The 52,718-nt window shown below is 66.1% G+C and carries 48 protein-coding genes and 2 pseudogenes; 30 read left to right on the top strand and 20 right to left on the bottom strand.

Translation table 11 applies throughout. The annotated features are described in order from the left end of the window. Positions 1–30: 30 nt before the first annotated feature. On the bottom strand, positions 31–1,392 hold the full coding sequence (locus AC2W7L_RS14780; protein ID WP_486005035.1) for an MFS transporter: 1,362 nt from the start codon (positions 1,390–1,392) through the stop codon (positions 31–33). A gap of 237 nt (positions 1,393–1,629) precedes the next feature. Here AC2W7L_RS14780 and paaZ point away from each other — a divergent pair. Beyond that, a pseudogene (gene paaZ / locus AC2W7L_RS14775) lies at positions 1,630–3,665 on the top strand (phenylacetic acid degradation bifunctional protein PaaZ). 94 nt (positions 3,666–3,759) lie between these two features. Here paaZ and AC2W7L_RS14770 read toward each other — a convergent pair. From AC2W7L_RS14770 to AC2W7L_RS14760, 3 genes are read right to left on the bottom strand one after another with little or no spacing between them, the layout of a single operon-like run. Continuing rightward, entirely contained in the window at positions 3,760–4,740 is a 981-nt protein-coding gene (locus tag AC2W7L_RS14770; protein WP_486005034.1) for a diacylglycerol/lipid kinase family protein, read from the bottom strand. Then, positions 4,737–6,389 carry an FAD-binding oxidoreductase gene (locus tag AC2W7L_RS14765; protein ID WP_486005033.1) on the bottom strand — a complete coding sequence of 551 codons (1,653 nt, stop codon included), beginning with the start codon at positions 6,387–6,389 and terminating at the stop codon, positions 4,737–4,739. The genes AC2W7L_RS14770 and AC2W7L_RS14765 overlap by 4 nt, the downstream gene beginning before the upstream one ends. A 5-nt stretch (positions 6,390–6,394) precedes the next feature. Beyond that, on the bottom strand, positions 6,395–7,999 hold the full coding sequence (locus tag AC2W7L_RS14760) for a glycerol-3-phosphate dehydrogenase/oxidase (protein WP_486005032.1): 1,605 nt from the start codon (positions 7,997–7,999) through the stop codon (positions 6,395–6,397). 67 nt (positions 8,000–8,066) lie between these two features. Here AC2W7L_RS14760 and AC2W7L_RS14755 point away from each other — a divergent pair, with 67 nt between their 5' ends. Continuing rightward, positions 8,067–8,738: a TetR/AcrR family transcriptional regulator gene (locus AC2W7L_RS14755; RefSeq protein ID WP_486005031.1), complete on the top strand. Its 672-nt coding sequence runs from the start codon at positions 8,067–8,069 to the stop codon at positions 8,736–8,738. A 3-nt stretch (positions 8,739–8,741) separates the two neighbouring features. Here AC2W7L_RS14755 and AC2W7L_RS14750 read toward each other — a convergent pair whose 3' ends face one another. The 3 genes from AC2W7L_RS14750 to paaI all read right to left on the bottom strand — a co-directional run bounded on the left by AC2W7L_RS14750 (position 8,742) and on the right by paaI (position 11,468). Further along, complete coding sequence (locus AC2W7L_RS14750; RefSeq protein WP_486005030.1) at positions 8,742–9,443, bottom strand: TetR/AcrR family transcriptional regulator; 702 nt, start codon at positions 9,441–9,443, stop codon at positions 8,742–8,744. 107 nt (positions 9,444–9,550) lie between these two features. Further along, positions 9,551–10,846, bottom strand: a complete 1,296-nt coding sequence (gene paaK, locus AC2W7L_RS14745) for a phenylacetate--CoA ligase PaaK (RefSeq protein WP_486005029.1) — start codon at positions 10,844–10,846, stop codon at positions 9,551–9,553. Positions 10,847–10,991: 145 nt separating this feature from the next. After that, the gene (gene paaI, locus AC2W7L_RS14740) at positions 10,992–11,468 is read right to left on the bottom strand and encodes a hydroxyphenylacetyl-CoA thioesterase PaaI (RefSeq protein ID WP_486005028.1); all 477 of its coding nucleotides are present in this window, start codon (positions 11,466–11,468) and stop codon (positions 10,992–10,994) included. A gap of 469 nt (positions 11,469–11,937) precedes the next feature. On the opposite strand from paaI, the gene paaA reads away from it, so the two are divergent. The 9 genes from paaA to AC2W7L_RS14695 are packed head-to-tail and all read left to right on the top strand — an operon-like array spanning position 11,938 to position 19,770. Beyond that, positions 11,938–12,951 carry a 1,2-phenylacetyl-CoA epoxidase subunit PaaA gene (gene paaA / locus AC2W7L_RS14735; protein WP_486005027.1) on the top strand — a complete coding sequence of 338 codons (1,014 nt, stop codon included), beginning with the start codon at positions 11,938–11,940 and terminating at the stop codon, positions 12,949–12,951. After that, the gene (paaB, locus tag AC2W7L_RS14730) at positions 12,948–13,283 is read left to right on the top strand and encodes a 1,2-phenylacetyl-CoA epoxidase subunit PaaB (protein WP_486005026.1); all 336 of its coding nucleotides are present in this window, start codon (positions 12,948–12,950) and stop codon (positions 13,281–13,283) included. Before paaA ends, paaB begins: the two co-directional genes overlap by 4 nt. Before the next feature lie 13 nt (positions 13,284–13,296). Next, a complete protein-coding gene (gene paaC / locus AC2W7L_RS14725) occupies positions 13,297–14,277 on the top strand; it encodes a 1,2-phenylacetyl-CoA epoxidase subunit PaaC (protein WP_486005025.1) in 981 nt (326 codons plus the stop codon). Then, positions 14,271–14,846, top strand: coding sequence for a 1,2-phenylacetyl-CoA epoxidase subunit PaaD (paaD, locus tag AC2W7L_RS14720; protein WP_486005024.1), 576 nt, complete (start codon positions 14,271–14,273; stop codon positions 14,844–14,846). The genes paaC and paaD overlap by 7 nt, the downstream gene beginning before the upstream one ends. Then, positions 14,846–15,964 carry a 1,2-phenylacetyl-CoA epoxidase subunit PaaE gene (paaE, locus tag AC2W7L_RS14715; protein WP_486005023.1) on the top strand — a complete coding sequence of 373 codons (1,119 nt, stop codon included), beginning with the start codon at positions 14,846–14,848 and terminating at the stop codon, positions 15,962–15,964. The genes paaD and paaE overlap by 1 nt, the downstream gene beginning before the upstream one ends. Positions 15,965–15,997: 33 nt before the next feature. After that, a complete protein-coding gene (locus tag AC2W7L_RS14710) occupies positions 15,998–17,164 on the top strand; it encodes a thiolase family protein (protein ID WP_486005022.1) in 1,167 nt (388 codons plus the stop codon). Between the two features lie 59 nt (positions 17,165–17,223). After that, entirely contained in the window at positions 17,224–18,090 is an 867-nt protein-coding gene (locus AC2W7L_RS14705) for an enoyl-CoA hydratase/isomerase family protein (protein WP_486005037.1), read from the top strand. Then, positions 18,087–18,959, top strand: coding sequence for a 3-hydroxyacyl-CoA dehydrogenase family protein (locus tag AC2W7L_RS14700; protein ID WP_486005021.1), 873 nt, complete (start codon positions 18,087–18,089; stop codon positions 18,957–18,959). The genes AC2W7L_RS14705 and AC2W7L_RS14700 overlap by 4 nt, the downstream gene beginning before the upstream one ends. 34 nt (positions 18,960–18,993) lie before the next feature. Further along, positions 18,994–19,770, top strand: coding sequence for an enoyl-CoA hydratase/isomerase family protein (locus tag AC2W7L_RS14695; RefSeq protein ID WP_486005020.1), 777 nt, complete (start codon positions 18,994–18,996; stop codon positions 19,768–19,770). Between the two features lie 41 nt (positions 19,771–19,811). Here the strand turns inward: AC2W7L_RS14695 and AC2W7L_RS14690 are convergent, their stop codons facing one another. Further along, positions 19,812–20,582: a TVP38/TMEM64 family protein gene (locus tag AC2W7L_RS14690; RefSeq protein WP_486005019.1), complete on the bottom strand. Its 771-nt coding sequence runs from the start codon at positions 20,580–20,582 to the stop codon at positions 19,812–19,814. A gap of 45 nt (positions 20,583–20,627) precedes the next feature. Continuing rightward, complete coding sequence (locus AC2W7L_RS14685) at positions 20,628–21,467, bottom strand: S1C family serine protease (protein ID WP_486005018.1); 840 nt, start codon at positions 21,465–21,467, stop codon at positions 20,628–20,630. Positions 21,468–21,537: 70 nt separating this feature from the next. On the opposite strand from AC2W7L_RS14685, the gene AC2W7L_RS14680 reads away from it, so the two are divergent. After that, positions 21,538–21,702 carry a hypothetical protein gene (locus AC2W7L_RS14680; protein WP_486005017.1) on the top strand — a complete coding sequence of 55 codons (165 nt, stop codon included), beginning with the start codon at positions 21,538–21,540 and terminating at the stop codon, positions 21,700–21,702. A 460-nt stretch (positions 21,703–22,162) separates the two neighbouring features. Here the strand turns inward: AC2W7L_RS14680 and AC2W7L_RS14675 are convergent, their stop codons facing one another. The 3 genes from AC2W7L_RS14675 to AC2W7L_RS14665 form a co-directional block, all read right to left on the bottom strand. Beyond that, entirely contained in the window at positions 22,163–22,333 is a 171-nt protein-coding gene (locus AC2W7L_RS14675) for a hypothetical protein (RefSeq protein WP_486005016.1), read from the bottom strand. Positions 22,334–22,348: 15 nt separating this feature from the next. After that, on the bottom strand, positions 22,349–23,719 hold the full coding sequence (locus AC2W7L_RS14670; RefSeq protein WP_486005015.1) for an L-lactate MFS transporter: 1,371 nt from the start codon (positions 23,717–23,719) through the stop codon (positions 22,349–22,351). A gap of 205 nt (positions 23,720–23,924) precedes the next feature. Then, on the bottom strand, positions 23,925–24,710 hold the full coding sequence (locus tag AC2W7L_RS14665) for a SurA N-terminal domain-containing protein (RefSeq protein WP_240519982.1): 786 nt from the start codon (positions 24,708–24,710) through the stop codon (positions 23,925–23,927). 248 nt (positions 24,711–24,958) lie between these two features. Between AC2W7L_RS14665 and AC2W7L_RS14660 the strand changes: the two genes are divergently transcribed. Further along, positions 24,959–25,315, top strand: a complete 357-nt coding sequence (locus tag AC2W7L_RS14660; protein ID WP_096168356.1) for a VOC family protein — start codon at positions 24,959–24,961, stop codon at positions 25,313–25,315. Here AC2W7L_RS14660 and AC2W7L_RS14655 read toward each other — a convergent pair. Together AC2W7L_RS14655 and AC2W7L_RS14650 are read right to left on the bottom strand one after the other, a co-directional pair. Further along, positions 25,296–26,471, bottom strand: coding sequence for an epoxide hydrolase family protein (locus AC2W7L_RS14655; RefSeq protein WP_486005014.1), 1,176 nt, complete (start codon positions 26,469–26,471; stop codon positions 25,296–25,298). The two genes, AC2W7L_RS14660 and AC2W7L_RS14655, sit on opposite strands and share 20 nt — an antisense overlap. Positions 26,472–26,528: 57 nt before the next feature. Further along, positions 26,529–27,311: an NAD(P)H-dependent oxidoreductase gene (locus AC2W7L_RS14650; RefSeq protein WP_486005013.1), complete on the bottom strand. Its 783-nt coding sequence runs from the start codon at positions 27,309–27,311 to the stop codon at positions 26,529–26,531. A 67-nt stretch (positions 27,312–27,378) separates the two neighbouring features. On the opposite strand from AC2W7L_RS14650, the gene AC2W7L_RS14645 reads away from it, so the two are divergent. Then, the gene (locus tag AC2W7L_RS14645; protein WP_180987771.1) at positions 27,379–27,714 is read left to right on the top strand and encodes a winged helix-turn-helix transcriptional regulator; all 336 of its coding nucleotides are present in this window, start codon (positions 27,379–27,381) and stop codon (positions 27,712–27,714) included. A 55-nt stretch (positions 27,715–27,769) separates the two neighbouring features. Here the strand turns inward: AC2W7L_RS14645 and AC2W7L_RS14640 are convergent, their stop codons facing one another. Beyond that, positions 27,770–28,327 (bottom strand): dihydrofolate reductase family protein, encoded by a 558-nt coding sequence (locus AC2W7L_RS14640; RefSeq protein ID WP_139467764.1) that lies wholly within the window; start codon positions 28,325–28,327, stop codon positions 27,770–27,772. Between the two features lie 159 nt (positions 28,328–28,486). Here AC2W7L_RS14640 and AC2W7L_RS14635 point away from each other — a divergent pair, with 159 nt between their 5' ends. After that, on the top strand, positions 28,487–29,686 hold the full coding sequence (locus tag AC2W7L_RS14635) for a M20 metallopeptidase family protein (RefSeq protein ID WP_486005012.1): 1,200 nt from the start codon (positions 28,487–28,489) through the stop codon (positions 29,684–29,686). Positions 29,687–29,810: 124 nt separating this feature from the next. On the opposite strand, the gene fdhA is transcribed toward AC2W7L_RS14635, so the two are convergent. Both fdhA and AC2W7L_RS14625 read right to left on the bottom strand, forming a co-directional pair. Next, positions 29,811–31,025 (bottom strand): formaldehyde dehydrogenase, glutathione-independent, encoded by a 1,215-nt coding sequence (gene fdhA, locus AC2W7L_RS14630; protein ID WP_486005011.1) that lies wholly within the window; start codon positions 31,023–31,025, stop codon positions 29,811–29,813. Between the two features lie 221 nt (positions 31,026–31,246). Continuing rightward, on the bottom strand, positions 31,247–32,179 hold the full coding sequence (locus AC2W7L_RS14625) for a LysR family transcriptional regulator (RefSeq protein WP_486005010.1): 933 nt from the start codon (positions 32,177–32,179) through the stop codon (positions 31,247–31,249). 262 nt (positions 32,180–32,441) lie between these two features. Between AC2W7L_RS14625 and AC2W7L_RS14620 the strand changes: the two genes are divergently transcribed. The 3 genes from AC2W7L_RS14620 to AC2W7L_RS14610 all read left to right on the top strand — a co-directional run bounded on the left by AC2W7L_RS14620 (position 32,442) and on the right by AC2W7L_RS14610 (position 37,843). Beyond that, on the top strand, positions 32,442–33,662 hold the full coding sequence (locus AC2W7L_RS14620; RefSeq protein ID WP_486005036.1) for an aromatic ring-hydroxylating oxygenase subunit alpha: 1,221 nt from the start codon (positions 32,442–32,444) through the stop codon (positions 33,660–33,662). Next, on the top strand, positions 33,659–35,173 hold the full coding sequence (locus AC2W7L_RS14615) for a flavin reductase family protein (protein WP_486005009.1): 1,515 nt from the start codon (positions 33,659–33,661) through the stop codon (positions 35,171–35,173). The genes AC2W7L_RS14620 and AC2W7L_RS14615 overlap by 4 nt, the downstream gene beginning before the upstream one ends. A 69-nt stretch (positions 35,174–35,242) precedes the next feature. After that, positions 35,243–37,843: a GcvT family protein gene (locus AC2W7L_RS14610; protein WP_486005008.1), complete on the top strand. Its 2,601-nt coding sequence runs from the start codon at positions 35,243–35,245 to the stop codon at positions 37,841–37,843. A 113-nt stretch (positions 37,844–37,956) separates the two neighbouring features. Here the strand turns inward: AC2W7L_RS14610 and AC2W7L_RS14605 are convergent, their stop codons facing one another. Continuing rightward, complete coding sequence (locus AC2W7L_RS14605; RefSeq protein WP_486005007.1) at positions 37,957–38,412, bottom strand: hypothetical protein; 456 nt, start codon at positions 38,410–38,412, stop codon at positions 37,957–37,959. A gap of 105 nt (positions 38,413–38,517) precedes the next feature. Between AC2W7L_RS14605 and AC2W7L_RS14600 the strand changes: the two are divergent. The 10 genes and pseudogenes from AC2W7L_RS14600 to AC2W7L_RS14555 form a co-directional block, all read left to right on the top strand. After that, positions 38,518–39,255: pseudogene (locus AC2W7L_RS14600) on the top strand (MFS transporter); the annotation flags it as partial. 50 nt (positions 39,256–39,305) lie between these two features. After that, complete coding sequence (locus AC2W7L_RS14595) at positions 39,306–39,749, top strand: hypothetical protein (RefSeq protein ID WP_486005038.1); 444 nt, start codon at positions 39,306–39,308, stop codon at positions 39,747–39,749. A 3-nt stretch (positions 39,750–39,752) separates the two neighbouring features. Then, positions 39,753–40,094, top strand: coding sequence for a DUF1330 domain-containing protein (locus tag AC2W7L_RS14590; RefSeq protein WP_486005006.1), 342 nt, complete (start codon positions 39,753–39,755; stop codon positions 40,092–40,094). Positions 40,095–40,381: 287 nt separating this feature from the next. Further along, a complete protein-coding gene (locus tag AC2W7L_RS14585) occupies positions 40,382–41,545 on the top strand; it encodes a thiolase domain-containing protein (RefSeq protein ID WP_486005005.1) in 1,164 nt (387 codons plus the stop codon). After that, positions 41,545–43,176, top strand: a complete 1,632-nt coding sequence (locus AC2W7L_RS14580) for an AMP-binding protein (protein ID WP_486005004.1) — start codon at positions 41,545–41,547, stop codon at positions 43,174–43,176. Before AC2W7L_RS14585 ends, AC2W7L_RS14580 begins: the two co-directional genes overlap by 1 nt. Further along, the gene (locus AC2W7L_RS14575) at positions 43,173–44,018 is read left to right on the top strand and encodes an SDR family NAD(P)-dependent oxidoreductase (protein WP_486005003.1); all 846 of its coding nucleotides are present in this window, start codon (positions 43,173–43,175) and stop codon (positions 44,016–44,018) included. Before AC2W7L_RS14580 ends, AC2W7L_RS14575 begins: the two co-directional genes overlap by 4 nt. A 172-nt stretch (positions 44,019–44,190) precedes the next feature. Next, the gene (locus tag AC2W7L_RS14570) at positions 44,191–45,231 is read left to right on the top strand and encodes a DctP family TRAP transporter solute-binding subunit (RefSeq protein ID WP_257944399.1); all 1,041 of its coding nucleotides are present in this window, start codon (positions 44,191–44,193) and stop codon (positions 45,229–45,231) included. Between the two features lies 1 nt (position 45,232). Further along, complete coding sequence (locus tag AC2W7L_RS14565; protein WP_370035265.1) at positions 45,233–45,787, top strand: TRAP transporter small permease; 555 nt, start codon at positions 45,233–45,235, stop codon at positions 45,785–45,787. After that, the gene (locus AC2W7L_RS14560; RefSeq protein WP_486005002.1) at positions 45,784–47,304 is read left to right on the top strand and encodes a TRAP transporter large permease; all 1,521 of its coding nucleotides are present in this window, start codon (positions 45,784–45,786) and stop codon (positions 47,302–47,304) included. Before AC2W7L_RS14565 ends, AC2W7L_RS14560 begins: the two co-directional genes overlap by 4 nt. Positions 47,305–47,359: 55 nt before the next feature. After that, on the top strand, positions 47,360–48,127 hold the full coding sequence (locus AC2W7L_RS14555; RefSeq protein WP_486005001.1) for an SDR family NAD(P)-dependent oxidoreductase: 768 nt from the start codon (positions 47,360–47,362) through the stop codon (positions 48,125–48,127). Positions 48,128–48,239: 112 nt separating this feature from the next. Here AC2W7L_RS14555 and AC2W7L_RS14550 read toward each other — a convergent pair whose 3' ends face one another. Further along, a complete protein-coding gene (locus AC2W7L_RS14550; RefSeq protein ID WP_486005000.1) occupies positions 48,240–49,214 on the bottom strand; it encodes a PCC domain-containing protein in 975 nt (324 codons plus the stop codon). 63 nt (positions 49,215–49,277) lie between these two features. Beyond that, positions 49,278–49,979, bottom strand: a complete 702-nt coding sequence (locus tag AC2W7L_RS14545; RefSeq protein WP_486004999.1) for a YoaK family protein — start codon at positions 49,977–49,979, stop codon at positions 49,278–49,280. 206 nt (positions 49,980–50,185) lie between these two features. Between AC2W7L_RS14545 and AC2W7L_RS14540 the strand changes: the two genes are divergently transcribed. Together AC2W7L_RS14540 and AC2W7L_RS14535 are read left to right on the top strand one after the other, a co-directional pair. Next, positions 50,186–51,991, top strand: a complete 1,806-nt coding sequence (locus AC2W7L_RS14540) for a gamma-glutamyltransferase family protein (protein ID WP_486004998.1) — start codon at positions 50,186–50,188, stop codon at positions 51,989–51,991. 2 nt (positions 51,992–51,993) lie between these two features. Further along, positions 51,994–52,683: a GntR family transcriptional regulator gene (locus AC2W7L_RS14535; RefSeq protein WP_486004997.1), complete on the top strand. Its 690-nt coding sequence runs from the start codon at positions 51,994–51,996 to the stop codon at positions 52,681–52,683. The last annotated feature ends 35 nt before the right edge of the window (positions 52,684–52,718 follow it).

Below are 52,718 nucleotides of genomic sequence, written 5' to 3'. Positions count from 1 at the left end.
ACAGCCTATCCCCTGTGTGCCTTGGCAGTCTCAGTGGTGCTTGGTCAGGCCGAGGTCGACGCCCTTCGTCTCCTTGACGAGGCTGACGCCGATGAGCGAGATGATGCATACGATGATCATGTAGATCGCGATCGAGATGGACGAACCGGTCTCGGCGAGCAGGGTCTCGGCGATGGTCGGGGCGAAGGCGCCGCCGAGGATCGCGCCGATCGCGTAGCCGATCGAGACGCCCGAGTAGCGGACCTGGGCGGGGAACATCTCCGCATACATCGCCGACATCGGGCCGTAGGACAGGCCCATGCCGACGGTGAGGACGAAGATGCCGATGCCGTACATCCAGATGTTGGCCATATCGATCATGAGGAACGTCGGGATCAGCCACACGATGAGCAGGATGTATCCGATTTGGAAGGTGCGCACGCGCCCGAGCTTGTCCGACAGCGCCCCGCCCCACATCGTGAACACCAGCCAGCCGAAGCTCGCAAGCGTCGTCGCCAGCAGCACGGGTGCCCGGTCGAGACCGACAGACCCACCCTGGTCGAGAGGACGGGAGGCGTAGGCGGCGAAGAACGCGATGATCATATAGCCCACGGCGTTGTTGCCGATGAAGATGAGCGCGGAGAGGACGACTTCCTTCGTGTTCTTCTTGAACAGGGTGCCCAGCGGAGCCGAGGACTCGGCCTTGCGTTCGGCGAGTTCGGCGAAGACCGGGGACTCCTCGACCTGGCGGCGGATGTAATAGCCGACAAGCACGAGCACGACGGAGAAGAGGAACGGAATGCGCCAGCCGAAGCTCGCGAACTGTTCGGGGCTGAGCAGGGTGGTGAGGATCCAGATGACGCCGGTGGCCAGGATCATGCCGACCGGCACGCCGATCTGCGGGTAGGCGCCGAAGATGCCGCGTTTGGAGATCGGCGCGTGCTCGACCGACAACAGCGCCGCCCCGCCCCATTCACCGCCGGCAGAGAAGCCCTGGAGGATCCGCAACAGGGTGAGCAGGATCGGTGCGCCGATGCCGATCATCGCGTAGTTCGGCAGCAGACCGATGAGCGAAGTCGCGGCACCCATGAGGATGAGCGTGAGCACGAGCATCTTCTTGCGCCCGATCCGATCACCGAGGTGGCCGGCGATGATCGCGCCCAACGGCCGGAAGAGGAACGAAATGCCCAGAGACGCCCACGCCATGATCTGCCCGAGCGCCGGATTGTCCGAGGCCAGAGGCCCGAAGTACTGAGCGGAGAGCACGAGGCCGGCGGCCTGGGCGTAGATGAAGAAGTCGTACCACTCGATGGTGGTGCCGACGAGGGTGCCGGCGAGGACCTTGCGTTCTTCGCGGGTGATCGACTGGGGCGCGGGCTGCTGGCCTGCGGTGGGACCGGATGTGGTGGACATGAGAGGATCTTTCGTTGCGGGCGTCATTGCCGGTGCTTCACTGACTTGGGTGACTGTTTGGTCAGTAATTGACTTCGATCATAAAGCAGAGAGTGAACGGTGTCACATGTCATTCGTTCGCTCATCGGCCCATGACAATTACCGACCGATTGGTTAGTATATTTCTAGGAATCGGCAGCGGTGCCGACAGCGGCCGCCGTGGACCGGGAGACGTCGTTTCACCAGGGAGAGCAAAGCATGTCCGAAATCCTCAGTTCCTATGTGGCCGGATCCTGGCACACGCCTGGGGCGACCGAGTCCGCCCGACCCGTCCGTGACGCCGGCACCGGAGAACTCCTGCACTCGGTGAGTTCGGCCGGAGTCGACTTCGCCGCCGTCGCCGACCACGCTCGGACCACCGGAATCGCCGAGCTGCAGAAGCTCACCTTCCACCAACGCGGTGTGATCCTCAAGAAGCTCGCGACCTACCTCATGGAGCGCACGAAGGACTACCATGAGATCTCGTTCTCGACCGGCACCACGAAGCGCGACGCCTTCGTCGACATCGAGGGCGGTATCGGCACTCTCTTCACGTACTCCGGCGTCGCCCGCCGACAGATGCCGAACTCGACCGTCCACCTCGACGGCGGGGTCGAGCGCCTGTCGAAGAACGGCACATTCGTCGGTCGCCACATTCTCACTTCCCGTCAGGGCCTGGCGGTGCAGATCAACGCCTTCAACTTCCCTGTCTGGGGCATGCTCGAGAAGTTCGGGCCGATGTTCGTCGCCGGCGTCCCCGTCGTCGTCAAGCCCGCCACGGACACCGCCCATCTGACCCGCGCGTCGTCAACGACATGGTCGAGTCCGGCCTGTTGCCCGCCGGTGCGATCCAGCTGGTCAGCGGTGATGTCACCCCGCTCTTCGACCACCTCGCCGAACAGGACGCGATCGCCTTCACCGGCTCCGCGACCACCGCCCGCACGCTCTCCGGGCTCGACTGTGTGACCCAGCGCGGCACCCGATTCTTCGCCGAGGCGGACTCGCTGAACTTCTCCCTGCTCGGTCCCGATGCCGGACCCGGCACCGAGGAGTTCGATCTCTTCGTCTCCGGCGTCGTCGCCGAGATGACCGTCAAGGCCGGACAGAAGTGCACCGCGATCCGCCGCACCTTCGTTCCCGAGGCCCACGCCGAGGCGGTCGGCGAAGCCATCATCGCCAAGCTCGCCACCCAAGGCGTGGGCGATCCGCGCGAGAAGTCCACCCGCCTGGGCCCCGTCGTCTCCGACAAGCAGCGCACCGACGTCCTCGACGCGGTCGACCGGATCATCGCCGGGGGTGCGCACCTGCTCGCCGGCGGACGTGAGGAGTCCGATCGGCTGGCCGCCGAGCACGGCGGTGCCTATGTCGCAGGCACCGTCCTCCAGGCCGATGACGCCTGGTCCGACGCTGTCCACGACATCGAGGCCTTCGGTCCCGTGACCTCGATCATCACCTATTCCGACACCGAGGAGGCCGTCCTTCTGGCCGCCCGTGGCCGCGGCTCCCTGGTCGGCTCCGTCGTCACCCACGATCGCGACTTCGCCACCGAATTCGTCCGCAGGATCGCTCCGTGGCACGGCCGTGTGCTCGTCCTCGACCGCGACGACGCCGAAGAGTCGACCGGTCACGGTTCGCCCCTGCCGAACCTCATCCACGGCGGCCCCGGTCGGGCCGGGGGCGGCGAGGAGATGGGCGGACTGCGCGGTATCACACACTTCATGCAGCGCACCGCGATCCAGGCCTCTCCGGATATGCTCACCGCGATCGGCGGGGAATGGGTCAACGGTTCGCAGCGCCGCCTCGGCGAGCATCCGTTCACGAAGTCGCTGGCGGACCTGCGCCTCGGCGACACCCTCGACTCGGAATGGCGGGAAGTCACGCTCGACGATATCGAGCACTTCGCGAACTTCACCGGCGACACCTTCTACGCCCACATGAACGAGGAGGCGGCCGCCGCGAACCCGTTCTTCCCGGGACGCGTGGCGCACGGCTACCTCATCGTGTCCTTCGCCGCCGGACTCTTCGTCCAGCCGGACCCGGGCCCGGTGCTCGCGAACTACGGACTCGAAGGGCTCAACTTCATCACGCCCGTCTCCCCAGGTGACAAGCTCAAGGTGACGCTCACCGCCAAGCGCATCACCCCGCGAGAGACCGACGAATACGGTGAGGTCCGCTGGGACGCGCAGGTCGTCAACCAGAACGACGAACCCGTGGCGAACTACGACGTGCTCACCCTTGTGGCCAAGGAGTACTGAGGGCCCGGATAGGTTGAAGGACCTGCCGGACGGACAGACAGGTAGTAGTCGCCCCGCGCCGAGAACGAACATCCTCGGCGCGGGGCGATGTTGTTCAGGAGGTCCGAGGGACGCGGACCCTGAGCGATGACGGGCGGATCGTCACTGTTGCCGGGGTCTGTGCGACCGCGTCGCCGTCGGCGACGATCTCGACCGGCGCGGCCCCGACGGGAGTGTCGATGCGGATCTCGCGAGCCCGGCTGAGATGGATTTTCGGGTGACGGTCGTGCCTGCCGGACATGAACGCGACGAGCTCGACGGCGAGCTTCGGCAACCACGCCTCCCCCAGGAGGACGACGTCGATGAGTCCGTCGTCGATCGCCGCCTCGGGGGAGAGCTTGAGCCCGCCCCCGTAGCGGCCGGAATTCGCGAACCCTGCGGTCAGGCCCCGGAAGTCGAGGCGCTGTCCGTCGACTGTCAGCTCGAGGTCGATGCTTCTCGGCGGCAGGATCGCACGCAGGATCCCGTACAAGTACACCCAGTGGCCCCGGACGATTCTGGTCGAGTTCGCATACCGCTGGACGGCCGAGTCGAGGCCGAGGCAGACATTGCCGAGGCTGATCAAACCATCAAGATCGACCACGTCGATCACGCGGTCACGGCCGTTCACGATCACGGCCACAGCTTCGTCGATGCCCTTCGGGATGCCGAGTCTGCCGGCGAGGTCGTTGCCGCGTCCACCGGCGATGACGCCCAGTGCCGTGTCCGTATCGACGAGACCGGCGGCGACGGAGCGAGCCATCCCGTCACCGCCGAGTGCGCCGACGACCTTGGCGCCCTCGGCGGCGAATGCTGCGGCGAGCTCCTTCGCATGTTCCTCGCTCGTGCTTCTCACAAGCCGCGCCTCGAGGCCGTGTGCTGCGAAGGCGTGGACGAGCGGATCGATGCGTCTGAGCACCGCCCCACGCCGTGCCGTGGGATTGAGGATCACGGGCACGACTGCCGGATCGGCTCCCGTCCGCGCTGAGTCCTTACCTGCCGGGTTCGTGCCCGTCCGGTCCGTGCCGAAGGCGTCCTTGTCTTCGATGCCGCTCACAGTCGATCCGGTCCGTTCATGAGCTTGCCGGGATTCATGATCCCGGTCGGGTCGACCTCGGCCTTGGCCGCACGCAGCATCCGCAGCCACGTCTGCCCGGTTTCGGCCGGCAGCCACGGAGCGTGGTCGGTGCCGACGGCGTGGTGGTGGGTGATCGTGCCGCCGCCGGCGACGATGGCGTCGCTGGCAGCGGACTTCAGCGCCTTCCACTGCGCGATCTCCGCCCCGACCTGCTGTTTGGCGAAGACCGTGTAGTACAGCGAGCAGCCGGTGGCGTAGAGGTGCGAGACGTGGCAGAGCACGAACGCGGGCGTGCCGCGATCGGCCATCGCCTTCTCGATTCCGGCAGTGATGGTGTCATGGAGTTCGTTGACCTTCGACCAGGGAGTTGAGGTCTCCATCGTCTCGACGATCATGCCCTCACGCAGCAGCTGGTCGCGCAGGTACGGAGTCGAAAAGCGGTGCTTCTCCCACGAGGTCTCCGGAACGGCGCCGAGATTGACGCCCTTGTGCCTGCGCACGATCGAACGGCCCTGGGAACGACACGCACGCACATCGGAGGCCGTGCCGTCGTAGCGGACAACGAGGAGGCAGGGCGTCGTGATGCCGCGCGTCCGCAGGTAGGCGAGCACGCCCTTGCGCTGCAGCTCGCTGCCGAGTTGGGCGAGACCGAACGCGGTCTCATTGACGTCGGAGAGGCGGGCGATGTCGAGGTTGAGTCCCGATTGCTCCATCTCCCGCAGTGCTGCACTGCCCGAGGCGAAGTCGGGGAAGAACCAGGAGTCGCCCTGCACGGCCTTCGGCACGCGATGGATCCGCAGGGTCGCCTCGGTGATGATGCCCAGCGTCCCTTCGGAGCCGACGAACAGCTGGCGCGGGTTCGGCCCGGCCGCCGTCGCCGGGGCGGTGCGCAGCTCGACGGGACCGTTCGGGGTCGAGCAGCGCAGGCCGAAGACGTTCTCGTCGATGCGGCCGTACCCCGTCGACTGCTGACCGGCCGACCGGGTGGCGACCCACCCGCCGACGGTGCTGAACTCGAAGGACTGCGGATAGTGGGCGAGCGTGAAGCCGCGCGCCTGCAGCGCCGCCTCGAGGTCGGGTCCGAATACTCCGGCCTGGACGGTGGCCGTCAGCGATTCCTCGTCGATGTCGACGATCCGGTCGAGGCGGGCCATACTGATGCTCACGACCGCGGAGAATTCGCCGCGCAGGGCATCGATGCCGCCGACGACGCTGGTGCCTCCGCCGAAGGGGACGACCGCCACGGACTCCTCGGTGCACACGGCCAGGAGGGCGTCCACCTCGGCGTTCGAAGCCGGGTAGAGCACCGCATCGGGAGCGGTGGTCAGTCGGCCGCTGCGCAACCGAATGAGGTCGGGCAGGCTGCGCCCGGCAGCATGGGAGACGCGGACGGCATGATCGTCGCGGACGAAATCCTCGCCCACCGTCTTGACGAAACGGGCGCGCACGTCCGGTGAGAGTCGTGGTTCGGGAAGCGAGACATCCTCGAGCGCCGCATGCGGCCTGTCGACTCCGGCCGGCCACCCGCAGTGCTTGCTCAGCATCACCTTCGCGCCGGGCTTGACGGGACCGTCGTGACCGTCTTCGCCCCAACCCCACCAGCGCATGCGCGGCACAGTTCTGTCCATGGTCGTCATCCTTCGTGTCGTGATTCGGTGCTGAGTTCCGGAGCGAGCCGGGCCACTGTGGCGCGGAGGTCGGTGCGGTCGACGTCGACGAGTCCCCACCGGGTTCGCCGGTCGATGACGTCCTCGACTGTGAGGGCGAGTTCGTGCTCGACGGAGAAGCGGACCTCCGCCCCGGTCAGCGGGATTCCCTCGCACACGGGTTCGCCGAGTGAGGGGTCGGCCTTGCAATAATCGGTCACTGTCGCTGCGTCGGTGCCATAGAGGGCGACGAGGCGTTCGGGCAGATCCGGTGCTGCGGCGCCCTTGCCGACGAGGCCGAGTTCGGTCGTTCGGCACGGTCCGGCCTGCAGCCCGCCGACCCTGACGACGTCGTCGACGGCGTCTTCGGCCATGCGGCGGTAGGCCGTGAGTTTGCCGCCGACGACTGTCAGCGCCCCGGTTCGCGAGTCGCGCAGCAGGGCGTGCCTGCGGGAGAGGTCGGCGCTGCTCGACGTGGCGCTGGTCTTGATCAGCGGACGGAACCCGGCGTAGCCGCCGACGATGTCGTCAGTGGTCAGCTTGTCGTCGAGGACGGCGTTGATCGTGTCGAGGAGGAACGCCTCCTCGTCATCGTCGGGCAGGGCGCGGTCCGGAATCGGCCCGTGGTGCGGATCGTCGGTGAGGCCGATCATCACCAGACCGTTGTGCCACGGCACGGCGAAGACATAGCGGCCGAAGTGACCGGGTACCGCAGCGGTGATCGCGGCCTGCGGATCGCCCAGTCGAGCGGCCGGAACGAGGATGTGCGAACCCTTGCTCGGGGCCAGTTCGACCTCGTCGGAGAGAGTGTCCGCCCAGACACCGGCGGCGTTGACGATCTGGCGGGCGCGCAGCGTGTGTTCGTCCCCGGTGGTGCGGTTCCTGATGTGCAATTGATTGGGTTCGACGTCGGTCGCCTCGGCGTAGGTGATGATTCTCGCGCCATGCGAGGCGGCCGTACGGGCCAGGGCGACGACGAGCCGGGCGTCATCGATGAGCTGACCGTCCCAGCTGAGCAGTCCGCCTCGCAGTCCGTCGGGCGCCGTCGTTGGGGCGAGTTTTCGGACTGCGGCGGGCGAGACGCGGCGGGGCCGGGGGAGGAGCTCCTTCGGAGTGCGGGCGAGCAACCGCAGGACATTGCCGGCGTGGAAACCGGCGCTCGTCACGGCGGCTTCCACGCGGCCGATACCCGGGTGCAGCGGGAAGATCATCGGCAGCGGCCGTATGAGGTGCGGTGCGATGGTGTTCATCAGTCGGCCGCGTTCGACGGCGGACTCCCACGCAATCCCGATGTCGCCTTTCGCGAGGTAGCGCAGTCCGCCGTGGGCGAGTTTCGAACTCCAGCTGCTCGTTCCCGAGGCGAGGTCGCCGCGTTCGACGAGGGTGACCGAGAGCCCACGGCTGGCCGCGTCCAATGCGACGCCGGCGCCGGTGAATCCGCCGCCGATGACGACGACATCGGAGACATTCGCCGAGGCGGCCGCCAGATCGCGTTCCCGCTGAGCAGCGTTGAGGGCCGAGGTGTCCGATGATGCGTGGGAGTCGCGTCCCGCAGCGGCGGAGTCGCCGTCGCCCGCAGTGGTTGAGGTCATTGCCGCCCTTTCTGGCACGATGCCGTACCAGTTTGCAATCGGCGGTCAGTGTTGTCAAGATCACACTGTGACTAAAGAAGGACGCCCCTACGCGGGAGCCAGCCGCGAAGAACGGGAAGACGCTCGGCGGGAACAGATCATCGCAGCAGGGATCGAACTGTTCGGGACCCGGGGGTACCGGGCGGCCACGGTGGGCGCGATCTGCGAGGTCGCTGGCCTGAACAAGCGCTACTTCTACGAATCCTTCGCCACCTTGGAGGATCTCCTGGTTGCGGTCTACGAGCGGGTGGTTTCCGATCTGCGCTCCGCGGTGCTGGCCGGCGGTGCGGCCGATACAGCGGGAACTGAGACCACGAAAGATGCGCCGGGCGCCGAGGCCATGTCGGTGCTGCGCGGATTCATGAGCGGGTTTCTCGGCTGGGCGCATGAGAACCCGGTCTTCGCCAGGGTCCATCTCTTCGAAGTGCTCGGGGTCAGTGGGCGCATCGACGAGCTCCACCGTCGGCACGGTCGGGTGATCGGCGGCGAACTCGCCGATGCGCTCTGCGTGGCCGTCTCGGGCACCGTACTCACCGGCACGCGTCGGAGAGTGCTCGGGGACCTGCTCGTCGGCGCCGGCATCCAGATCGCCGTCGACTGGGTGATCGGCGGATATGATCCGCCGAAGGAAGAGCTGCTCTCCGAAGTCGAGGGGACGCTGGGCTGGGTTCTGACAGCCGGCGCGAGCTGGGACGGCTGAGCCTCAGGCCTCCAGCCCCTGGAAGGCCATCGTCGTGACCGCCTCGGCGATCGTGTCGGGGTCGACGGGATAGCTGGGCCGGTACCACTCGGTGATCGAGTTGACCATGCCGAAGAGCAGACGGGTGATGAGCCCGGGAGTGAAATCCGAGCGCAGACCGCCCTCGGCGATGGCGGCCTCGACGAGCGCACGGACCTTCGCATCGATATTGCGACGGGCTTCGAGGGCCTCTCGTTCCAGAGGCGAGTTCCCGCGCACCCGCAGCAGCAAGGTCACCGAATGGTGGTACTCGATGAGGATGACCACGCTGGCGCGCACGGCCAGCCGCAGCCGTTCGAGCGCGTTGACGTTCTCACGCAGACTTTCGGTCTCCACTGCGGAATCGAGCGCGCGGACCCCGCGGCTGATCGCCAGATGCAGCAGCTCTTCCTTCGACGCCACGTGATGGTAGATCGCCGACTTCGTGATGCCGAGCTCACGGGCGACCGTGTCCATCGACGTGCCGTCATAGCCGCGGGAGACGAAGACCTCGGTGGCCTTGTTGATCAGGGTCTCCCGGTCGTATCCGGGACGGCCGCGGCGCGAGCGCTTGGGGGCGGTCGCCTCGGCGGGGGTCGTCGGTGACGTCGACGCGGCGGTCGTCGATTCCGCGGACGACGTCGTCGGGTCCGGGGTTGTCGACGCAGGTGAGGACGATTCGGGCATGCGCATCAGTCTAATCGGCCACCTCGGTGAGTGCCGCGATCCAAGTCACAGCACTCACCTCGGCGCGCGTCCGCAGCGCCGCTTCAGCGCATGCACTGCGCCTCATCTCAGCGCACGCCTTCACGGCGGTCGATGATGCGCTTCATCTTGCCGACCGAGCGCGGCAGGTCGCCGGGCATCTTGATGTCGATGGTGCAGGAGACGCCGAGGCGCTCCTTGATCCGAGCGGCCACGAGCTTGTCGAGACCGTCGAGCTCGACGGCGCCGACGCCCTCGCGGGCCTCGACCTCGACGCTCATCTCGTCCATCCGACCCGGGCGGGTGAGGACGAGCTGGAAGTGCGGGCTCAGCGGCGCGAACTCGAAGAGCACGGTCTCGACGTTCGCGGGGTAGACGTTGACGCCGCGGATGATCATGAGGTCATCGGAGCGGCCGGTGATGCGCGAGATGCGGCGGAAGTTCGGGCGAGCGGTGCCCGGCAGCAGAGTCGCGAGGTCGTGCGTGCGGTAGCGGATGATCGGCAGCGCTTCCTTCGTCAGCGAGGTGAAGACGAGTTCGCCTTCCTCTCCGTCGGGAAGCACTTCGCCGGTGAAGGGATCGACGATCTCCGGGTAGAAATGGTCCTCCCAGATCGTCGGGCCGTCCTTCGTCTCCGCGGATTCGCAGGCCACGCCGGGTCCCATGACCTCGGAGAGGCCGTAGATGTCGACGGCGTTGATGTTGAAGGAGTTCTCGATCTCCTTGCGCATCTCGTCCGTCCACGGCTCGGCGCCGCAGATCGCGGTCTTCAGGCTCGTCGAGGTCGGATCGATGCCCTGCTTGTGGAACTCGTCGAGGATCGTGAGCAGGTAGGTCGGGGTGGCCGTGATGATGTCCGGCTTGAAGTCCTGGATGAGCTGCACCTGGCGCGGGGTCTGCCCGCCGGAGATCGGGACGACGGTGAAACCGTGACGCTCTGCGCCGTGGACGCCGAGACCGCCGGTGAACAGGCCGTAACCGTAGGCATTGTGCATCATCTGCCCGCGTTCGCCGCCGGCACCGATGATGGACCGCGCAATGAGGCTGCCCCACCGATCGAGATCGCCGAGGGTGTAGCCGACGACCGTCGGCAGACCCGTCGTGCCCGAGGAGGCGTGGATGCGTGCGACCTGGTCCTGTGGGACGGCGAAGAGTCCGAACGGGTAGTTGTCGCGGAGGTCCTGCTTGTTCGTGAACGGCAGCTTCGCAATGTCGTCGAGGCTCGTGATGTCTGCCGGAGTGACGCCGAGTTCGTCGAAGGCCTTCCGGTAGAAGGGCACCTTCTCGTACACCGACGTCACCGTCGTCTTGAGGTTCTTCAGCTGGTCGGCGCGCAGCTCGTCCAGGCTCATCCGTTCGCCGGCGTCGAGGTCGGTCTCAGTCATCATCGTCTCCTTGCGAAATTTCTCTCTGTGCCGAATCCGGACAGTGCGTCCGATCCGAAGACCGCCGAGGTGGGGCACCGGATTCCGGTGCCGTTTCCTCAGCGGGTGGCTGGGTGGGGCCCGCCTGTGGGCCTGTGGGTATCGGTCATTTGCGGGTGGGCAGGGTGCGGGAGCGTCCGCGATAGGTGGCGATGATGTCATCGCCGCGAGTGACAGTGACGTCGTAGATCCCCGAGCGCCCCTGCTTGACGACCTCGCGGCCGCGGGCGACGAGCTCGTCTCCGAGGTACGTGGGTTTGAGGAAGTCGATGTCCCCTCCCGAGGCGACCGTGACCGAGCCGGGATAGTTGCAGGCCATCGCGAAGGTGGTGTCGGCGAAGAGGAAGACGTAGCCGCCGTGGGTGATGTCGTGGCCGTTGGTCATGATGTCGGTGACCGTCATCGAGCACTGCGCCCAGCCGGGTCCGTGGTCATCGACGGTGATGCCCAGGTGCTGGGAGGCGCGGTCATTGGCGAACATCGCGGCCGCGCCGGTGAGCTCCTCGGTGGCCGCATCGGTGGGGGAGGGGGCGTTCGGGGTCTCCGACTCCGCGGTCGTCGTATCGTGGGCGGGTTGTCCCATAGTCGGCTCCTCCTCGAGTCGCGGTTTCGGACGCTGAGGCACGGGAGGTGCCGGCGCCGCTGCGCTTGGATGACGGTGAAAGATCCCCTGCGAATTCACCCGCCGGAGAATAAACGACCATCTGGTCAATAAATATCGTTCCGATCGTCGCCGGTGTCAAGTTCTTCCGTGGAATTTGTTCGGGGCGGAAGCTTGATTGTTGGGGCGATCCGCGGTGGTTTCGGTGCCGAGAACGCCGTGGATCGACCAAACAATCCACTGAACGGCACAGTGTCGGCGGGGCGGTTTCGTTGTGGGCGGCATTGCGCCTCGCCGAGGGGTGTGCGACACTGGTGGCAACAATACAGAACAAATGGTCAGTAAATGGATGTCCCAGCCCGAAGGTTCTACGATGGTCGGACCGATTCGAGGTCGGCAGCCGCTGACCGAGGCAGGTCCTGACAAGGGCACATCCAAGGGTGGAGTGGTCATGACAACTCAGATGAACGACAACCGCTTCGACGAGGCGCAGCTGCAGGCGCAGTTCGACGCCACTATCGAGGCCAAGGATCGGATCGAACCCCGGGACTGGATGCCCGAGGCCTACCGCAAGACGCTCATCCGCCAGGTCGCGCAGCACGCGCACTCGGAGATCATCGGCATGCAGCCCGAAGGCAACTGGATCTCCCGCGCACCCTCGCTGCGCCGCAAGGCGATCCTGTTGGCGAAGGTCCAGGACGAAGCCGGACACGGCCTCTACCTCTATTCCGCCGCCGAGACCCTGGGCGCCACGCGCAACGAGCTCACCGAGAAGCTTGTCGCCGGCAAGCAGAAGTATTCCTCGATCTTCAACTACCCGACCCTGTCCTACACCGATGTCGGCACGATCGGCTGGCTCGTCGACGGGGCGGCCATCTGCAATCAGGTGCCGCTGTGCCGGACCTCCTTCGGCCCCTACGGCCGCGCGATGATCCGCGTCTGCAAGGAGGAGTCGTTCCACCAGCGTCAGGGCTACGAACTGCTGATGACGATGATGCGCGGCACCGAGACCCAGCGCGAGATGGTCCAGGAATCGGTCAACCGCTTCTGGTGGCCGGCGCTGATGATGTTCGGACCTCCCGACGACAACTCCCCGAACACCGAGCAGTCGATGGCCTGGGGCATCAAGACCCACACCAACGATGAGCTGCGCCAGAAGTTCGTCGACATGTCCGTCCCGCAGGCAGAAGCCCTCGGCGTGACGTTCCCCGATGAGAACCTCAAGTGGAACGAAGAGCGCGGACACTACGACTTCTCCACCCCGAACTGGGACGAGTTCTGGGCCGTCGTCAAGGGCGACGGACCCTGCAACGCCCAGCGTCTGGCCCACCGCAAGCGCGCATGGGACGAAGGCGCATGGGTGCGCGAAGCAGCGCTCGCCTTCGCCGAGAACCAGAACGCCGAGGCGGCAGGAACGACCCCCGCCGCCAACGAATCCACCACCGCCGAGGAGGCAGCGAAATGACCGAGACCAACCCCGGCGCCGCCTCGGCGAAGGACAATGCCGGCTCGACCCGCGGCGAATGGCCGCTCTACGAGGTCTTCGTGCGCGGCAAGCGCGGACTCAACCACGTCCACGTCGGATCGCTGCACGCCGCCGATGACCAGATGGCCGTCCACCACGCCCGCGATGTCTACACCCGACGAAACGAAGGCGTGAGCATCTGGGTCGTCCGCGCATCCGACATCACGGCCTCGAGCCCGGACGAGAAGGACCCGATGTTCGCCCCCAGCGGCGACAAGGTCTATCGCCACCCCACCTTCTACGACATCCCCTCCGATGTCCCCCATATGTGAGTAGGGGCGAGATATGACTGCGAACAACGAACCCACCATCCACGTCGAACACGACGAAGCCGGCACGAACGTCGAACACGATACGCACGACAACGCGTACTCCGGACTGCTCGTCAACGACGCGAACTGGGCCTTCGGCACCGACTTCGAAGACCCCCTGGCCGGAGTCGACACGACCGTTCCCGACGGCGTCGACGCGAAGGACCTCGGCGCATACTGCCTCATGCTCGGCGACGACGCGCTCGTCTTCTCCCAGCGGATCTCCGAATGGTGCTCGAACGCCCCGGACCTCGAAGAGGACATCGCGCTGGCGAACATCGCCCTCGACCTCCTCGGTCAGGCGCGTCTCCTGCTCGCCCGCGCCGCTGCCGCCGATCCTGAGCTCGTGCCCGAACTGCCCGCAGGCTCCCCAGTGCCCGATGAGGACCGCCTCGCGTTCTTCCGCAACGACCTGGGCTTCCGCAACGTCCGCCTGGCCGAGGTGCCCAACGGCGACTTCGCCGAGGCGGTCGCGAAGATCCTCATCTACTCCACCTGGCGCCTGTCGATCTTCGAACGCCTCACAGGCAGCCGCGACACCGTGCTCGCGGCCATCGCGGCCAAGGGCGTGAAGGAGATGTCCTACCACCGCGACTTCGCCGGACGCTGGGTCGTGACCCTGGCCCACGGCACCGAAGAATCGAAGTCCCGCCTGGTGGCAGCCCTCGATGGACTGTGGCCGCTGTGGACAGAGCTCTTCGAGACCCACCCCGTCGAAGCCTCCGTGGCCGAAGCCGGAATCGGCGTCGACCCCGCGCCGGTGGCCGACGAAGCATCCGTGATCCTCGACCAGGTGTTCGCCGCGGGCGGGATCGACCGCCCCGAACGCGGCGGTCTGGCCGGAGTCGGCGTCCACGGCGGCAAGGGCCGCGACGGACTCCACACCGAGGCCCTGTCGAAGCTGCTCGCCGAGATGCAGGTCGTCGCCCGGGAGCATCCGGAGGGGCAGTGGTGACCGCCATGCTCGAGACCTCCCCGACCGACACCCGCACAGCTGACATGGATACTCGTACGACTGACACCGCCGCCGAGGCGATCGACCGTGCCTGGGCCGCCGCCGAACGCGTGACCGACCCCGAGATGCCGATGCTCACCCTCCTCGACCTCGGCGTGCTGCGCGACGTCACGATCGAGAACGGCCACGTCGTCACCACCATCACCCCCACCTATTCGGGCTGCCCGGCGATGGCGACGATGCGCGATGACCTGCAGCGCGAACTCCTCGAGGCCGGATTCCCCGACGCGGAAGTCCGCGTGTCCCTGACTCCCGCCTGGACGAGCGACTGGATCACCGAACGCGGGAAGAAAGCCCTCAAGGACGCCGGAATCTCCCCGCCCGGGTCCGCCCCAGTCCGCACCGGCCCGGTGGCGCTGACGCTCATGCCCACCCGCCGCGCCGTGACCTGCGTGCTGTGCGGATCCGACAACGTCCGCCTGTCCTCCGAGTTCGGCGCGACCGCGTGCAAGGCGATGTACCAGTGCAACGACTGCCTCGAACCGTTCGACCATGTGAAGGAGATCTGATGACAGAGACGATCGATCAGACCGCCGAGGCGACCCCCGCCACCGAGCCCGCCGACGGACGCTCCCGGTCGGCCTTCTACCCGCTGACCGTGAAATCCGTCGACCACCTCACCGAGGATTCGGCCGCCGTGACCTTCGACGTGCCGGCCGAATACAGCGAACTATTCGACTTCGCGGCCGGGCAGTCCCTGACTCTGCGTCGCATCATCGACGGCCAGGAGCACCGCCGCACCTATTCGATCTGCGCCCCGGCCGGAACCGCCCCGCGCATCGGTGTGCGCGAAGTCCCCGAAGGACTCTTCTCACTGTGGCTGGTCAACGAGGTCCGAGCCGGCGACGTCATCGAGGTGCAGCCGCCCTCGGGCAGCTTCCGCGCCGATGCTTCGGCCGGCGGCAAGCACCTGTGCATCGCCGCAGGATCGGGAATCACTCCGATGCTCTCCATAGCGTCGACCGTGCTGTCCAACCCCGAAGCCTCGGTGACTCTGCTCTACGGCAACCGGCACACGAACACAGTGATGTTCGCCGAGGAGCTCGCCGACCTCAAGGACGCCCGCAACCAGCAGCTCGACCTCGTTCACGTGCTCTCCCGCGAACCCCGCGATGTGGAGCTCTTCTCCGGTCGCCTCGACGAGGAGAAGCTGCGGGATCTGTTCTCTGCGATCGTCCCGATCGGCAGCATGGACCATGTGTGGTTGTGCGGACCCTTCGGCATGCTCGAAGACGCCCGCAAGGTGCTCGCCGAATTCGATGTGCCGAAGGACCGGATTCACTTCGAGCTCTTCTACGTCGACGAGCCGCCACCGGAAGTCGTCCACGCGGACAAGGTCGTCGAAGGTGCAACCAGCGACGTCACGGTCATCCTCGACGGCAAGCGTTCCACCTCGGCGATGTCGCAGGGCAAGACCATCCTCGATTCCGCGCAGGAATCCCGGTCTGATCTGCCGTTCGCCTGCAAGGGCGGCGTCTGCGGAACCTGCCGCGCGAAGATCTGCGGCGGCGAGGTCAACATGGTCCGCAACTACGCTCTCGAGGACGCCGAGGTCGAGGCCGACTTCGTCCTCACCTGTCAGACGTTCCCCGTCAGCGACGAAGTCGTCGTCGACTTCGATTCCTGAGTCAGACACCAACCCACTTCACCGAGGAGACCCATGCCCGAGGCATTCATTCTGGACGGACTGCGCACACCCATCGGCCGCTACGGAGGAGTCCTGGCTGATCAGCGGCCCGATGACCTCGTGGCCACAACGCTCAAAGCCGTCGTCGAACGCTCCGGCATCGACGCCTCCGACATCGACGAGGTCATCCTCGGATCGGCGAACCAGGCCGGCGAGGACAACCGCAACATCGCCCGCATGGCCGTGCTGCTCGCGGGCCTGCCCGAATCCGTGCCCGGGTTCACCGTCAACCGTCTGTGCGCCTCGGGAATGACCGCGATCACCACGGCCCGGGCGATGATCGCCTCCGGAGACGCCGATGTCGTCGTGGCCGGCGGAGTCGAATCGATGACCCGTGCTCCCTGGGTGAGCGAGAAGCCCTCACGCGCCTGGTCGAAGCCGGGCCGGACCTGGGACACCTCGATCGGATGGCGGTTCACGAACCCCGCCTTCGATGAGGACACGACCCTGTCCATGCCGCAGACGGCCGAACGCGTAGCCGAGAAGTGGAAGCTCACCCGCGAGGCCCTCGACGAATTCGCCTACCGGTCGCATCAGTTGGCCCTGGCCGCGCAGAAGGCCGGCAGCTTCGACCCGGAGATCCTGCCCATCGGCGACGTCACCGCCGATGAGGGCCCGCGCGCCGATTCGACTCAGGAGAAGCTCGGCAAGCTTCGCCCCATCCACGGACCCGACGGACTCATCACCGCAGGAAATTCCTCGTCGCTCAACGACGGTGCCGCCGTCGTCGTGCTCGTGTCCGAGGACTATGCGAACAAGCACGGACTCAACCCGCGCGCCCGCGTCGTCGCCGGTGCCAATGCCGGTGTGTCCCCGGAGATCATGGGTATCGGACCCGTCCCCGCGACCCGCAAGGTGCTCGAGCGCACCGGTTGGGGCGTCGGCGAACTCGACGCCGTCGAACTGAACGAAGCCTTCGCCTCCCAGTCACTGGCGTGCATGGGCGACCTCGGACTCGACCCGGAGACCGTCAACGGCTTCGGCGGCGCGATCGCGCTGGGCCATCCGCTGGGCTGCTCGGGCACCCGCATCACGCTGACCCTGCTCAACCGTCTGGAACAGGCCGATGCGAAGCGCGGACTGGCGACTATGTGCGTGGGCGTCGGCCAGGGTTCGGCGCTGCTGCTGGAGCGCGTGTGAGCGCCGGCGCCCCCGGCGGGGACGCGAACGGCGCAGCCGGTGCACCCAACGGCCCCAGCGTGAACGATTCCGCCTCCCCGCTGCTCATCGAACGCCACTCCGACCGCACGATCATCCGGCTCAACCGGCCCGAGGTCCGCAATGCCATCGACCAGTCGATGGTCGACGCCCTCCATGCCGTGTGCGCCGAACTCGAAGCCGAACCGAAGGTCGCGATCCTCGCCGGCACCGCCGGAGTCTTCGCCGCAGGTGCCGATATCTCGCAGCTGCGCAATCGTCGCCGCGATGATGCCTTGGCCGGGATCAACTCGAAGATCTTCTCCCGCATCCAGGAACTGCCGATGCCGGTCATCGCGCTGATCGAGGGATTCGCCCTCGGCGGCGGTGCCGAGCTCGCCTTCGCCGCGGACTTCCGCATCGGCACCCCGTCGACGAAGATCGGCAACCCGGAGACCGGTCTGGGCATCCTCGCCGCAGCCGGAGCCGCGTGGCGCCTGCGCGAACTCGTCGGCGAACCTCGCGCCAAGGAGATTCTCCTGGCCGGGCGCACCCTGCAGGCCGACGAAGCCAAGGCCATCGGTCTGCTCAACGACGTCGTCGATCCCGAGGATCTCGAGTTGGCCGGTCAGGCGTTGGCCGATAGGATTGCGAGCTTCGCACCCCTGGCCGTACGGCTGAGCAAGTCGGCGTTCCACGCACCGCGTGAAGCCCATCCGCTCATCGACAATGTGGCCCAGGCCGTGCTGTTCGAAACCGAGGAGAAGTTCGCCCGCATGGACGCGTTCCTGTCCAAGCGCGAGGCCAAGAAGGCGAAGAAGGCAGCCGAACAGGAATCGGCCGAGCGCGCACGCGCCGAAGCCGTGGCCACCGAAGCGATCGATCAGCAGAGCGATCCGCGCACCCGAGGAGAAGGCGACAACGCATGAGCGAGCCCACCACAGACACCCCCACCGAGGCGGCCCCCACCACCGCACGTGTCCCTGATGTCGTCGGCGTCTTCGGAGGCGGCCGGATGGGTGCCGGAATCGCGCATGCCTTCGCCACTGCCGGTGCCCGGGTCATCGTCATCGAAAACACCGACGACACCGTGGCGGCGGCCCGGGAGCGCATCGACGCCTCTACGAGTAAGTCACGGTCGAAGGGCATCGAGGTGCCCGGCACCGTCGTCGTCGACCGTGACCCGACCCTGCTCGACGAGGCGCTCCTCGTCGTCGAAGCCGTGCCCGAGATCGTCGAACTCAAGCAGGAAGTGCTTGCGACTATCGCGAAGCACGCTCCTGCAGCATCCATCGGCACGAACACCTCGGCGCTGTCCATCGATGAGCTTGCCGCTGCCCTGCCACGTCCGCAGGCGCTCATCGGGCTGCACTTCTTCAACCCGGTGCCGGTGTCCGAGCTCGTCGAGGTCGTCGTCGGCACCCACACCGACGCGAAGCTCGTCGATGTTGCCAAGCAATGGGTGACCGGACTGGGGAAGACGGCGATCACGGTGAAGGACTCGCCCGGATTCGCCTCCTCCCGCCTCGGCGTGGCTCTCGCTTTGGAAGCGATGCGGATGGTCGAAGACGGTGTCGCCTCGGCCTCGGACATCGACCGGGCCATGACCCTTGGCTACCGGCATCCGGCCGGGCCTCTGAAGACGACGGACATCGTCGGTCTCGATGTGCGCCTCGGCATCGCCGAACACCTCGCGGCCGAGATCGACGAGCGTTTCGCGCCCCCGCAGATACTCAAGGACAAGGTCGCCGCGGGCGAACTCGGCCGCAAGACCGGGCAGGGTTTCTACACCTGGTGACACAGCCACTGCAAGGATACGCAAAGGAGCATCCATGACCGAGATCCAGCTGAAGAACCGCGGCCCGATCGCCGAACTCGTCCTCGACGGACCCGAGTCCCGCAACGCCCTCGACGCGGACAACCTCCGCGATATCGCCGCCGCCGTGGCCAAGGTCGCCGAGGCGGTCCCCAACGTGCGCGTGCTCGTCATCCGCGGGGAGGGCAAGGTCTTCTGCTCCGGTCGCGATATCGCGAACGTCGAGGTCGAGACCGATGACGCGCATGCGTTCCTCGCCGACATCTTCGCCCCCGTGTTCCAGGCGATCCGCGCGCTGCCGATCCCGGTGATCGCGCAGGTCCAGGGGGCGGCACTCGGGCTCGGGTACGGAGTCGCCGCGGCCGCGGACATCATCTTCGCCGCCAATGACGCGAAGTTCGGGTCCCCGTTCGCCGCGATCGGCGCGATGCTCGATTCCGGCGCTCACCACGTGTTCCTCGACCGGGTCGGCTATCACCGGACGATGGACCTCATCGTCACCGGTGATTTCATGACCGGCGCCGAGGCGGCCGCCACCGGGATCGTCTCCCGTGCGGTCCCAGCCGCGGAACTGTCCGACTTCGTCGAATCGAAGCTCGAGAAGATCGTCAGCGGACCAGCCGAGGCCTTCGCGATGGAGAAGGGCTTCGTCCAGAAGCTCGCCGACGAACAGCCGAACCTCGTCGAGGTGCTCGCCCAAGAGGCGGCTCTGCAGGAATCGGCGCGTCAGACCCCGGACTACGCCGAAGGATTCAGAGCCTTCCAGGAGCGCCGCAAGCCGAACTTCGACTGAGCTGCTCGTTCAGTGCGTCGCTGGGTCACTGCGTCGCCGGTTCACAGTGCCCGACGGTGGTTCTCATCGTCGGGGCTCTCCGTCGACCCGTTCTTCGTTTTCTCGGCATCCCGCGAGCTCTTCCATCGGCGCATCGTGATGATCGTCAACGCGATGACCAGTGCCCAGGAGATGCCCACTGCGATGCCGTTGAGGGCATTCGGCTTCCCGATGAAGGCACCGACGGCCACAAGTGAGAGCTGGCCCGGCAGGGACGAGATGACAGTGGCGCTGAGGAATGTGCGGTTGTCGATTCCCAGTGCTCCGCTGCCGTAGTTGACCGGCCAATACGGGAACCCGGGCATGAGGCGCAGGGCGCACACCGCGTAGAAGCCGCCGCCGGTGAGCTTGGATTCGATCGTCTCGGCATGGGATCCGAGCAGACGTAGAACCGTGTCCCGACCGAGCGCCCGGGCGATCCAGTAGCCGAGCCAGCAGCCCCCGACGACTCCGACCATCGACAGGAGGGTGCCGAACGGCAGTCCGAAGATGAGTCCTCCGGCCGTGGCCATGATCGTCACAGGGATCGGGGTGGCGGCAACGCCCATATAGATGAGGACGAAGACGGCGAAGCCCCAGAATCCGGCGGCCGCGATATCGTCCTGCAGCACGTCGACCGAGGGCAGGCGAACATTGAAGACCGCCCACACACCGGCCAGCACGGCGAGTGCGAGGGCGATATTGCGCAGGATCGTCGACCAGTCGAGACGCTCCCGGTTATGCCGGGTGCGGGGCGACCGCTCCGCGGGCGAGGCGTCTTCGTATCCGGACATGGCCCGATCCTACGTCTCGCCCGGGGTGGTAGGGCAATCCCACCGTCAGGCTGCGGGACCCTCGGTCAGAGTCACCTCGCTGGTGTGGGACTGACCGTCGGCGTCGGTCCAACTCAGCGACACGGTGTCACCGGGCTTGTGCTCGGCGATGGCGGACGACAGAGCAGTGCCGTCGGTGATCTGCGTCGAACCGATCTGGGTGATCGTGTCACCGGCGGTCAGTCCTGCCTCGGCCGCGGGGGTGTTCTCATAGACACCGGCGACGACCGCACCCTCGGCCTGCGACGCTGAACCCGACTGACTGGCTCGGCCCGGCTGGATGGACTGTGAGCCCTGCTGGACGCCGATGCCGAGGAACGCCGGATAGCCGAGCGTGTTCGTGCTCGTCTGCTCGCCGTCGATGATCGACTCGGCCGTGGACAGCGCCGACTCGATCGGAATGGCGAAGCCGGTGACGGTGGCCGATCCCGACGAGGCCGCGGTATTCATGCCGACGACCTCGCCTTCGTCATCGAGCAGGGCCCCACCCGAATCGCCCGAGACGATATCGGCCTGGACCTGGATCATATTGTTCAGCGTCTCCGAATCCTCGGAGCCCTGAGCGGTGGTGGTGACGGAGGCGCCGAGGTCGGTGACCGTGCCGTCGGCGGCCTGCAGCTGTCCCTGTCCCTCGGAATTGCCGACGGCGGTGACATCGTCACCGACGGCGACGGAGTCTTCATCGATGGTGGCCGGCTGCAGGTTCGAGGCGTCCTTGAGCTGGAGCACCGCGACGTCCTTCGTCGAATCGGAGCCGACGACGGAGGCCTCATAGGTCTTGCCGGTCGTAGTCACGGTGACGGAGATCTTCGTCGAATCGGCGATGACGTGGTTGTTCGTCAGCACCAGACCGTCCTTGCTCAGTACGATGCCGGTGCCGGCCGCCTCGGCGTTTTCGTAGCCGAGCTCGGTGTCGATGAGGACGACTCCCGTGGATTCCTCGGCGCTCGCCGGGGACGCCTCCTGCTGGGTCGAGCCGTTGGAGTCCTGGCCGGTGTTCGGCGACTGCGCGTTCCCGCCGGGTGCGGTGCCGTTGCCGGGAGTGACGCCGTTGGTTCCTCCCTGGGTGCCCTTTCCCTGACCGAGACCGGACGACTGACCTCCGCTTTGTCCGGGATCGGTGTCCTGTCCAGGATCAGTGGCCTGTCCGGTGAAGGGGATGGCTGACTGGGTGGTCGCGACGTGGAGGTGTGGGCCGCCGCGGCAGCTGGCAGTTCTGCGGCCGTGCCGACGGTCAGTGCCAGTGCGGCTGCGGCGGCAGTGACCGCTGCCGCCAGGCGACGACGGGGGATGGTGCTCATGGTCTGTGCCTTTCTCTGCTGAGTGGGAGTGCGTGATGACTCCTATTCAGCATCTGGACGCTGTGGCCAGGCTGTGGCGCAGCTGGAGCGAGGCTTCGACTTCGTCAGGCGAGAGCTGAGAGGGCCGGACCGGGGCATGAATGCGCCGATCCCTGCGGAGCTGAACTCAGCTCCGCAGGGATCGGCGGGGTGACGGCTGCGGCAGGGCCGCCTCGGCGAGGGTTTCAGCCTGAGGGATTCTCAGCCGGTGAAGATCGCGACGGCCTTGACCACGGTCAGGGACAGGCCCCAGAGGAGGCCGCCGACCACGACGACGGTGAGGACGGATCCGACGGCCCGGTAGGCACCGCCGACGGGGGACTGCGGTGAACCGGAGTCGGGGACGTGGGCGGCGGGGGTGGAATCGTTCATGATCTGACCCTTCCTTCAGTTCTCTTCGAGGGCGGCGGCCTGCTTGGCGGCGACGTCCTCTTCGCGTTCGAAGTACTTCTCGCTGACCGGGCGGACGAGCGCATTGGCGATGAAGCCGACGACCAGCGCGCCGACCATGATGAACATGCCCGGAGTGTAGAGCTCGGGGCCTTCCTTCCCTGCCGCCTCGCCGGCCTCGACGACGGAGTTGACGATGAGCGGACCGGCCACGCCGGCTGCCGACCAAGCGGTGAGCAGCGCACCGTGGATGGCGCCGACCTGGTAGACGCCGAAGAGGTCCTTGAGGTATGCGGGAACGGTGGAGAATCCGCCGCCGTAGAAGGAGATGATGATGAGGGTGGCGAGCACGAAGAGGATGATCGACCCGCCGCCGAAGAGCGCGACGAGTAGGTAGAGGATCGCACCGACGCCGAGGTACATCATGTAGTTGTTCTTCCGCCCCAGGTAGTCCGACGTCGTCGACCAGATGAAGCGTCCGCCCATGTTGCCGATCGAGAGCAGACCGACGAAGCCGGCTGCCGCGGCGGCGGTGATGCCGAAATAGGACTGGATCATCGGGGCGGCGTTCTCGAGAATGCCGATGCCCGCGGTGACATTGAGGAACAGGACGCCCCACAGCAGCCAGAACTGCGGAGTGCGAATGGCGTTGCGCACGGAGACGTTGCCCTTCGTCTGCATCGGCTTGGCCTCCACCTTCGACGGGTCGAAGCCCTTCGGGGTCCACTCGGGGTGGGGGACGCGGATGACGAAGGCGCCGGCGGCGATGACCACGGTGTAGACGATGCCGAGGGTGACGAAGGTCGGGGTCAGTCCGGCGACGAGGTGCTCCGGTTCGGCACCGCCGCCGTAGAGTGCCATGAGCTGGTTCGACATCGGGCTGGCGATGAGGGCACCGCCGCCGAAGCCCATGATGGCCAGCCCTGTTGCCAGGCCCGGACGGTCCGGGAACCATTTCATCAGCGTCGAGACCGGGGAGATGTAGCCGATGCCCAGACCGATTCCGCCGATGACTCCGTAACCGAGGTAGACCAACCACAGCTGACCGGCCACGATGCCCAATGAGGCGATGAAGAAGCCGACGACCCAACAGGTTCCGGCAGCGACCATCGAGGCGCGAGGGCCGTTCTTCTCCACCCAGGGGCCGAAGACGGCCGAGGATATGCCGAGCATGAGGATTGCGATCGAGAAGATCCAGCCGATCGAGACCTCACCGGTGTCGAAGTGGGTCATGAACGGAATCTTGAAGACGCTGAATGCGTAGACCTGGCCGATGCACAGGTGGATGGCCAAAGCGGCCGGTGGGATCAGCCACCGGTTGAAGTTCTTCGGCGCGACAATTGCCGAGCGCGTGAGAATGGAAGCCACGGGAAGTCCTTTTCGTGAATGAAACTCGTGTCACCGTCGACACCGGTCAGCGGACGGAACGTGCGACCGGCGGTCAGCCGACCGACCGGATAGTCCACCTCAGGGTAAGTTCCATACAAACAGAATGCGAGGAAATGCTCAGCATTTTCTTGGGAAAAGACGGCAGTTTCTTGCCAACTGGGACGAAATCCGTGGCTATCGGGTCTCAGAGGTGGATCGTGACGTCGGCCTGCTTGCGCAGCTTCTTCGCGAACTTCTGAGTTGCCTCCTGAGACTTCTGGCTCTTCACCTGCTCCTTGAGCTGGGGACGCATCTCCTCGATCGGCGGCATCTCCTGCTGGCCCTGGCCGCCCTGCTGAGCCATCTGCTCCTGCTGGGTCTTCGCCTGTTCGTAGGCCTGCCCGATCTCTTCGCCGCTGACCTTGAACTCACCGTACTCGTCTTCGACGAGGCCTTCGATCTTCAGCTGGTTGGCAAGCTCCGAGCGGACCTTCTTCTCATCCATGCCCTGGTCCTTCATGGCCTTGAGGAAGTCCTTCTCGCTCATCTGCCCCGACTTCGCGGATTCCTTGAGCCCCTTGTCGATGTCCTTGTCCGTGACGTCGATCTTGCGCTTGTCGGCTTCCTGGACGAGGACTTCGGTGCTCACGAGGTTCTCAGCGGTCTGCTTCTTCAGTCCCTTCTCATCGACCGGCTGGCCGGACTGCTGAGCCTGCATCTGCATCTGCTGGTACTGGGTTTCGAAGAGGGGAACGAACTCGCTCTTCTTGATCTTCTTGCCGTTGACCTCGGCGACCACCTCGGGGATGTCCTTGGTGTTCGGCTTGCCCTGCTGGCCCTGTTGGTCGTGGGCGGAGTCGGCGCCGGGCGACTGTTCGGCCGCGGCCGAGGACTCCTTCGGCGATGCTTCGTCATCCTGACTTCCGCAGGCGGCCAACGCCACCACGGAAACGGACATGGCCAGGCCCAGCAGCCACCGGTTCGTTCGCACATTCACTCCTGCTCATCGGTTTCAGCCTGCCAGGCTAACAGTGCCGACTCCCCGAAGAATGTGTGGAGTATGTGCGTCACTTGGCAAGGGTGGTTGCGGTGGTTGGGCTCGGGGAGGTTCCTGATGCTTTCTGTTCGTCTCGGACTCGTCGATCGGGCGCTGACGGCAGGCCGCCTCGGCGGGTACACTTCGGCTACCGGAAACGCACGGAGCACGGTCCGTGCCATCCGCAGCGAAGGGGGTTGGCCATGGAATCGACGTTTCGCGGGGTGTTCCTCACCTGCACCGACGCCGAGGCGACCGCCGCCTTCTATCGCAAGATCGCAGGGCTGCCGCTGACGACCGAGGGCGATGAAGAGTACTCGTACTTCGTCGTCGAGGCCGGGGGAGTGCAGTTGGCTCTGCATTCGGCCGAGGCGTTCGCCGACTATGCGTTCCCGCCCGTCGCCGAGTCGAATCTCACGCACCTGTACTTCCGGATTCCGGATCAGGCGGAGTTCCTCGAGAGGATCAAGAACGCCGGCACTCCGCTCGTGGCGGTCGACGACGTCGTCGTCACGGTCGAGGACCCCGACGGCCGGAAAGTCATGTTCGGCACCGCGTGAGGATTGCCGTCAGACCGGCCCTGAGGTCAGCGAGGAACTCGTGCGGTGCTTCGAGGGACGGGAAGTGTCCGCCTTTCGGGGCCGCCTGCCAGCGGACGATGCGCCGGTATCGATGCTGTGACAATGCGCGCGGATACCTTTCGATATCGCAGGGGTACATCGTGATAGCCGTGGGAACGTCGACTCGCAGATCGGGGTCGAGGGAGTCGTGGCTTTCGAAGTAGATGCGCGCCGAGGAGGCACCGGTGCGCATCAGCCAGTACAGAGAGACGTTGTCGAGCAGTCGGTCCCGTGAGATCTTCTCGAAGGGGCTGTCGCGGGTGTCCGTCCATTCGGCGAATTTGTCGAGGATCCACGCCAGTTGTCCGACCGGCGAGTCGACGAGGCCGTATCCGATGGTCTGTGGGCGGGTGGCCTGCTGATGGGCATATGCGGCCCGATTGGCCCAGAAGTCTGCAGCGTCTTCGGCCCATGCGCGCTCGCTTGCTGTCAGCTCGTCGAGTGATGCGTCGGGGACGCCAGGGGCGTAGGTGGTGTGGATTCCGATGAGATGGTCGGGGAAGCGTCCGCCGAGGATCGTGGTGATCACCCCTCCCCAGTCACCGCCGAAGGCTGCGAAGCGGTCGTAACCGAGCCTGCTCATGAGCGTCACCCAGGTTTCGGCGATCTTCTCCGTCGACCAGCCGGTGCTGCCCGGCTTGTCGCTGAAGCCGAAACCCGGCAGTGAGGGAACGACGCAGTGGAACGCCGGTGCCTCGGGACCGGTCGGTTCGGCCAGTTCGTCGATGACATCGACATATTCGGCGATGCTGCCGGGCCACCCATGGGTGAGGACCAACGGGGTTGCGTCGGTTCGCGAAGACCGGCGGTGGAGGAAGTGGATTCCGAGTCCGTCGATGACGGTGCGGAACTGGCCGATCTCGTTGAGCCGAGCCTCGAAGTTTCGCCACGAATAGTCGGTTCGCCAGTAGTCCACGAGGTCGACGAGGTCGGTGAGCGGGACACCCTGGGACCACCGGCCAGGTCCCGGTGCCGGTATCTGGCTCGCGACGGTCTCTGCTTCGGGCAGGCGGGCAGTGGCGAGTCTGCGGTTGAGGTCTTCGATTTCGGACTGCGGGAGGTGGAGGTCGAAGGGTGCGACGGCACTTGTGCTCATGAGTTCGGTGGGCCTTTCGATAGTGCGACGGACGACGGATCGGTATTGCGCGCTCGGTCAGCAGGCGGTGTGGATCCGTAGGCCGTACTCTCCGGGGCGCAGGTGGGGTGCGAGTTCCCAGTCGGTGGTGTACTCGCCGGTGAACTGAGGCCGGTAGGGGATCGTCGGGGCAGTGAAGAGTTCGCCGAGTCGGTCGGTGAGGCGGCAGCGGATCGGTGTGAAGTCATCGATATGGTCGGCGCTGGGAATGGCGAACGGTTCGAGGACGCTCATGCCGGTGTAGGCGAAGGTCCCGTGCAGGAGGCCGAAGAGGAGTTCCTTGAGCTCGCCGGACTTCCCGCGGGGGCCGATGGCGTGCGGGCGATCTCCGAGGGTGGTGATGACGAATGCGCGTTTGCCGGTGAAAGGGCCCTGTTCGAAGCGGAGTCGTCGTCCGGTAGTCTCGTCGGTGCCGAATGCGAACCCGCTGACGAAGACTCGGTCGAACCAGCCTTTCAGGATCGCCGGCATCCCGTACCACCACAACGGGAACTGAATGACGAGCGCATCTGCCCGTCGCAGCTTCTCCTGTTCGTGGACGATCGCGTCAGGTTGGGCGCCGGTGAGGTGAGCTGTGCGCGTGTCGGCACTGATGCGGAACCGATGCGATGGGTGGTTGGCTGCATCGCGCGGACGCACCACCGGGTCCCATTCCATGGCATAGAGATCGGATTCGAAGACGGTGTGGCCGAGTGTGCGCAGGTGCTCGATTCCGATCGTGCGCAAGCTTCCGTTGAGCGAGCGTGGTTCGGGGTGGGCGCTCAGCCAGAGGACAGTCGGAGGGGCGTCGTCGTATTGCATGTCTCCATCGTGGACTCTTAGAGTACAAGCGTCTAGTACGGACATTTCTGTCCCCATGGAGGTGCATATGCGGTTGCCGGTCCGTCGCGCGATGGAGGTGTGCCCGGTCGAGGTTGCGGTCTCGGCGGTCGGTGGCACCTGGAAGCTCACTGTCATCAAGCATCTGCTCGAGGGAACTCGCCGGTTCAACGAACTCGGGCGACTTGTGCCATTGGCGAACACGAAGACTCTCACCAGGCAGCTTCGCGAGCTTGAAGAGGACGGCCTGGTTCTGCGCACTGTCTATCCGGAAGTGCCGCCGCGTGTCGAGTACTCACTGACCGATCTCGGACGCAGTCTTCAACCGATCGTCGAGGCGATGAACGAGTGGGGCAAGGACTTCGAACGCACTCACGCGGACTGAAGACAGAGGCAAGTGCCGTCCGCGGGCTCTGGCGCTCGGTCCTGCCTATGGTGCTTCAGGCGCTCGGCTCGTAGGCCGAGTAGGTGATGCCGCTCGGGAAGGACTTCGCATCGATGAGCTTGAGGCGCGGCGGTCTGGCCGAGTGTGCTCCGTCGTGGAAGTAACCGCGTCCGCGACCCTGCCATACCGGATAGGTGAACATCCGATACTCATCGACGAGTCCCTCCGCAATGAGTTCGTGGGCCAGGGTGATGCTGCCGGTGACGATGACATCGCGTCCCGGTGCCTCGCGCAGGTCAGCGACCGCGCGCAGCGGATCGGAGCTGATGATCTGTGTGTTCTGCCAGCCCGGTTCGGTCAACGTCGAAGACACGACGCGTTTGTCGACCTGATTGAGGTGGTCCGCGACTCCGGTGGTGTCATCGGTGGCGTTCGGCCAATAGCCGCGGAAGTCCTCGAAGGTCTGCCGACCGAGCAGCAGCACGTCCTCGTTGGCGGACTGCCGCATGAGTTCGGCCGAGAGCTCTTCGTCCTGGGCCTGCGGATCGAACCAGTCGTCGAGCATCTCGACACGACCGTCGAGGGTGATGTTCTGAGTGATGATGATGCGCACGCTCGGTCTCCTCGTTGAGTGACGTGGGTAATCAACACTACTTGCCCGTGTAGACCGGCAACAAGGGTGCGTTGACCACCGGAGGGCATAGATTGGTAACAGCAGCCGACCGGAACCGGTCGAACCGAACCGCACGCCACCGACACTTTGAGGAGCCCCATGACCACCCCAGATTTCCGCACCGAAGCTCAGGGCCACCTCGGCGATCTCATTTCCCTGCGACGGAAGCTGCACGCGAACCCCGAACTGGGATTCGACCTTCCCTTCACGCAGCGGACGGTGCTCGATGAGCTCGCCGGGCTGGGACTTGAGATCACCACGGGGGAGTCGCTCACCTCGGTGGTGGCCGTCCTCAAGGGCGGGAAGCCCGGACCCGCAGTCCTGCTGCGTGGAGACATGGACGCGCTGCCGGTCGTCGAGGACACCGGCCTGGACTTCGCGTCGGCGAATGGGAACATGCACGCGTGCGGGCATGATCTGCACACGGCAGGACTCGTCGGCGCCGCCCGACTGCTCGCCGCTCACCGGGAGGAGATCCCCGGATCGATCATCTTCATGTTCCAACCCGCCGAGGAGGTCGAGGGCGGGGCCGAGCCGATGATCGCCGAGGGGGTGCTCGAGGCCGCCGGAGTCCCAGCCATCGCGGCCTACGGAATCCACGTCGAAGCCGATGTGCGGGGTCGCTTCACGACGAAGGGCGGTCCGCTCATGGCCGGGTTCGCCGACCTCAACCTGACCATCCACGGAGCCGGCGGGCACAGCAGCCAACCGCAGGCGACCCGCGACCCCGTGCCGGCGCTCGCCGAGGTGGTGCTGGCCCTGAATACGATGACCGGCCGGTCCTTCGACATCTTCGACCCCGTCGTCGTCTCGGTCACCCAGCTCGAAGCCGCGCAGGCCAGCAACGTCATCCCGGACTCGGCGAAGCTCACCGCGTCCATTCGCTTCCTCTCCGCCGAGTCTCTGGCACTGCTGCAGGAGCGGGTGACCGAGATCGCTGAGAACATCGCCCGGGCGCATCGCTGCACCGCCGAGGTGGACTTCCGAGTGGGATTCCCCGTAACAGCGAACAATCCCGCCGAGTCGACGGTCGTGCTCGAGCGACTGGGCTCAGTATTCGGGTCCGAGCGGGTCGTCGAGATGGAGCATCCGCGGATGGGGTCGGAGGACTTCTCATTTGTCTTGCAGAAGGTTCCGGGCACATTCGTGTTCCTCGGCGCGACGCCCGAGGGCATCGACCCGGACGCCGAGACGAACCACTCACCCAGGGTGGTCTTCGACGACGGGCTCCTTGGCGATCAGGCCGCGGCGCTCGCCCACCTGGCGTTCGCGCGGCTGGTGGACGAGGAGAAGCGCTGACGAAAATAGTGGCCGCAACCGGCGGCTCAGGAGGTCCTGAACGCATCCGATTGCGACCACTTCTCACCGCTTCGTCCGGCTTTCGGCCAAGAGAAGCTCGGGCTCAGCGTGAGGTCTGAGAGCCTCAGGCAGAGATGAGGCCGTGGGGGTCGAGGACGAACTTCTTCGCCACGCCCGAATCGAAGTCCGCATAGCCCTGCGGGGCATCCTCGAGGCGGATCGGAGTCGCATTGACGTTCTTCGCGATCGAGACCTTGTCGTGCAGGATCGCCTGCATCAGCCCCCGGTTGTACTTCATCACCGGGCACTGTCCGGTCACGAAGACATGCGACTTCGCGAAGCCGAGGCCGAAGCGCATCGACAGCGAACCTTCCTTCGCCGCCTCGTCCGGCGCTCCCGGATCGCCCGTGACATAGAGTCCGGGGATGCCGAGGCTGCCACCGGCTCGAGTGATGTCCATGAGCGAGTTGAGCACCGTCGCCGGTGCCTCGTGGCTGGCGTCCTTGCCGTGTCCGCGAGCCTCGAAGCCGACGGCGTCGATGCCGCAGTCGACCTCGGGCTCGCCGAGGATCTGCGCGATCTGGTCCTTCGGGTCACCCTTGGATACGTCGACCGTCTCACACCCGAACCCGCGGGCCTGAGCCAGTCGATCCTCGTTGAGGTCGCCGACGATGACGCAGGCCGCACCGAGCAGATGCGCCGAGGTGGCCGCGGCGATTCCGACGGGACCGGCACCGGCGACGTAGACCGTCGAGCCCACACCGACGCCGGCGCTGACGGCGCCGTGGAAGCCGGTGGGGAATATGTCGGAGAGCATCGTGAGGTCGAGGATCTTCTCCATCGCCTGGTCTTTGTCCGGGAACTTCAGGACGTTCCAGTCGGCGTAGGGCACGAGCACGTACTCGGCCTGGCCGCCGACCCAGCCGCCCATGTCGACGTAGCCGTAGGCCGAACCCGGGCGGTCCGGATTGACGTTGAGGCAGATGCCGGTCTTGCCTTCCTTGCAGTTGCGGCAGCGACCGCACGAGATGTTGAACGGTACCGACACGAGATCGCCGACCTTGACGAACTCGACATCCCGGCCGACCTCGACGACCTCTCCGGTGATCTCGTGGCCGAGCACCAGGCCCTCCGGGGCAGTCGTGCGGCCCCGGACCATGTGCTGGTCGGAGCCGCAGATGTTCGTCGCCACTGTCTTGAGGATGACGCCGTGATCGACCTTGCGGCCGACATTGGCGGGATTGACTCCAGGCCCGTCCTTGAGGACGAATTCCGGGTACTCGGTGTCGATGACCTCGACCTTCCCGGGACCTGCATAGCTGATTGCCTTATTGCTCATCGTTGAGCCTCCATGGGTGCGAAAGCGTGGGAGTTCGACATGTCAGAGCGATGGACGGCAGTCCATCGTCGACACTGACATATCAGTCTGACATCAGACTTAGATGCAGTCTCGCCGCCGTGAGAGAGCTCTGTCAACCCCCGTTCGAGGAAAGCTTCCGGGGCGGGAGGGCGGAGACGCTTCTTCGCGAGGCGCGAGGGCCGTCGACGTGCGGCGGCGCGTCAGGAGTCTTCGCGCAGGCGGGTCGAGAGGATGTACTGGGAGGTTGTGCGCAGATGCTGCAGGGAATCGCGGATGAGAGGCGACCGGCGGCTGCCTGCCCGCATGGCGGCGATGATCTTTCGGCTCAGTCGGCCGGATCCGGTCAGCCGAACACGGCTGACGTTGTCTTCGCCCGCGAGGCTCGCGAGTCGCGGCAGCAGGCTGACCCCGATGCCTGCCCCGACGAGGGCTGCCGAGGTCTCCCACTCGGCTGACTCGTGTGCCACCGATGGGGTCACTCCCGCCGCCGTGAATGCAGCGATGAAAAGCGAGTGATAGGGCGATCCCGGGCCTGCTGTGATCCACTCCTCTCCCGCGAGTTCGCTCAGCGTCACCGACTCCCGACCTGCAACCGGGTGGTCGGAGGGCACCATGACGTCGAGGGGGTCGTCGAGGAGGTCGATGCTCTCGAACCGGTCATCCTCCTCGACCTGGACATTGCCCTGCATGGACACGATGACGGCGAGATCGATGCGCTCGGCGACGAGGAGCTCGAAGCAGCGAGTAGGACTTGCTTCGATGACGTGGACGCTGATCCCGGGACGAGTCGTGCGCAGCTTGGCCGCCAGCGGCGCCAGCAGATTCGACGAGGCGGTGGAGAAGCCGCCGATGCCGAAATGCGTCGGTGCCTGGTCGCCGGCTCCGAGCGCACCAGCGCGGATGTCCTCCCACGCGGCGGTCAGCTCGTCGGAGCGGCGGACGAGATAGCGGCCGGTCGACGTCAATCGCAGGCCGCGTCCGTCCTTGACGAGCAGCGTCATGCCCAGGGACTGCTGCAGCTCTCTGAGCTGGCCGGAGACCGCCGATGCGGAGTAGCCGGTGAGCTCGGCGGTGGCGGCGATGGTGCCGCAGGCGGCGAAGGTGCGCAGTGTCGTCAGGCGCGGATCGATCATGCGCACAATTATGCAGTGAATCCGCAGAATATGTAACGAAATCTCGCGCTTTTTCTGCAGGGTTTTCCTCGCTAGTGTGACTGTCGAGATCGTTCCGGCAGCACACGGTCTCCGCGGTCTCCGCCGAGGATTTCGCCGCTTCCACCGGTGGGCCGCTGCAGGCAGAGATCAAGGGAGATGAGCATTGACAGCTACCAACCTGGCACCGACGAAGAAGGGCTTCCCTGCGGGATTCACCGAGGAGAAGCTCGACGAGACCCGAATCCGACTCGACACCCGTCGGACAGGCTTCTCGCTCGAAGCTCCGTTCTACACGGATCCGAACCTCTTCAATCTCGACATGCAGGCCATCTTCGGTCAGCACTGGGTCTTCGCGTGCAGCGTCGCCGAGATCCCCGAGCCGGGTGACTATGTCACGCTCGACTACGGTCCGTACTCCCTCATCGTCCTGCACAACGACGACGGCGGCGTCAACGTCCTCCACAACGTCTGCCGCCACCGCGGGGCACGAGTCCTCACCGATGCGCAGGGAACGACGGGCAACCTCGTCTGCGGCTACCACTCGTGGACGTACTCCCCCGAGGGCGACCTCATCCACGCCTCGGCGCCGGGCGAGATGACCTTCGACAAGTCCTGCTACGCGCTCAAGCGCGCACACGGGAAGATCGCAGCGGGGCTCGTGTTCATCTGCCTGGCCGAAGAGCCGCCGACGGACTTCCACGAGACCGCGAAGATCTTCGAACCCTATATCGCCCCGCACGAGCTGAAGAAGACGAAGGTCGCCTTTCAGCAGAACATCGTCGAAGAGGGCAACTGGAAGCTCGTGATGGAGAACAACCGCGAGTGCTATCACTGCGACGGCCACCCCGAGCTCGCGTGCTCGCTGTTCCCCACGTGGGGCCTGACCGACGAGACGATCCCGCCGCACCTCGAAGACGTCTGGGATCGCAATCAGCAGGCCCAGGCCTCCCTCGAGTACCGCTGCCGCCGCTACGGCCTGCCCTACGAGGTCGTCGAAGAGCTCGACACCCGCGTCGGCGGCATCCGCATCTCCCGCGAATCGCTCGACGGCGCCGGGGAGTCCTTCTCTGCCGACGGACGCCGGCTGTCGAAGAAGCTGCTCGGGGATCTGCCGGACTTCCGCCTCGGGCGCTGTTCGATGCACCTGCAGCCGAACTCGTGGTTCCACCTCCTCGGCGATCACGTCATCACCTTCGCGGCGTTCCCGATCAGTGCCTCCAAGACACTCGTGCGCACGACCTGGCTCGTCGCCGACGACGCCGTCGAAGGCGTCGACTACGACCTCGAGGCGCTCACGCACACCTGGAAGCAGACGAATCTCCAGGACAAGGCCTTTGTCGAACTCTGCCAGCAGGGAGCGGCGAGCCCGTTCTATGAGCAGGGACCGTATATGAAGAGCGAGTACCAGGTCGAGGCCTTCATCAACTGGTACGTGCAGCGGATGCGGGAGCACGTCGGATGAGATCCTCCGCTGTGCCCGCGCTGCCGCTGGCTCAGCGGGTGCGCGGACTGGAGATGCCCTGGAACCGAGTGCTTTCGAGCGCCTCGGGGCCGGCCGGAGCCGCCACCGCGCTGGGTCCGTGGCACCCGCAGGAGTTCGCCGCCGAATGCGTGGAGACCATCCCCGAGGCGGGAGGGATGATGGTCTTCGTCTTCCGTCGCATGGACGGGGCGCCCCTGGCGTTCCGGTCGGGGCAGTACATCAACATCGACTTCCCCATCGACGGACCCGATGCCGAGCCGGTGTCGCGCAGCTATTCGATCTCCTCGGCCCCGACCGAGCCATGGACGTTCTCGATCACGATCAAACGCGACCCCAATGGCAAGGTGTCGCCATGGGCGCATGACCACCTCCGCCCCGGCACGATCTTGGACATGCTCGGCCCGGTCGGTGCGTTCCACCTCGCCGATTACGACCGGAGGGCACGGTTCCTGCTGCTCGCGGCCGGAGCCGGGATCACCCCGCTGATGTCGATGATCCGGACTGTGCATTCGCTGCCCGGCCAGGCCGATGTCGTCCTCCTCTACCACGGAGCCGCCCCCGACTCCTTCGCTTTCTCCGAGGAACTCGACTTCCTCGCGAACGTGGATTTCCGGATCAAGGTCATCTACTGCCTCGGTGATCGGGAATGCGGCGACGAATGGGAGGGACGGACGGGACGCCTGTCGACGTCGCTGCTCGAGGAGCTCGTCCCCGACGCCAACGGTCGGCAGGTCTTCGCCTGCGGTCCGGAAGGGTACCTCAATTCGGCGACCGAACTGCTGCGCACCGTCGGCGTCGACGACACCTCGGTGTTCATGGAGTTCTTCTCCGGCGACCGTGAGATCCGTGCCGAATACGCTGAGGAAGTCGCCATCGCCGGTGAGATCGCCGAGGAGATCGCGGCGACGACCGAGGAGTACTTCGAGTCCCAGCCGGCCGCGCTCGACATGTACGAACCCGAGTACGACGCCGACGGACCGGTCGAGGCGGTCGGCGCACCGACCGAAGCGGTCGACGCCGAGGCGGTTGTTCCCGTCGAGGATGACGTCGAGATCGAGGTTGTCGGCGTCACCGATGAGAATCTCGCCGAGGCTGATCCCGGATCTGCGTCCGACGCTGGGTCCGCGGTCCCGGCCGGGGATGGGGCGGCCGCCTCGGCGAAGGATGCGGGTGACGATGACGAAATCGCCGTCGTCGACCCGGCCGCACTGCCTACTGTGGGGCAGGGTGAGCACACGATGTCGTTCGTGCGCACCGGCCTCAACGTCTGCGTCGGGGAGGACGAAACGGTCCTCCAGGCTGCGCGGAAGGCGGGGGTGAAGATCCCCGCGAACTGTCAGGAGGGCATGTGCGGATCCTGCAAGGTCGTCAAACTCGACGGCGATGTCGAGATGAACCATCTGGGCGGCATCCGCGCCCGAGAGATCGACGCGGGGAAGTTCCTGCCGTGCTGTTCGACGGCGAAGACCGACCTCGTCATCGACGCCTGAACCGCGGCTGCGACCGCGACATCCTCTGCGAAAGCAATCCCCACAATCTTCACCATTAAGGAGTACTCAGTGCCGATCTCATCACCACGAGTCGTCATCATCGGAGCCGGCATCGTCGGCGCCAACCTCGCCGACGAACTCGCGCAGCTGGGCTGGACCAATACCCTCGTCATCGAACAGGGCCCGCTGAACATCCCCGGCGGATCGACCTCTCACGCCCCGGGACTCGTCTTCTCATCAAATGCATCGAAGTCGATGACCGAGTTCGCGCAGTACACGATCGACAAGCTCACCTCGCTCAAGGACGCCGACGGGCGCGGCTCGTTCCTGCCCGTCGGCGGACTCGAGATCGCCACCACCGAGGATCGGCTGCAGGACCTGCACCGTCGAGCCGGGTGGAACCGGTCGTATGGCGTCGAAGCCGACGTCATCGACCCCGAAGAATGCGCGAAGCTCTTCCCCATGCTCAACCGGGACATGGTCCACGGCGGACTGCTCACCCCAGGTGACGGACTAGCGTTGGCGGCGAAGGGCACTCAGCTCGTCATCGACCGCGCCCGTGCCGCGGGAGTCGAATTCCGCGACCGCACCACGGTCACCGACATCGAGACCACCGGCGGACGGGTCACCGCGGTCATCGCCGGTGAGGACCGGATCCCCGCCGATATCGTCGTCTCCTGCGCCGGCTTCTGGGGACCGAAGATCGGTGAGATGGTCGGCACTCCGATCCCGCTGCTGCCGTTGGGTCACCAATTCGCCTGGACCACCGAGGTGCCCTCCTTGGTGGGTGCGAACGAACTGCCGGCCGGGGCGAAGCGACCCATCCTGCGCTACCAGGACAAGGACCTGTACTACCGCGAATGGGGCGAGCGGATCGGCATCGGTTCCTATGCCCACCGCCCGATGCCCGTCGATCTCGATACGCTGCAGACCTACTCACCGGACGAGGTCACGAGTGAACGGATGCCCTCGAGCCTCGACTTCACCCCGGACGACTTCGCCCCCGAATGGGAAGCGACGAAGACTCTGCTGCCTGAACTCGCACAGACGCAGATCCAACGCGGGTTCAACGGCATCTTCTCGTTCACCCCGGACGGCGGTTCGCTCGTCGGACAGTCACGTCAGGTCGACGGATTCTTCGTCGCCGAGGCGGTATGGGTGACCCACGGCGCAGGCATCGCCCGCGCCGTGGCTGAGCTCATCGCTGAAGGACGGTCGAAGACCGACCTGTCTGGAATCGATCTCAATCGCTTCGAGGATGTGCAGACGAACGCCGACTACGTCAGCGAGACCTCGCAGCAGAATTTCGTCGAGATCTACGACATCATCCATCCTCTGCAGCCGCGGGTCTCGCCGCGTGACCTGCGGTCGAGCCCGTTCCGGCGGCAGCAGGAGGAGCTTGGTGCGTTCTTCCTTGAGACCTCCGGCTGGGAGCGTCCGCACTGGTTCGACGCGAACGCTGCTCTGCTCGCGGACATGCCCGCGGAATGGGCGGCACCGGAACGAGACGCCTGGGCGGATCAGTTCCATTCGCCCATCGCCGCGGCCGAGGCCTGGAAGACGCGCACCTCGGTGGCGATGTTCGACATGACCCAGCTCAAGCGCTTCGAAGTCACCGGCCCCGGTGCCGGCGAACTGCTGCACGGGATGACCACCTCGTCGATGCTGCGCAAGCCGGGAGCGGTCAGCTACACGCTGCTGCTCGATGAGATCGGCGGAATCACGAGCGACATCACGGTCGCGATCCTCGACGAGGAGACCTACCAGGTGGGCGCGAACTCGAATATCGATCTCGCGTACATTTCGCGGGCGGCCAGGCATCAGTCGACCGCTGACCCGTCGAAGTGGGCGACCGTGCGCGAGACGACGCCGGGAACCTGCTGCATCGGTCTCTGGGGCCCGTTGGCCAGGGACGTCATCGCCAAGGTCACCGATGAGGACTTCAGTGACGCCGGACTCAAGTACTTCCGTACGAAGCCTGCGGTGCTCGGCGGTGTGCCTGTCACGGCGATGCGCCTGTCCTATGTCGGTGAACTCGGTTGGGAGATCTACACCTCGGCGGACCTCGGTTCGCGGCTGTGGGATGTGCTGTGGGAGGCCGGTGAGGAATTCGGCATCATCGCCGGCGGACGTGAAGCGTTCAATTCGATGCGTCTGGAGAAGGGCTTCCGGTCCTTCGGCACCGATATGACCAGCGAACACGAACCGGTTCAAGCCGGCCTCGGATTCGCCGTGAAGGCTTCCAAGACCGACGACTTCATCGGCAAGGCTGCGCTGGAGTCGAGGGCGGCTGCGGCGACGACGAAACTGACCTGCCTGACTCTCGACGTGCCCTCGGACGTCGTGCTCGGCAAAGAGCCGGTGTACGTGGTCGGCGGGGAACGCTCGGGCGACGCGGACGGCGGGGAACGCTCGGGCGACGCGGACGGCGGGGCCGCCTCGGCGAAGTCGGACGGATCGGCCGGGACGGTCGGCTCGGGTGTCGCGGATGGGTACGTCACCTCGGCGGCCTACGGCTACTCGATCGGGAAGTCGATCGCCTACGCGTGGCTGCCGAACACCCTGGGAGTCGGTGACGCCGTGGAGATCGAATACCTCGGTCGACGGCTGCCTGCCACAGTCACCGCCGAACCGCTCTTCGACCCGGAGATGACTCGCCTCAAAGGGTGAGCGGGTAGGCCTTCCGGCCGGAATTCATCGAAAAACGCACGGAGCGTCGAGACACGGGGGTACACACCCGTTTCTCGACGCTCAACGCGTTTTTCGGCGGACTGGTGCAGAGCTCAGTCGTCGGTTGAAGGATCCAGTGAGGCGACCGCGGTGATCGCTGCGGCGATCGGCTGGTCGAGCCAGGCCGGGATCTCGCCGCCGATGAGGCCGCGCACCATGCCGTACGGAGTCTCGCGGCAGGCCAGGGCGACGAGTTCGACGCTGCGAGGGGTGACGTCGCCGAAGCGCCGTCGCGTGAGTTCGGAGATGTGGGCGACTACGGGATCGTTGAGTCCTGTGAGGTCATCGAGCAGTCCCTTGGGAGGGCCTGCGAGCAGTTCGGAGTGCCGGTAGAGGGTGAGAGTCCGCGCCTTATCGGGGTTCTCCCGGCAGAACCTGGGGATCAGCAGACCGGTCTCGACGATCGCCTCGAGCGGTTCGTCGACGTCCGTGTTCGTGGCGAAGGTGTCATGGAACTGATGGACGCAGCGGATCCAGGCAGAGGAGGTCGCGCCGGTGGTTGCCGGCATCGCTGTTCTCGCGACCCCGGGTGCCAGCCTCTATGGCATTGCTGTGCTCAGGACCCTCCTGCGCAGCCAGCCCCCGCTTCGGCGCGATGACGCGAAGCAGCTGACATGATGCCGCCCTGGCTCATCGTCCTTCTCGCCGTCTCCTTCGTCCTCTACACAGACGACTACGTCATCGCCGGCATCCTGCCGGAGATCGCAGTTGATCTCGGGGTGACCGAAGGCCAGGCCGGGCAGCTCGTCACGGCGTTCTCGGCGACCGTGGCAGTGGCCGCGCCGGTGGCAGCTGTCGCGCTGGCTCGGGTCCCGCCTCGGCGGCTGTTCCTCGTTGCACTCATCATCTTCGCGGGAGCGAATCTCGGTGCGGTGGTCGCCTCGTCCTTCGGTGTGCTGATGGGGCTGAGAGTGGTGGCGGCCGCGGCTGCGGCCAGCGTCACTCCGGCCATCTTCGCTTTCGCTGCGTCCCATGCGCCGAGGGAGAAGACCGGCCGCTACCTGGCGACCGTCTCCCTTGGGGTGACCGGGTCAATCGCGCTCGGTGTCCCACTGGGGACGTGGATCGGCGGCGCATTCGGATGGCGGGCGACCTTCCTGGCGGTTGCCGTAGCCGGGATGCTCGCGCTCATCGGTGTCCTCCTCACCGTTCCGGGAGGCGGACGTGGTGAGCGTGCTCCACGATTGTCGGAACAGCTGCGCAGCCTCACGCGTGCGCCGATTGCCGTGAGCCTCGCGGCAAACTGTCTGCTCATGGCTGGAACGATGATGGTCCTCACCTACCTGGCGCCCTATCTCAGCGCGACTGCCGGAGCGGGAGCCGAGGAGCGGGGAGTGGCATTCGGACTCTCCGGGTTCGCGGGCATGGCCGGAATCTGGCTCGGCGGTCAGGTCGCAGACCGATGGGCCCCGGGCGAGCACTGTTCCTCGGGATCGGCGTCATCATCGCCGCCATGGTCGCGATGTGGGCGATGTGGGCAGTCCGGCCAGTGCCCATCTGGCTCGTGCTCATCGTCACGACAGTGTGGGGCGGAATGGCCTTCTGGAACTCACCCGCGATCCAGATGCGCCTGCACAGACTTGCCGGGCCCCTGGCCGGACAGGCACTGGTGCTCAACACTTCTGGGACCTACCTGGGCATCGCATTCGGGGCCGCCGTCGGCGGAGTCGTCCTCTCCGCAGCTGGGCCCGGGGTCCTGCCGTTGGCTGCGGCGGGATTCGGCTTGGCCGCCCTGCTTCTGCTGGAGGTCGTCCGCAGGACGCCGCCTTCCAGCGAGGCGTGGAACAGCGGCAGCACCTCGCCCCAAAGCAACTTATCGACACCCACAGACAACTTAGGAGACTGAACCATGACCGCCTACGCGATCGCCCATCTGCAGGAGATCACGCCGCACCGCGACGTCGCCGAATACATCGACCGGATCGGCGAGACCTTCGAACCCTTCGGCGGGCGGTTCCTAATCCACGGAACCGCTCACGAGGTGAAGGAAGGCAAGTGGCCCGGACACGTCGTCATGATCGCCTTCCCCGACGCCCGACACGCTCATGACTGGTGGGACTCACCGGCCTACCAGGACATCGCCCCGCTGCGTTCGCGGCACATCGACAGTGGCATCGTCATCGTCGAGGGAGTGGCTGAGGGCTACGACCCCCGGGACACGGCACAGGCCATGCGCGAACAGCTCGGTTAGCCGTCGCAAGAGCTGGAGTTCACCGAAAAACGCATGGAGCGTCGAGAAACGCATGCGCACACCCGTGCCTCGACGCTCCGGGCGTTTTTTCGGCGGGTCTGGGCAGCGCAGCGCTGCCGAAGCGACAGTGCCGACCCGGGCGAGGGAGCGGCCGGGGCGGTGAGTGGAGAAGGGACCGCCACGACACCGATGTTCCATATGGTGGATTTTTTGACCAACTGATGGGACCGGGAAAGTATGAGAGGACAGTGCTCGTTCCGCAGAGCCCGGTACCCGAAGGAGTGTCCATGTCCTCACCTGCGATCATCGGTTGGTCCCACGGAAAGTTCGGCCGGTCCGAATCACCGCTGCCCCAGATGATGGCCGACGTCGCCCGCGACGCCATCGCCGAGGCGGGACTGGAACCGGCCGACATCGACGTCATCCACGTCGGCGTCTTCAACAACGGACTCTCCCGCCAAGGCTTCGAAGCCGCCCTGCCGGGCACCGTGTTCCCCGAACTCGCGCGCACACCGGCCCACCGGCACGAGAACGCCTGCGCCACCGGCTCCGCTGCGATCTTCGCAGCCCACGACTCCATCGCCGCCGGTCGCCACAGGACGGCTCTGGTCATCGGCGCTGAACGCATGACTCAGGCCTCCGGCCATGACGTCAACGAGGTGCTGCTCAGTGCCAGCTACCGGGAAGAGGAAGAGCACTATAAGTCCTTCGCCGGAGTCTTCGGCGAAATCGCCCGCCAGTACTTCGACCGGTACGGCGACCACTCGGAGACCCTCGCGAAGATCGCTGCGAAGAACCACGCCAACGGCGCCCAGAACCCGCTCGCCCATATGCAGAAGGACCTCGGCTTCGAGTTCTGCAACACCGTGAGCGAGAAGAACCCGTACGTCGCCGAACCCCTGCGTCGCACCGACTGCTCCATGGTCTCCGACGGAGCCGCGGCGCTGGTCCTGGCCGCCGAGGATGTCGCCGCCTCCGCGCCACTGGCCGTGACCTGGCGAGGAATGGGCAACGCCAACGACGTTCTGCCGCTGTCCCAACGCGACCCGCTCGAGATGGCCGGAGCCCGTGCCGCCATGGAGCAGGCGCTCACAGCTGCCGGCATCGGCATCGACGAGCTCGACTTCCTCGAAACCCACGACTGCTTCACGATCGCCGAACTCCTCGAATACGAAGCCTTCGGCCTCGCCGCCCCCGGGCAAGGCCACACCCTGCTCGACGACGGTGCCACCGAGGTCGGCGGCCGCCTGCCCGTCAACCCCTCCGGCGGGCTCAAAGCCAAAGGCCACCCCATCGGCGCCACCGGTGTGTCCATGCACGCCCTGGCCGCCGCCCAACTGACCGGTCGCTCACCCGGCATCCAGATCGAGTCCCCGGAACTCGCCGGAGTCTTCAATATGGGCGGTGCCGCCGTGTCGAACTTCGCCTCCGTCCTCGAGCGCGTCCGCTGATGCGCGCCATCTCCCAGACGTCCCCGGCCAAGGACTTCACACCCACACCTCGACGCGGGGTCAACGTCTCCCACTTCCTCACCCAGACGGCCCGTCGCATCCCCGACCGCCTCGCGGTCGTCGACGACGATCACGGGCAGCGGTGGACCTGGGCCGAACTCGACGCCCGCGCCGAAGCGCTCGCCGCCGCCCTGCAGACCGGTGGAGTCGACCGTCGCGACACCGTCCTCCTCGTCTCGGCCAACCACGCCGAGGTGATCCAGTCCTTCTGGGGAATCCTGCGCTCCGGCGGCGTCATTGCCCCACCGAACGCGGCCCTGTCGACCGAGGAGCTGCTCGGCATCAGCGCCGAGGTGGCCCCCGCCGCCGTCATCGCCGACCGCTCCCACACCGACTTCGTCGCCGCACTCAAGGACACCGGCTTCACCGGTCCCGTCTTCTGGATCGGGGAACTGCCCACGGCCCAGGCCGGCGCCGTGCCGACCGAAGCCGTCGACTCGACGGTCGACGAAGACGACCCGTGCTGGTACTTCTTCACCTCCGGGTCGACCGGCCGACCCAAGGCCGCGACGTTCACGCACCGCCACCTCGGCGCGGTGCTGATGAACCATCGCTGCGACCTCTTCCCCAACGAGGATGAGACCGGAGCGTCCCTTGTGCTCGCGCCGCTGTCGCACGGGGCGGGCATCCACATGCTCGGGCAGGTCTTCGGCGGCACCCCGTCGATCATCCACCCAGGTGGCAAGCCCAGCGTGGAAACACTGTGGCCGGCCATCGACGGCTACGGCATTACGAACGCCTTCACCGTCCCGACCATCCTCAACCGCATCGCCGCCGGCTACCCGAGCGGCCGCGGACCCGAGGACCACACCTTGGAGCGCGTCATCTACGCCGGAGCTCCGATGCTCGCGGCCGACCAGGCCCGGGCGCTCGACCGGCTCGGACCCTGCCTCGTCCAGTACTTCGGACTCGCCGAGGTGACCGGAGCGATCACGATCCTCCGCCCCGAAGACCACGGGACTATCCCCGTCGACGACGCCGGAATCGGCACCTGCGGTCGTGCCCGCACCGGAGTCGAGATCGTCATCGTCGACGAAGGCGGAACGCAGCTGCCCGCCGGTGAGCAGGGCGAAGTCTGCGTGGCCGGACCGACTGTGTGCGCCGGCTACCTCGGCCGCCCCGATGCCAACGCCGAATCCTTTGCCGGAGGGCTCTTCCACACCGGCGACGTCGGCTACCTCGACGAACGCGGATACCTGTTCCTCACCGGCCGGAAATCCGATATGTACATCTCCGGCGGATCGAACGTCTACCCGCGCGAGATCGAAGAACTCCTCCTCACCGACACCGAGGTGGCCCAGGCCGTCGTCGTCGGCGTGCCCGACCCGCAGTGGGGCGAGATCGGCGTGGCCGTCATCGAACGCGCGGAGTCGCCGACCGGTGCCGATAGCGATGGCGCTGGTGCGGATCTGGCCGAGCGGCTGACCGCACTGTGCAAGTCCGGGCTGGCCAAGTACAAGGTGCCCAAGGAGTTCCACTTCGTCGACACCATGCCGGTCACCGCGTACGGCAAACTCGCCCGCAAAGAACTCAAAGCCGAATACTCCCAAGGACGGGGCAGCGCACGATGAGCACACCAGAACCGACAGCCGTGTCAAAGCCGACGGGTAGGTTGGTCGGCACGACGATCATGGCCATCGGCTGCGGCACCCCGGACGGGAAGGTGAACAACGGTTTCGCCGCGGCGACCGCGTTCCTGCGCGAGGGTGCGAAGGTCTGCCTCGTCGACCGTGACCCAAACGCCCTCGAACAGGCGGCACGCGTCCTCGGCGGGGTAGATCTCGACGCTCAGCTGACCACTGTCGTCGCCGACGTCGGGGATGAGGACTCGCTGGCGGCGGGATTCGCGCACTGCGCCGACCGCCTCGGCGGGCCGACCGTGCTGCATTACAACGTCGGCATCGTCGTCAACGGGGGAGTCGACGATCTTGAGACCGACGGATTCCGTCGCGCTCTCGACATCAATCTCACCGGGGCGTTCTCCGCGATCAAACACGCCCTGCCGCATATGCGCGCGGCCGGGCACGGGTCGATCATCACGGTGTCCTCGGTCGGCGGCATGCGCTATATGGGATATGACTACCCGGCGTATGCGGCGTCGAAGGCCGGACTCATCGAACTGACGAAGGTCGTCGGCGCGCAGTACGTCTCCGAGGGTATCCGCGCGAACTCGATCGCACCGGGCCTCATCGAGACCCCGCTCATCCACCGCTCGATCAGCGACCACTACGACTCTGTCGAGGATATGCTCGCCGCCCGCCACGCCCAGTCACCGACCGGGAAGATGGGCCGTCCCGAGGACGTCGCGGATCTCGCGGTGTTCCTCGCATCAAGCGAATCGGCCTACATCAACTCCACGCTCATCCCCGTCGATGGGGGACTGACCCATTACGCGGGGATGCCGAAACGATGATCGATCGGGCGGGCCCAAGGGTCGGGCCGCCTCGGCGGGGGAAAACCAGGGCGACGCGGTCGGGCACGTGACAACGGAGCCGAGCACCGCCTCGGCGGGGGACTGACTCCACCGGCCGAGGACCGACCCCACCGATACGAACGACAGTGCAATAACGGAAACAAGGGAGGCAATGGTGCCGAGAACACGGACGACGAGGACCATGCTCGTCTGGTCCGCCGTACTGATGGTGTGCGCCCTGCTGCTGGCAGGGTGCGGAACGAATTTCGGCACCACCGACGACGGAAAGCAGCGCTACCGGTGGAAGATGACGGTGACGACCGGATCGACCTCGACGTGGTACCTCGCGGCGGAGAAGTTCGCCAAGGACCTCGAAGCCGAGACCGACGGCCGGATCACGATGAAGATCTTCACCAGCGAACGGCTTTCCGCCGGTGAACCCACGGCCGGGGTCGAACAGCTCATGGACGGAGCGAAGGACTTCTCCTACAACTCGCCGATCATCTACGCCGGCGTCGACCCGCGCTTCGGCGCCGTCACCGCCCCCTTCGTCTTCGACTCCGTTCAGGACGGGCAGAAGGCGCTCGCCGGAGCCGGCGGGGACGTCTACTCCGACTACCTCGCCGAACGCGGAGTGCATCTGCTCGGCTTCGGCGAATCCGGGATGCGGCAGCTGACGAACACGCACCGGCCCATTCACACCCCCGAGGATATGCGTGGCCTGAAATTCCGCATCCCCGGCTTCGGCATGTACACCGACCTCTACCGGCAGATCGGCGCGAACCCGACGACGATGCCCTTCGGTGAGGTCTTCACCGCCCTGCAGCAGGGAGCCATCGACGGCCAGGAGAACCCGATCGACGTCATCTACTCGGCGAACCTGCAGGAGGTCCAGCCGTACCTGACGCTGTGGAACTACTCCTACGACCCGCTCATCCTCGGCATCAACAAGGACCTCTTCGATTCCCTGACGCCCGAGGACCAGAAGCTTGTGAGCCGTCTGGCCGCAGACGCCAACGAGTTCCAGATCAAGAAGAACCGCGACGGCGAGCAGAAGCTCATCGCCGAACTCGAGGACTCCGGCATGGAGGTCAACGAACTCAGCGACGAGGAGAAAGACGCCTTCCGCGCCAAGCTGGGTCCGATCTACAGCGAATACCGCAAGGTCTGGGGACCGGACATGTCCCAGGCGTTCATCCCGAAAGGACTGTGAGATGAGAGTCATCAGATTCTTCGAGGACTGGGTCATCATCGCCTCATTCATGGTGATCGTCCTCGTCACCTTCGTCAACGTCCTCTCCCGCTACATCTTCAAAGCCTCGCTGGCCTTCTCCGAGGAGATCACCATCAACCTCCTCGTCGTGCTCACGATGATGGGAGCGGTCGTCGGGATCCGCCTCGGCGCGCATCTCGGGTTCTCCTACCTCGTCGACAATGCGAAGGGCAGCGTCCGCCGGGCACTGCTTATCACGGGCACCACCCTCATCGTTCTCTTCCTCGCCGTCCTCCTCATCTGGGGTGGGGAGATGACGATCGCGCAGGGTCTGCGCGGCCGAGCGACGCCGTCGCTGGGCATCCCGCAATGGCTGTTCACCCTGTCCATCCCCTTGGCCGGTCTGCTCGGAATCATCCGCAGCCTCCAGGCCCTGCGGACGGCGCTGAATGAAGACACCTCCGCCGAGGCGGTCGTCGAGAGGCTCGCCAGCGAGGCCGCACCGACTATCGACTCGTCCGAATTCTCGTCCGATGTCGAAGGAGGCCGGAAATGATCGCGCTCCTGCTCTTCGGCAGCTTCTTCCTCTTCCTCGGCCTCGGGATCCCCGTCGCCTTCGCCCTCGGGCTCTCCGCCGTCGTCACCCTGGTCACCACCGACGGTGTGCAGGTCCTCGACGTCGTGCCCTCGGTGATGTTCCCGTCGATGAGTTCGGGCACGCTGCTGGCGATCCCGTTCTTCATCCTCGCCGGCATCGTCATGCAGTACACGGGCATCTCGCAGCGCCTCGTCGACCTCGCGTTCCTCATCTTCGGACGCCTGCGCCACGGCCTGGCCGCGGTGACGATCATCTCCGCGTTCTTCTTCTCCGCGATCTCCGGATCCGGTCCGGCCACCGTGGCCGCGATCGGTGCGATCCTCATCCCCGCGCTCGTGCGCAACGGGTACCAGAAGAAGCACGCGGTCTCCCTCGTCGCGGCCTCCGGTTCGATGGGCATCGTCGTGCCGCCGTCGATCGCGTTCATCATCTTCGCCGTCGTCGCCGCCGAGTTCGGCAAGATCTCGATCTCCCGGCTGTTCATCGCCGGCATCGTGCCCGGCATCATCATGGCTCTCGCGTTCTTCTTCGCCGCCCTCTTCGTACCCAGGGTGCGTGAGCTCGCCGGCCTGCCGGTGAGGGCCACGACCGGCGCCGAGGCGGGGGCCGGGTCGACGTCGACTGCGGCGGGTTCTGATTCCGCCGGCAACGGCGGTTCGGGTGCGTCTGTGGCAGGCGATTCTGCGGCAGCGGGGAAGACTCAGCTGCTGACGACGAACGGGAAGGCCGCCTCGGCGAGTTCCGGATCCTCCGGAGCAGGCGTCGGAAGTACGGATCCGACGGTCACGGTCAATCCCGAAGGCGGGTTCGGCGAGATCCTCACCGCGCTGGTCAAGGCCATCCCCGGTCTGCTCATCCCGGTGATCATCCTCGGCGGGATCTACGGCGGAATCTTCACTCCCACCGAGGCGGGAGCCGTCGCATCCGTGTACGCGCTCATCGTCGGGGTGTTCGTCTACCGGGAGCTGACCTGGAAGGACATGCCGAAGGTGTTCCTCGAGTCCGGGGTCTCGACCGCGGTCATCATGTTCATCGTCGGCGTCGCCAGCCTCTTCTCCTACGTCATCACCGTCGAAGGCGTGGCCGACCGGATCTCGACAGCCGTGCTGGGCGTGACGGACAACAAATACCTCATCCTCGCGGCGATCACGATCATCCTGCTCATCGTCGGTGCCTTCGTCGACGCGATCAGCGCGTTCTACCTGTTCATCCCGATCCTCGTGCCGATCCTCATCGGCGTGGGCGTGGACATGACGACGATCGGCGTGTTCATGACCGTCAACCTGGCGATCGGCCTGTTCACGCCGCCGGTCGGGCTCAACCTCTACGTGGGTGCGGGCATCGGGAAGGTCAAGCTCGAGGAGGTCGTGCGCGGAGTCGTACCGTTCCTCATCTGCGCGATCATCGCCCTGCTGCTCATCACCTACATTCCGGCGATCTCGAACTGGCTGCCCGACCTGCTCGGGGTCGGGTAGTCGGCCCCGACGGGCGGGGCCGGTCTGCCGTTTTCACATCATCTCAAGGAGAATCATGGAACCGTATCTGCTCACGAACAAGACCGCCTTGGTCACGGGTGCCGCGCAGGGCATCGGCCTGGCGATCGCCACTGCTTTGGCCAGGCGGGGCGCCTCGGTCGGGATCGTCGACCTCAAGGGTGCCGAGGAAGCGGCCGCCGGGCTGGCCTCTGAGTACCCGGATCAGCGGTTCGCGGCGTTCTCACTCGACGTCCGCGACGCCTCCGAGGTGAGCGCTGCGGTCGGATCGTTCGTCGAGACGTTCGGGGGACTCGATATCCTCGTCAACAATGCGGGCACGGCCGCGCGCATCGGCATCGACGAGATCACCGCCGAACAGTGGCAGCGGGACATCGAGACCAACCTCGGCGGGACGTTCAACTTCATCAAGGCCGCCGTGCACCCGCACATGAGTGAGGCGGGGGCCGGGTCGATCATCAACATCTCGTCGATCTCGGGCATCAACGGCGGAGCGGTCTCCGACGGGGAGGCCGGAGCCCGGTCGGGACCGGCGTACGCGGCGAGCAAGGGCGGGATCATCGCCCTGACGAAGTGGGTGGCCAAGGAGTACGGACGCCAGGGCATCCGCTGCAATTCGGTGGCGCCCGGTCCGGTCGAATCCGCGCTCACCGCCGGTCAGGACTACGACACCTCGGGGCAGGCGCTCGACCGGATGGGTCAGCCGGACGAGATCGCCGAGGCGGTCGCCTACCTCGCCACCGACGGAGCCGCGTTCACGACGGGGCAGATCATCCGCGTCGACGGCGGGGCCGTGATGTCGTGAGTCGCTGACGCAGTTTGTCGCGAGCAGACGATCCCCGCATCATCCTGAGGGTGGTGCGGGGATCGGTGTCTCTGCGGATCGGACAGCTCTCCTGATCGACTGGTCTGGTCGGTCAGTTGTCTCGCGCTGGTCCGTCGGTGCGGCGGACAAAGAGCTCGAAGGTCACGGCCACCGGGTTGGCTTGAGGTTTGAGAGTGCCGGAGCAGACCTCTCCGGCGACGTCGACGACTTCTCCGGAGAGGGCGATCTGTGGAGTTGTGTTCTGCGCGCCGGTCACGGTGCCGATCAGATGGGTGAATTCGACGGCTGGCCATGGGGCGGTGCCGTCGGTGAACACGGCTCCGGTCGTGCTGCCCAGACTCGCGACCACCTCGGCGGAGTCGAACCCGGCGTTCCGGCAGACGGTGAGGACCGCCTCGTCGAGGATCTCACCGGGACGGATCCGGGAGACGACGGCTTCAGCGGGGCGGGCCGCCGCGGCGAGATCGGGCGCGGTTAATGATGACGCGGTGGCGTGTGCCGGCGTGACCAGGTGCGGTGCGAAGGCGGAGAACCCTGTCTCGGGATCGACGTCGCTGATCAGGCGGGCATCGGGCAGGGCGAAGAGCCGGATCGTCAGGCCCTTGGGTCCGGCCAGAGTGCCTGGTAGCAGATGTCCGCCCTTGGTTTCGCCGTCGGCACCGGTCCATGAGGCGTGGATGTGGCAGACCGGTACGCCCTCACGGAAGCCGGTCGTCGCAGATGCGTGGCGAAGTTCCGTGGGGCTGTCGATGCTGAATGATTCTGTGAACGACATCGGGTGCTCGGCGTCGGGGCCATAGGCCGGATGGACATAGTCGATGTGGCCGAACTGTCCGGAGACGAACTCGGCCATGATGCCGGGAACGGCGAAGTCGGTCAGGGATGCTTCGAGTGCGCTGAACAGGTCCGCGCCCTCCGGCAGTTCGAGGACGTGCTCAGTGCAGCGGGTCGGGACGGAGACGATTCGGGGGTTCTGCCGTGGACCCGCGTGGACGACCGCAGTTCCGGGTGCCTTCAGCGAGAAGGTCGGCTGCTGCAGTGCTGTCGTCTCGGCTCCATTGCTCATGTCTCGATTATGGTTGGAGGTCACGGCCGGTGTCGCTGAGAATCCAAGTCGTGGAACGTGAACTCAGGCGTTCGAGGCAACGGCGGCGGCCGCCTCGGCGCGGGTTCGTCTCTTCTTCTCACCGAGGTGGCCGATGACGGCTGCGGCGGCGATCATGACGGCGACGAGCGCGATGCCGATCCACTGATTGAGCATGAGCGTGGCGGCGCCGGCCAGCGCGCCGATGAGGATGAGGACGACGGCGAGCAGGCGGCGGATCCAGCGGACGTTGTCACCGCCGGCCAGGCTCGAATCGGCCGCGAGACCGACGATCGTCGAGGTCACGACCACGGTGGTGACGTCGGCGATCTTCATCTTCCGTGCGGCCGCGGCCTGCGCACCCATGAGGGCTGAGAGGGCCGAGGTGAAGATCGTACCGGCGAGGCCGATCTCGGGGTCGGGGACGATCGCGACGTAGACGGACAACGCGGCACAGCCGACGGCGACGCTGGAGAAGATCACGGTCGTCCGATGGTGCCAATTCTCGCCGATGTCGCCGAGGATGCGCCCGGACAGGGCCGCGCCGACCATGAAGAACACGAGCGCGAGGGCGGGGCGGAGGACGGGGACGCCGTCGGCGCCGGCGAGACCCATGCCGAGGATGACGACGTTGCCGGTCATATTGCCGGTGAAGACCTTGTCGAAGCCGAGGTAGCCGATGGCGTCGACCATACCGGTCGAGAAGGTCAGCAACAGCAGCATGGCCAAGTCGAGGCGACGAGTCATGGGTGTCCTTTCGAGGCGAGCGGAGCCGGCACCAGTGCCGGAATGTCGGCATAAGGTGTAAATTGTATACAAAACTGTAACCAGACGTCAGTTGGTATGCAATCGACAGGTAGTTCGGAGTAGTCCGGGTATCGTCGGTGTCGACTGCTGACCGAGACTGACGCGCCGAACGACGATCAGCTGAACACTGCCGAAGGACAACGCATATGACCTTTACCCCGCCCCCATCGTTCACCACGCGACCCACCCTCGAGGGTCACTTCGGGATGGCCGCTTCGACGCACTGGTTGGCCACCGCAACGTCGCAGGCGGTGCTCGAACGCGGCGGGAATGCCTTCGACGCCGCGGTCGCCGGAGCCTTTGTCCTCCATGTCGTCGAACCCCACCTCAACGGACCCGGCGGTGACATGACCGGGATCTTCGCCACCGCCGCAGACCCCTCCCGGCCGCAGGTGATGATGGGCCAGGGCCCGGCCCCGGCCGCGGCGACCATCGAGCATTTCCGCAGCGAAGGCCTCGACATGGTCCCCGGCTCCGGGGCGCTCGCCGCCGCTGTTCCCGGCGCCGTCGACTCGTGGTTCAACCTGCTCGAACACCACGGAACGTGGGAGCTCGCCGACGTCCTGGAATTCGCCATCGACTATGCCGACAACGGGCATCCGATCCTCGCCCGGGCTGCCGGGGCGATCGAGAAGGTCAGTGAACTCTTCACTGAGCATTGGCCGACCTCGGTCACTCAGTGGATGCCGGAAGGCAGCATTCCCGAAGCCGGCGAGCTGGTGTTCAACCACGTCTACGCCGATGTGCTTCGCAGGCTCATCGCCGCTGGTGACGGCGCTGCCACGCGTGAGGAGCGGATCCGAGCGGCCCGCAAGGAGTGGAAGTCCGGTTACGTCGCGAAGGCGATCGCGGACTTCATCACCACCGCCCACCGACACTCGACCGGCAGCGACCACGCCGGAGTGATGACCCTGGAGGACATCTCCGGTTTCGACGCCGGCTTCGAAGATCCCGTCACCATCGACTTCCGCGGCTACCAGGTCGCGAAGATCGGAGCCTGGGGTCAGGGCCCGGCGCTACTGCAGACGCTGAAGATCCTCGAAGGGTTCGACGATGACCGCCTCGACCCGTCGACCGAGATCGGAGCCCACACGATCCTCGAGGCGCTCAAGCTGGCCATGGCCGACCGCGACACCTACTACGGTGATGTCGACGTCGACCTCGATTGGCTGCTCAGCGACTCCTACGCGGCTTCACGGCGAGAGCTCATCACTGAGCAGGCATCGTCGGAGTTCCGGCCTGGGCTCGGCCGCGACGGTGCGGCGCCCGTCTTCACCACTCCGCTCATTTCCGAAGGCGCGGACAAGGAAGCACTCATCAAGGCCGGCATCGGGGAACCGACAGTACAGAAGAACGGCGTCAACAACGGCGACACCTGCCACCTCGACGTCGTCGATCGGTGGGGCAATATGATCTCCGCGACCCCGTCGGGCGGCTGGCTGCAGTCCTCGCCGACCGTCCCCGGGCTCGGATTCTGTCTCGGCACTCGGCTGCAGATGATGTGGCTCGACGAGGCGGCCCCCTCGGCTCTGCGTCCGGGCAGGCGTCCGCGCACGACTTTGACCCCGACGCTGATCTCGAAGGACGGGCAGCCGCTCATCGCTCTCGGCTCGCCCGGCGGTGACCAGCAGGAACAATGGCAGCTGCTGCTGATCCTGCGGATGCTCGTCGGCGGGTACCGCGCGCAGGAGGCCATCGACGCTCCGGCGCTGCACACGACGTCGTTGGCGGGGTCGTTCTGGCCGCGCACCTTGGTTCCGGGTGGGGCGGTCGTCGAGGACCGCCTCGGCGAGGATGTCATCAACGGGCTCATCAGTCGCGGTCACGACGTGACCAGGGCGGGGGAGTGGGAGCTCGGGCGGCTGTCGTGCGTGACCCGGGATCCGGCGACGGGGCGGCTGAGCGCCGGAGCGAATCCACGTGGGGCCCAGGGTTATGCGGCGGGACGGTGACCATGGCTGATTCGCACGATGAGCAGTTGGACGTCGCCGCGCAGATCCGCACCGACATCATCCAGGGCAGGCTCGAGCCCGGGGCCAAGCTGCGTGAGGTCGCGCTGGCCGAACGCTACGAGGTGTCGCGGATTCCGATTCGGGAGGCGCTGCGAACCCTCGAGGCCGATGGTCTCGTCGAGTCCCGGAAGTTCAGCGGATCGGTTGTCGCACCCTCACCGGCCGATGATGCCGAGGATCTGTTCGAGATCCGCATCGTTCTCGAATCGGCGACCGCGAAGCGCGCCGCCCGCCGGGCCGCCGAGCTCAGTGCCGGCGGCGACCACGATGCGAAGTGGTCGGAGATCCGCGCAGAGATCAACGAGATCCTCGAGGCCGGAGACGCCGTCATCGCTGAGGAGCGCTTTGAGGACCTCGCGGTACTGAATATGCGTTTTCACTTCGCGATTGCCGAGCTCAGCGGGAGCCTGTCGTTCATCAGCCTGCTGCGTCAGATCTCGGGCAAGATCGAGTGGCTGTACTCGCTCAACCTCATGCGTCGAGGCCCGCAGGCGTGGCCGGAACATCGCGAGATCATCGCCGCCATCGATGCCGGACAGGTCGAGCAAGCCGCCGAGGCAATGGCCCGACACGTGCGCCGCAGCCGCGATTCCTACTTCGCTATGATGTCCGAACCCCCCAGCACTACCTGACGGCGGCTCAGCAACCTGGCGCGAGGTTGCTGGGA

The sequence above is a fragment of the Brevibacterium sp. LAARM3_SD1 genome (assembly GCF_057364765.1).
This window is presented reverse-complemented; position numbering and strand designations above follow the sequence as displayed.

What these genes read in the sequence shown, in the direction of transcription:
- AC2W7L_RS14680 (WP_486005017.1), top strand. Translation starts at nt 21,538, where the DNA reads ATGAGGACGACTCCCGTGGATTCCTCGGCGCTCGCCGGGGACGCCTCC.
- AC2W7L_RS14750 (WP_486005030.1), bottom strand. Translation starts at nt 9,443, where the DNA reads ATGCCCGAATCGTCCTCACCTGCGTCGACAACCCCGGACCCGACGACG.
- AC2W7L_RS14760 (WP_486005032.1), bottom strand. Translation starts at nt 7,999, where the DNA reads ATGACCTCAACCACTGCGGGCGACGGCGACTCCGCCGCTGCGGGACGC.
- AC2W7L_RS14615 (WP_486005009.1), top strand. Translation starts at nt 33,659, where the DNA reads ATGAGATCCTCCGCTGTGCCCGCGCTGCCGCTGGCTCAGCGGGTGCGC.
- AC2W7L_RS14565 (WP_370035265.1), top strand. Translation starts at nt 45,233, where the DNA reads ATGAGAGTCATCAGATTCTTCGAGGACTGGGTCATCATCGCCTCATTC.
- AC2W7L_RS14540 (WP_486004998.1), top strand. Translation starts at nt 50,186, where the DNA reads ATGACCTTTACCCCGCCCCCATCGTTCACCACGCGACCCACCCTCGAG.
- fdhA (WP_486005011.1), bottom strand. Translation starts at nt 31,025, where the DNA reads ATGAGCAATAAGGCAATCAGCTATGCAGGTCCCGGGAAGGTCGAGGTC.
- AC2W7L_RS14605 (WP_486005007.1), bottom strand. Translation starts at nt 38,412, where the DNA reads ATGCCGGCAACCACCGGCGCGACCTCCTCTGCCTGGATCCGCTGCGTC.
- paaE (WP_486005023.1), top strand. Translation starts at nt 14,846, where the DNA reads ATGACAGAGACGATCGATCAGACCGCCGAGGCGACCCCCGCCACCGAG.
- AC2W7L_RS14535 (WP_486004997.1), top strand. Translation starts at nt 51,994, where the DNA reads ATGGCTGATTCGCACGATGAGCAGTTGGACGTCGCCGCGCAGATCCGC.
- AC2W7L_RS14645 (WP_180987771.1), top strand. Translation starts at nt 27,379, where the DNA reads ATGCGGTTGCCGGTCCGTCGCGCGATGGAGGTGTGCCCGGTCGAGGTT.
- AC2W7L_RS14780 (WP_486005035.1), bottom strand. Translation starts at nt 1,392, where the DNA reads ATGTCCACCACATCCGGTCCCACCGCAGGCCAGCAGCCCGCGCCCCAG.
- AC2W7L_RS14655 (WP_486005014.1), bottom strand. Translation starts at nt 26,471, where the DNA reads ATGAGCACAAGTGCCGTCGCACCCTTCGACCTCCACCTCCCGCAGTCC.
- AC2W7L_RS14710 (WP_486005022.1), top strand. Translation starts at nt 15,998, where the DNA reads ATGCCCGAGGCATTCATTCTGGACGGACTGCGCACACCCATCGGCCGC.
- AC2W7L_RS14575 (WP_486005003.1), top strand. Translation starts at nt 43,173, where the DNA reads ATGAGCACACCAGAACCGACAGCCGTGTCAAAGCCGACGGGTAGGTTG.
- AC2W7L_RS14580 (WP_486005004.1), top strand. Translation starts at nt 41,545, where the DNA reads ATGCGCGCCATCTCCCAGACGTCCCCGGCCAAGGACTTCACACCCACA.
- AC2W7L_RS14690 (WP_486005019.1), bottom strand. Translation starts at nt 20,582, where the DNA reads ATGTCCGGATACGAAGACGCCTCGCCCGCGGAGCGGTCGCCCCGCACC.
- AC2W7L_RS14650 (WP_486005013.1), bottom strand. Translation starts at nt 27,311, where the DNA reads ATGCAATACGACGACGCCCCTCCGACTGTCCTCTGGCTGAGCGCCCAC.
- AC2W7L_RS14625 (WP_486005010.1), bottom strand. Translation starts at nt 32,179, where the DNA reads ATGATCGATCCGCGCCTGACGACACTGCGCACCTTCGCCGCCTGCGGC.
- AC2W7L_RS14595 (WP_486005038.1), top strand. Translation starts at nt 39,306, where the DNA reads ATGGGCCCCGGGCGAGCACTGTTCCTCGGGATCGGCGTCATCATCGCC.
- AC2W7L_RS14560 (WP_486005002.1), top strand. Translation starts at nt 45,784, where the DNA reads ATGATCGCGCTCCTGCTCTTCGGCAGCTTCTTCCTCTTCCTCGGCCTC.
- AC2W7L_RS14550 (WP_486005000.1), bottom strand. Translation starts at nt 49,214, where the DNA reads ATGAGCAATGGAGCCGAGACGACAGCACTGCAGCAGCCGACCTTCTCG.
- AC2W7L_RS14765 (WP_486005033.1), bottom strand. Translation starts at nt 6,389, where the DNA reads ATGGACAGAACTGTGCCGCGCATGCGCTGGTGGGGTTGGGGCGAAGAC.
- AC2W7L_RS14585 (WP_486005005.1), top strand. Translation starts at nt 40,382, where the DNA reads ATGTCCTCACCTGCGATCATCGGTTGGTCCCACGGAAAGTTCGGCCGG.
- AC2W7L_RS14700 (WP_486005021.1), top strand. Translation starts at nt 18,087, where the DNA reads ATGAGCGAGCCCACCACAGACACCCCCACCGAGGCGGCCCCCACCACC.
- AC2W7L_RS14660 (WP_096168356.1), top strand. Translation starts at nt 24,959, where the DNA reads ATGGAATCGACGTTTCGCGGGGTGTTCCTCACCTGCACCGACGCCGAG.
- paaB (WP_486005026.1), top strand. Translation starts at nt 12,948, where the DNA reads ATGACCGAGACCAACCCCGGCGCCGCCTCGGCGAAGGACAATGCCGGC.
- AC2W7L_RS14675 (WP_486005016.1), bottom strand. Translation starts at nt 22,333, where the DNA reads ATGAACGATTCCACCCCCGCCGCCCACGTCCCCGACTCCGGTTCACCG.
- AC2W7L_RS14635 (WP_486005012.1), top strand. Translation starts at nt 28,487, where the DNA reads ATGACCACCCCAGATTTCCGCACCGAAGCTCAGGGCCACCTCGGCGAT.
- AC2W7L_RS14555 (WP_486005001.1), top strand. Translation starts at nt 47,360, where the DNA reads ATGGAACCGTATCTGCTCACGAACAAGACCGCCTTGGTCACGGGTGCC.
- paaK (WP_486005029.1), bottom strand. Translation starts at nt 10,846, where the DNA reads ATGACTGAGACCGACCTCGACGCCGGCGAACGGATGAGCCTGGACGAG.
- paaC (WP_486005025.1), top strand. Translation starts at nt 13,297, where the DNA reads ATGACTGCGAACAACGAACCCACCATCCACGTCGAACACGACGAAGCC.
- AC2W7L_RS14545 (WP_486004999.1), bottom strand. Translation starts at nt 49,979, where the DNA reads ATGACTCGTCGCCTCGACTTGGCCATGCTGCTGTTGCTGACCTTCTCG.
- paaA (WP_486005027.1), top strand. Translation starts at nt 11,938, where the DNA reads ATGACAACTCAGATGAACGACAACCGCTTCGACGAGGCGCAGCTGCAG.
- AC2W7L_RS14570 (WP_257944399.1), top strand. Translation starts at nt 44,191, where the DNA reads ATGGTGCCGAGAACACGGACGACGAGGACCATGCTCGTCTGGTCCGCC.
- AC2W7L_RS14590 (WP_486005006.1), top strand. Translation starts at nt 39,753, where the DNA reads ATGACCGCCTACGCGATCGCCCATCTGCAGGAGATCACGCCGCACCGC.
- paaI (WP_486005028.1), bottom strand. Translation starts at nt 11,468, where the DNA reads ATGGGACAACCCGCCCACGATACGACGACCGCGGAGTCGGAGACCCCG.
- AC2W7L_RS14695 (WP_486005020.1), top strand. Translation starts at nt 18,994, where the DNA reads ATGACCGAGATCCAGCTGAAGAACCGCGGCCCGATCGCCGAACTCGTC.